This is a genomic window from Kitasatospora sp. NPDC059973, from assembly GCF_042737525.1.
GTDB lineage: Bacteria > Actinomycetota > Actinomycetes > Streptomycetales > Streptomycetaceae > Kitasatospora.
Window position 1 is genome coordinate 1 of record NZ_JBHWUI010000003.1, and the last position, 57671, is coordinate 57671.

Consider the following 57671-nt stretch of genomic DNA (forward strand, 5'->3'; position numbering starts at 1 on the left):
GGTTTCGGCAGCGGGGTCGGGCGGCGGATCGTCCTCCTCGTCGTCGAAGAGGATGGCGTACGCACGCCGCCAGTGGACCCGGTCGGCCAGCGCCGCCCGGCCCACGGCCGGCAGCAGGTCACCGAAGTAGGTGACGCCCTCGTGATCGCGCTGGGTGCCGGTGCGGGGCAGGATCGCCCGCACCAGCGCCACGGCTCCGGCCGCCCAGAGCGCGCCGCCGAGGGCGAGCAGGACGGCGGCGAGGCCGGTGGGCCGGCCGTCCGGCCAGCTGCGGCCGAGCAGCAGGGCCGGCAGGCCGAGGGCGGCGGTGAGCAGGATCGAGGCCTTGGTGTCGGCCCGGCCGATGTCCTCGCGGACGGCGGCCAGCAGGCGGTCCGCGACGAAGCGGGCCTCGTCGGGGGCGGGTGCCTGCGGGGACGGGATCGGGGATGCGGTCGGGGTCGGGGACGTGGTCGAGGTGGCGGCGGGGGGCGGTATCGGGGGCACGGTGGTGGTGCGGGGGTCGGGCACGGCTCACCACCCGCCGTTCGGCGACCAGGGCCGGTCGTCGTCGCGGGCGTCGTCGGGGGCGTGGTCGGGGGCGTGATCGCGGCGCCGGCCCCAGTCGCGGTCGCGGTCGCGGTCGCGGTCCGGGCCGTGATCGTCGGTGCGCGGGGAGCCGGTCCGGGGCCCGGGGGCGTCGCGGGCCGGGGCGGGTTCCCAGTCGTCGAAGGCCTCGCTGGGCCGGCGTCGAAGCCGGGTGTCGGCGGCGGGCCGCTGCGGCGGAGCCGGGTCGGCCTCCAACCAGGAGGGCGTGTAGGGGCGTTGGCCGCCCGGACGGTCCGTCCGGTCGGTTCGGCGGTCGTCCGGCTCGGACCACCGGTTCTCGCGCTGCTCCGTACGGCGGTCGTTCCGGTGCGCGGCCCCTTCGTGCCGGGTGTCGCCGGGGCCGTCCGCCCTGGTGATCCGATCGTCCCGGCGGTCGTTCCGGTGGCGCTCGCTCCGGTTGGTGTCGCTCCGGTGGCCGTCGCTCCGGTGGCCGTCGCGGCGGTTGTCGTCGTGGCGGTCCGACCGGTCGTCCCAGCTGCTGCGGCGCTCGTCCCACCGGCTGTCGTTCCAGCTGTCGTTCCAGCCGTCGTTCCGGTCGCTGTTCCGGTCGTCCTTACGGTCGTCGTTCCGGTCGTCGTTTCGGCTGCCGTCGCGATCGTGCCGGCGGTTCGACCGGTCCGACCGGTCGTCCCGGTGCTCGTCCCAGCGGTCGTCCGGGCCGTCGTCGTGCTGCCGGCCGGGCGGCAGCTCGCGGCGCGGCGGTGCGGGCCGCACCGGCGGTCGGCCGAAGCTGCCCTCCACCCGGTACGCCCCGGTGCCCAGCAGCTCCCGGACCTGGCTCTCCAGTTCGGCGGACTGGATCACCCCCTTCTCGACCAGGTCCAGGGTGTGGTCGAGGAGTTCGCGCCGGTCCTGGCGGGCCTCCTGGCGCAGCAGCTCCATGAAGGCCCGGGCCTCCGCCGGGTTGTCGGCGAGCATGAAGCAGATCTGGCTCCACTCGCCGCCTTCGAGCATCACCCGGAACTTCTGCATCCGCAGCTGGAGCAGTTCGCCGCTGTGGTGTTCGCCGGCCAGGTCGTGCGCGTGCTCCCGCTCGGCCATCGTCCCCCGGTGGTCGTCGTCCCGGACCTGCTCGGCCTGCGCGATCGCCTTGCGGTCCACCGTGAAGCGGATGTACAACTCGGCCCGCAGGCCGAGGTCGTAGCCCAGGTCGTCCCACTGGCCGTTGCGGCAGGCGGACTTGACGGCGCGGTCGGCCTCGGTCGCGGCGGTGATCGGGTAGCCCGCGCAGACCCCGCGCAGGCGCTCGGTGAGCGGGGCCCGCAGCCGGACGGCGACGTTGGTGACCTGCTCGTCCACCACCTTGAGGTAGTCGGTGACCGTCCACTGGATGTCGGCCTCGACCTCGAAGAAGGTGGTGCCGCCCGCGGCCGGGACCTGCAGCGACACCCGGGTCATATGGGTGCCCCGCGCCACCTCGCAGACCGTCACCGGGCGGGCCATGAACGGGCGGCCGACGTGCTCGCTGCCCCGGGCGGTGATGATGCTGTGGCCGCCGTTGCGGTAGAAGAGCACCTGGGCGACGCCGGCACCGGGCTGCGGGAGGCCGCCCTCCGGGCGCGGGTACTCCTTGAGCAGCGGGCCTGCCGGGTGCACCGAGGAGGCGCCGCCCCGGCCGGGGGACTTCCGGCCCGCCTTCGGGTCGTCCGTCATCGTTCGTCCTCCTCGGTGTCCCTGCGCTGCCGGTCCGTGCGCTGTTCGTCCGTGTGCCGCCGGTCCGTGCGGTTCGGGTCGGGGGCGGGGCGGCTCCGGTCCGGACGGCCGACGGGGGCGGGCCGGGCCTCGGGGGCGGGGCGGCCCTCGGTGGCGAGGTGCCAGAGGCGGCGGGCCGCCGCCTTGTCCAGCGGGGCGTCGGGATCCTTCATCATCCGGCGCAACAACCAGTCCAGGAGTTGCCGTTCGCGGTCCCCGCCGAGCAGTGACGGCAGCAGCGCGGCCAGGCCCCGCCGGGTGTCCGGCCCGCCCTCCAGGCCGCCGTCCTCCTCGGGGACGGCCCCGCGCAACCAGTACTCCAGGCAGTCCGTGGCGGCCTCGTGGGAGCGCGGGGTGCGCAGCGCCGTCCACATCAGGTCGGCCAGGGCCCGGACCCGGTCCGGCCGGGTCACGGCGAGGGCCAGCGGCAGCGGCCAGTCCAGGTGGTCCGCGAGGTCCGGCGAGGCCTCGCCGTCCCAGACCTCGCCGACCGTGGTCACCGCCAGCCGGACGATGGTGAGCAGCCCCAGGTCCTGGTGCGGCACGCGGCGGTCGGCCGTCCAGTCGGCGATCCGGCGCAGGACCGCGCGGTCGTCGGGGCCGGACAGCAGCCGGACGGCGCTGTGCGAGACGAGCGGCGCCTGGTCGTCGTGCTCGTCGGTGCCGATCCGGGCCAGCCGGTCCAGCGCCTCCTCCACCGGGGCGATGTGGCCGAAGCCGAGGGCCATCGCGGCGGTCCAGCGCAGCCGCACCGAGTCGGACCTCGTCCAGTCCCGGACCAGGGCCCGGACGGCGGGCCGGTGGCTCTCGTGCCGGGCGGTCTGGTCGAGCACGGTCGCCGCGAAGGCGCGGCGCTGGGTGGCGGGGGCGGTGGCCATCGGGCGGACCAGCTTCTCGTAGCCGGTGGCGAAGTCCCGGGAGCACAGCTCGCCCGAGGCCAGCGCGGCCCGGACCCAGACCTCGGGGCGCGGGTCGTCGGCGAGCAGCCGCATCCAGCGGATCACCGGTTCGCGGGCCGGGTGGTGGCGGTCCCAGACCTCGGCGAGGACGGCGGCGGGCAGGGCGGCACCCCGGTAGCGGACGACCCGGGCGGGTGCGCCGACACCGGCCGTCTCGACCTCGCCGTCGGTCAACTCGGCCCGCAGGAAGGCGAGGTCGGAGGCCGGGTCGTCGCAGAACAGCGGCCGGGCGGGCGCGTTGGCGGGATCGCGGGCGACCGCGAACTCCCAGGTGAGCAGGTGCGCGGCCTCCGCGACGGTGCTGTGCGCCGAGCCGTTCAGGACGGCGAGGGCGATCCGGGACGCGGTGGGGTGCAGCACGGTGGCGGCCGAGCGTCCGTGGTCCCCGGCGGTGTCGGCGATCTCGCGGTCGGCGCCCGCGAACCACTGCTGGGCCTGCTGCGGGGCGAGGCTGGCGCAGCCGTCCAGCAGGTCCTGGCGGGTGAGCCGGCCGAGCACGTGGGCGGAGACCAGGTCGGCGAGCAGCTCGGCCTCGGCGGGGCGGAGGTCCTCCAGGCCGACGGCGGCGCGCACCTCCGGGTCGTCGACCAGTTCCTCGGCACGCCCGAACGCGTCGGGGTCGGTCCGGAACGGCTCCCCGGTGGACCCTGCTGCGGACCCGGTGGACCCGGTGGACCCGGTGTACCCGGTGGACCCTGCCGCGGACCCGGCGTCGGACTCCGCGTCCGGGTGCTCGCCGCCCGCCCCGGCGGGCTCCGCCGCGAGGCGCTCGGCCAGCCGGGCCCGGAGCAGTTCCTCGGTGGGCGCCGGCGGGCAGATCAGGCCGTACCGCCCGGCGAGCAGCGGGGCGGCGGCGGGGCCGGCGGCGACCACCAGGACCGCGAAGGAGTCCCGGGCGACGAGGGCAGCGGCGAGCGCGTCGAGTTCGAACTCGTCGGGCGGCAGTACCGTGCGTCCCCCGCCGGACGGGAGTTCGAGCAGGTAGCCGCGGTCGCGGTCCTCGCCCTCGGCGACCACGGTGGTCAGCCGGGGCACCCGGGTGTCCGGCGCGATCCGGGAGACCCGGGCGGGCGGCTTCTCGCCGGCCGCCCCGCCGGGCTCCGCCCCGGCCGCGGGCTGCGCGGGGCCCGCCTGGGTCAGTTCGTCGAGCAGCGCCAGCGCGGTGCACGTCCGGCCGGTGCCCGGGGCGGCGGCGAGCACCAGCACGCGCTGGCGGCGCAGCGCCCGCTGGAGGCCCACGTACCCCTCCGGCTCGCGGTAGATCCGGCGGACCCGGCGCAGTTCCGCCTCCGGCACCGGGCCGCTGACCGCGCCGACCGCCTGCCGGCCGTCCAGGCTGAGGTGGACGTCGCCGATGTGGGCGCGGTGGAACACCGAGCGGTCGAAGAGGTTGTGGTCGCCGCCGACCTGGTAGGAGGACCGGGCCGAGCGGTGGGCGCGGGAGGTGGCGGCCATCCCGGTGGCGGCGCCGCCCTCGTCCTCCTGCTCGTCCAGGAGGCGGTCGCGGCTGCGTTCGCGGAAGCGGCCGGCGGCGCGCTCGCGTTCGGAGCGCTCCTGCTCCTCGCCGTCCTGTTCGGCGCGCCCCGGCTCCTCCCGGTCGGCCTCGGCGCGCGGTGGCTCGTCCCCGGTGCGCACCGGCTCGTCGCCGGCCGGCGGCTGCGGCCCGCGGTCCCGCTCGGGGCGGTCCGGCCCGGGGCGCTCCCGGTCGGCGCGGTCGCGCCCGGGGCGGTGCTCACCGCGGCGGTCCCGGTCGCCCGGCTCGCGGCCGCGGTCGTGGTGCCCGCGGTTCTCGGGCCCGCCGGCCCGGGGCTCCGGGCGGGGCTCCGGCCGCCGGGCGGCGCGCTCGCGCGGCTCCTCCGCCCTGCGCTCGGCGGGTGCCTCGGTGGTGCCGGCGGGCTCAGCCACGGCGGTCTCCCTCGGTGGTGCGGCCGATGTGGACCGGCGCCTGGTACGTGTTGTCGTGGTGCACCGAGAGGTCCCCGGCGACGGTGGTGCCGTGGGGCAGACCGGTGGCGACCGGGTCCGCGGCGGGCCCGGGGCGGGGCTCGGTCCGGTGCGGGGCGCTCCCGGCCGCGTGGTCCGGTGCGCCCGTCGTGCCGCCGTCGGCCGTCCCGCCGCGAGCCGGCTCCCCTGTGGTCGGCTCGTCGGCGGGCGGCCCCTCGGCGGACGTGCCGCCGCCCTCGGGTACCGGGACGGGCCGTGGCCTGCCCGGCAGCCGGAGCCAGGCGTGCACCCCGCCGTCCTTGAGCCGCAGTCGCGCCGGAGCGTAGTGCTCGGGGTCGACGAAGCGGCCGCCGTGGCAGACGACCTCCCGGTACAGGGAGTCGGAGACGACCACCACCAGGTCGGCCCGGTCGCGTTCGAGCAGCCGGCGTGCGGCGTCCGAGTCGGTGAGCCGGCAGGCGAGGTCGACGGCGTGGCCGCTGATCCCCTGGGCGTCGTGCGTGACGGGGCCGACGTGCAGGCCGATCCGGAGCCCGAGCGGCATCCGCAGGTCGCGGTTGTCCTGGCGCAGCTGCTCGTGCACCTCGGCCACCCAGACGCCGATGATCCGGGCCGGCGGGACGGTCGAGGCGATGGCCGCCAGGATGCCGTCGCCGCGGTCCTCGCGGTGGACGAGCCGGGCCGGCACCCCGGCCCGGGCGAACGCCCGGTCGAGGACGGCGTAGAGCTGCCGGCGCATCCGGGTCTTGCCCTGGTCGTCGTAGGACCCGGACCGCCGGACGTCCACGCCCACGACCAGCTCGTACACCGCGTCGACTGCCTGGTCGTCCACGTCCACCCCCATGGTTGTCTCTGCCACACCGTCAGGATTGCCTGCCGCGCGCCGGGTTGTCTGTGACCGTTTACATGCGCCGTGCGGTGACGCCCGGCCGCGCCTCATGTGCGCCGTCGCGCCTCCGGCCGCTGCTCGGCCGGTCCCCGCGCGAGCAGCAGCAGCGGGGCGGGGGCGAGGATCTCGACCTGCCGGGTGCCGGTGCGCACCAGGCCCTGGTCGCGCAGGAGTCTGAGCGCCTTGGCCACCGCCTCGCGGGTGGCGCCGACGGTCGCGGCGAGGTCCTCCTGGGCGAGGTGGACGACCGCGGCGGCGCCGTCCCGGCCCGGCCGGGAGGTGGCGTCGGTGCCGGAGAGCTCCACCAGGCGGCGGGCGAGTCGCTGGACCACGGTGAGCGAGGCGAGCGCGGACCGTTCGCGGTCCGAGTCCCTCAGCCGGGAGGCCAGTTGGGTCATCACCTGGCTGCCGACCCGGGGGCTTTCGGCCAGGAACCGGCGGAAGCTGTCGCCGGGGATCACCAGGGTCTTGACGGGCCCGAGCGCCTGGACCGTCGCACTGCGCGGTCGCTGGTCCAACGCGGCCAGCTCGCCGATGAGTTCACCCGGTCCGCGCAGGCCGAGCACGAGCCGGGTCGCCCCCCGGTCGATGGCCGTGAAGACCATGGACCAGCCGGCCAGCACCAGCAGGACGTGCGTGGACCGGTCGCCCTCGGAGAGCAGGTGCTGCTCCGGCCGGAACGTCCGCTCGGCCCCGAGCGAGACCAGGGCTTCGAGATCGTGGGCGGTGAGTGTTCGGGCGAAGGGCTGGTCGCCGCCGAGCAGACCCATGTCACCTCCTGGTCCTCACCAACCGTCTTGATCCGCTCCGACGTTGGGAGATCGTAGACCTGCCGGAGGAGGAATTTGGCCGAATTTCTCGCGACGGGAGCGATGTGGTGCTGGAGGGATTCACGAGGCTGGTGTGACATCTCCGCGAGGAGTCGGCGGTGCCCGGGCCGTACGGCGAACGGGCAGGTCGGCAAGGTGATCGCGGGAAGAGCGGCGCGGTTTGGGACACGATTCAGACATCTCTTGGCAACAGTGCGGTGTACACGCTCGATGCGCCGTCGTGCGCCCCCGCGCACTGCGCCCCGGGGGGCGTCCGGCGAACCGGCCGGGCGGTCCCGGTCACGCCGGGTGGCCAGCGGCGGCGGGCGGGTCGGAGGTGGCCTGCGGGGCCGGGTGGGCGGGCCGTCCGACGGCCTTCTCCACCGTTCCGGCCAGTCGAGTCCGGTCCCTTGACACGATCGGCACAACTTCACCACTCTTGGCCCATCGCCGAGCTGGTGTGGACGACTGACCCATAGTCATTCATTTCAGCTGATGGCGTTGTTGCCAGCCAGTCATCGAAGGAGGTGTGTGCCATGAAGAAGATCGTCGTCCGCAAGGCCGGCCCGGTTCGCCTCACCAGCGCGGCCCGTGCGCTGTACCTGCCGTGGTCCTGCGCCGTGCAGAACTGATCCATCCCCCCGGGCACGGGGCACACGGTGCCGGCCGGACCCACGTGCCGGCCGGCACCGCTCCGCCTCGCCCCTCCGCCTACCTCCCGCAGGAGGATCCGTGCACTCCTCCACGGACAGCGGCTCCGCCGCCCCGGGCGTCGACCTGGACCGTGCGGTGCCACTGCGTCGCCTCGTCTATCTGCAGGAGGCCGACGAAGTCACCATCGGCAGCCCGGAGACCGACACCTACGCCGTCTTCCCGCCCGACGGCGCCGAACTGGTCCGGATGCTGGCCGACGGCCGCACGCCCCGCGAGGCCGCCGAACGCTACGAGGCCGCGCACGGCGAGAGCGTCGACATCGCCGACCTGGTCGAGGCCCTCGTCGAGCTCGACCTCGTCCGCTCCGCCGGGGAACCGGCGGGACCGGACGGACCGGCGGGCGGTGGTACCCCGGTGCGCTGGCAGCGGCTGGGCCGGCTGGTGTTCAGCCGACCGGCCTTCGTCGGCTACGCACTCGTGACGGCCCTCGCCGTCGCCGAGATGATCCGGGTGCCCCGGCTGGTCCCGCGCGTCGACCACATCTTCTTCAGCTCGTCCTACACCCTCGTCGTGCTGATGCTGTTCGTCGGCCAGGTGCCGCTGCTCGCCCTGCACGAGGCCTTCCACGCGCTGGCCGGACGCCGGCTCGGCCTGCGCTCGCGGCTCTCGGTCGGACGCCGGCTCGTCTACCTGGTCCTGGAGACCTCCCTCGACGGGCTGGTCGGCGTGGAGCGCCGGAAGCGCTACCTGCCCATCATGGCCGGCATGCTGGCCGACACCCTGGCGATCGCCGTGCTCACCCTCGTCGCGGACCTGACCCGTGACGCGAACGCCGTCGTCGCGTCGATCTGCCTCGCGATGGCCTACGCCACCGTACTGCGCCTCGCCTGGCAGGGGTTCTTCTACCTGCGGACCGACCTCTACGTCCTGCTCAGCACCATCCTGGGCTGCGTGAACCTGCACGCCGCCGCGGCCGACGTGCTGCGCAACGCCGTTCGGCGCGGCACCGGACGGCCGCCGCTGGACCTGTCCGTCCACCACCCGGTGGACCGCCGGGTCGCGCGCTGGTACGCCTGGCTGATGCTGGTGGGCTACGTGTTCACGCTCACGATGTTCGCCGGGGTCGTCGTGCCGACGGCCTACCGGCTGCTGCACGACATGTGGCTGCGGCTGACCGGCCAGGCCTCGCTCGCCGGCCGGCTCGACTCGCTCGCCCTGATGCTGCTCAGCGCCGCGCAGACGGTGGCCGTCCTCGTGCTCGCCGCCCGCGAGCGGCGGGCCGCCGCCTCGGCCTGACGCCCGCCCCCGCCCGTGCGCGGCTCGCCGCCCCGGCCCGACGCCCGAACCGACCCCTCTCTCCTGCGCCACCGCACGAAAGGCAGCTGTGTCATGGCCGAGCACCGCCACTACTGGGTCCGCGCCGCCGGGCGTCCCGCCCGCGCCGACGCCCGCGAGCGGCTCGACCTGCCGCCCGTGCTCGCCCTGGTGAACGCCAACCGCCGGCTCCGGGGGCCCTACACGGCCGTCGGCTCGATCCTGCGGGCGATCGTCCCGGACGCGCTCGCCCGCTGCCCCGAGGCCGTCACCGGGCACGACATCGAGATCCTCTCCACCACCCCGGAGCTGCGCGACCTGGTGCCGGCCACCCGGGAGACGCTGACCTCGCTCGCGGTGCCCAAGGAGCGCACCCGCTTCTACTCGGCGCTGCGCACCCTGCGGATCGCCCACGGCCTGGTCGAGTTCCTGGAGGCGTACCTGCGCGCGGCCGGTTCCGCCCCGCGCACGCTGATCGTCGACGACGCCCACGCGGCCGATCCCACGGACGCCGAGTTCCTCGCCGTCCTGCTGCGGCGCGTCGATCCCGCGCTGCTCACCGTGGTGGTCACCACCGGCGCCGAGCCGCCCGCGAGCCCGGCCGGCCTCGGCAGCGAGGACCTGCCGACCGCGCTGGCCGCGTACTGCACGGTGGTCGGCCCGGTGGTGGCCTCGGTGGTCGCCCCGGCGGGGGAGGGCGGCGCGCCGGGCGAGGGGCGGCCGGCGGGTGCGGTGAGCGAAGGAGGCCCGGCCGGGACGCCGTCGGCCGCCGCGCTCGGCCGCCGGCACATCGCCGGGGACGGCGTGGGCGACGACCCGGACGAGCTCGCCGCCTACCTGGCCCTGCCGCCCACCGAGCGCGCCCGGCTGCACGACCTGCGACGGGCCGAGCTGGAGACGGCCGGGGAGTCCTCGCTGCGGCTCGGCGCCATCGCCTGGCACGCGGAGCACGGCAGCGACCCGTCCGGCGTCGGGGCGGACACGCTGCGCCACGCGCTCGACCACTGCATGGACCTCGGCTACTACCACGCCGTCCTGGACCTCGGCGAGCGCGGCCGGCGGCTGGTCACCCACGAGAGCCACCCCACCCACTGGTGGGCCTTCACCACCAAGATGACCACCTCCTTCGCCGCGCTCGGCCTTGCCGAGCAGGCGCTGCCGCTGTACGACGAGGCCCGGGCGCTCAGCTCCTCGCCCGAGGTCCACATGCAGGCCGCGTACGCCACGGCCATGCTCCACACCCGGCACTTCGGCGCCGACCGGCGCGACCACCAGCTGGCCCGGAGCTGGGTCAACCAGGCGATCGCCTTCGCGAAGTGGCACCCCGAACCCAAGGAGCGGGAGGCGCGGGTCGTGTTCAACCGCAACGGCCTCGCGCTGATCGAGGTCCACCAGGGCCGCCTGGACGCCGCGTTGGAGCTGCTCGACGCCTGCATCGCCCGGCTCGACGAGACCCTGGAGGAGCACGAGCACGCGCTGCACCGCTCCGTGCTGCGCTACAACCGCGCGCAGGTGTACGCGGGCCTCGGCCGCCACACCGACGCCGTCGCCGACTACACGGCGGTGATCGAGTGCGACCCCAACTACGCCGAGTACTACTTCGACCGGGGCATGCTCTGGCGCGACCTCGGCAGTCCGGAGCAGGCGCTGGCCGACTACGACCGCGCCATCCGGCTGTCGCCGCCCTTCCCGGAGGCGTACTTCAACCGGGCCGACGTGCTGGCCGAGCTCGGCGAGACCGAGGCGGCCGCGGCGGACTTCGGCTACGTACTGGAGCTCGACCCGGCGTTCGCCGACGCCCGGCTCAACCGGGCCGCCCTGCTGTTCGAGGCGGGCGAGCACGAACGCGCCCTGGGCGAGGTCGGGACCGGATTGGCGGCGACTCCGGACAGCCCGCAACTCCTGTGCCTGAAGGGTCAGCTGCTGGCGGCCGAGGGCGACCCCGCGGCGGCGTCCGAGGCCTGGCGGGCCGCGCTCGCCGCCGACCCCGAGTACGCCCAGGCGTGGGCCCTGCTCGGCGAACTCCGCTACGAGGAGGGCGACCTGGACGGCGCGAGTGCCGACCTGGCCCGTGCGGTCGAGCTCTCGGCGGACCCGGGCATGCGGTTCAACCTGGCCGTGGTCCACCACGACGCCGGACGCTACGGCGAGGCCCTCGGGCTGCTCGACGAGGTGCTCGGCGCGACCGAGGACGTGGACGCCCGCTTGCAGCGGGCCCGTTGCCTGATCGGGCTCGACCGGGCGGACACCGCCAGGGCCGACCTGCTCGCCTGCCTGGAGGCCGACCCCGGGTCCGCGGAGCAGGTGTACGAGCTGATGCCCGACCTGGCCCGGGTCTGAGCTGGCCCGGGTCTGAGCGGGGCCGGGTCTGAGCGGGGCCGGGTCTGCGCCGGGGCCGTTCCTGAGCGGGCCAGTTCCTGAGCAGGCCCGTTCCTGATCCGGCCCGTTCCTGAGCGGGCCCGCCGATGCCGCCCCGGCCGCCGATGTCGCCCCGCCCACCGATGTCGCCCCGCCGCCCCGCCGCAGACGCCGGGCGGCGGGGCGGCCCCATGCCGTCAGTGCCGGAGCGCGGCGCGGCCCAGCTCGTCGCGCACCCGGGCGCGGACGTGCGCCACGGCGGGCGAGCCGGTGTAGGCGGCGGCCACCCGGACCAGCCAGGCCGCCTCCTCGTGGATGCCCGCCGCCACCGGGTGGGGCACGCACCCCTCGCCGGGGTGCCCGGCGAACCGGTGCCCGGCCCGGGCCGCCTCCAGGGCGGCCGCGATGGCGGCTGCCTCCACCACGGCCGCCAGCGCCTCCGCTTCGGCGGGGCCGACGGCCTCCGCCACCCAGTGCCGCACCTCGGGGTGCAGATGGGGACGGAGGGCGAGCTGGCCGTCGCGGATCTCGATGATCCGCCGGTACAGCGCGAACTGGATGTCGCGGCGACGCGGCCCGCCGGCGCCGCCGAAGAGCCCGGTCTGGGCAGCGAGTTCGATCTCCGGTAGCGCCGTCCGCATCGCCGACCAGAGCGGACCGAGCCTGCGGTGATCGTGCCAGGCCCGGACGCGTCCGGCCCAGTCCGCCCAGCCGGACGCGGTCGCACCGGCGAAGCCGAGCGTCACGCAGACGGCGCCCGCCAGCGCGGACACCCTGCTCTCCGCGCCGTTCTCGTGGCCCGTGGCGAGGATGTTCGCCAGGTCGTGCAGGGTGTCCGCGGTCCACAGCAGGCCCGCGAGCGCGCTCAGTGCCATCAGGCGCAGGCCCAGCCGGAGGACTCCGCGCGGCAGGCACCGCGCGCAGCGCCCGATCAGGAAGCCGAAGACCGCCAGGCACCACGCGGTGTGGAGGGCGAACAACGTGACGTAGGCCGCCAGGACGGGCCGGCCCGCGGCGTCGACGCCGACCTCGGCGCCCTGTCGGACGGGCGAGGCGGCGAGGAAGAGGGCGACGCCCAGCAGGACGGTGCCGGCCGTGAGGGCGGCCTGCCGCCGCACCGCGCGCCGCGCCGCCGCGGCCGGCCGGGTGGAGTACGCCATCATGGCCAGCGCGCCGGAGGCCGCGACCTTCAACTGGTCAGCCAGCAGGGTGAGGTGGCTCGGATCGGGGAGCAGGGCGGCCAGCGCCGGACCGGTGGCGGGGGCACTCACCGCCATCCCCGCGCCGATCAGCGCCCCGCAGGCGTAGCCGTGGTGGAGCGCCGGATCGGACCGGCGTCCCCGGTCCATCAGGATCTTCCAGACCGTGCCCAGCAGCGCGACCGCACCGGCGAAGTACCCGGCGGCGTTGGCCAGCTGGTCACCCACGGCGGGCCGCGCCGGGCCGCAGCGGCCGGCCGAACACGTACCGTAACCGGACGACCTGGTCGGCGAGTTGGCCGACGGCGGTGGAGCGCGGCCGGTGCAGCGCGCGTTGTAACGCGAGGGAGGCGACGAGCTCCGCCTCCTGCTCCATCCGCTGCGTGTAGCCGGACCGGCCGAGCACCCGGCGCACCAGGTCCTCCGGCAGCAGCGTGGTCAGCGCGGGCGACACGGCCGGGGCGGCCCCGGGGCCGCCGGTGTGCCCGCAGAGGAGGTGGCCGATCTCGTGCAGCACGATGTGCTGCTGGTGCAGCGCCGTGGTGTCGGCCGGGTAACCGATGTAGTCCGCCCGGTCGGTGGTGATCAGCACGCCGCACGGCGAGTGCTCCGGACCGGAGAGCGGCATCAGTTCGATGGGTCTGCCGCGCCGCACGGCGAGCGCCTCGGTCAGCGCCGGTATGCCGAACGGTTCCGGAATCGGTATCGACTCCGCGACCCCCCGACATCGCTGCCAGAGCCCCTGCTCAACCCCACCCGGATACCCCACGATTCGCCCCCCTGGCGGTCGACCGGGAGGTGATACTACGGACGCGGCAAGGCCGAGGGAATCCGCTTCACCATCTCGGAGCCGTCGCGGCAGCTACCGGCCGCCGGCCTCGCGGCGGGCGATCGCCTCGATCATGTCGCTGATCGTGCCGAGCCCTTCGGGGGAGAGCGTCACCGCGCGCAGCGCCACGTCCCGTACGCCCGCGTTGCGCAGCGCACCGAGCAGCGCCAGCTCCTCGGCGATCCTGGCACTCTGCCGGTCGTCGAAGAAGTACGTCGGCGGCACCTGGAAGAACTGCGCCAGCGCTTCGAGGTGACGCTTCGTCGGGTTGTTCCGGCGGCCGGTCCGGAGCTGCCAGAGGTACGTCGCCGAGAAGCTCTCGCCGGTCGCCTCCCGACAGGCCCGGGCGACCTCCTCGTGGCTGTACGGCTCACGGTCGGGACGGCGGACCACGTCGAACAGCCGGTCCAGCTTCGCCGCGAGCGTGGACGCACCGGAGTCCGCATCGGGCACGGCACACCTCTTCCCTCACCCCGGGCGCACGCGTCGTCCGTGCGCGGATCGACCTCTCGCCAACCGAGCCCCCAGTCTAGTTGCTCCCCCACGCGGGGCACCGGCCCGGCGAGGAGCCTCCTGCCGGAGCGCGTCCGGAGTCCGTCACTCCGCTCGCGCCGTGGTCGTCGTGTCGCCGGGGATGAGGCCGGGGGACGGTCAGGCGAGGGTGCAGGTGGTGACGGTGAGGTCGGCGGGGCAGGGGGTGAGGGAGACGACCTGGAGGCCGGCGGCGGCGGCTTCGCGGCGCATGTCGGCCTCGGTCCGCTCGCGGGTGTTGGGCTCGCCGACGATCATCTTGATGACGTTGCGGAAGGCGGCGCCGGAGTCGTGCTCCGCGAGGGGGTCGATGACCAGGAGGGTCGGGGAGCCGTCGGCGCCGGCGCTCATGGCGCGGCGGATGTTGCCGAGGATCTGGATGCCGCTCTCGGAACTCCAGTCGTGGAGGACGTTCTTGAGGATGTAGAGGTCGCCGCCCTCGGGCACCTCGCGGAGGATGTCGGCGGGGCGGTAGGTGAGTCGCCCGGCGAGGTCCGCGTCGCCCGAGGCGCGGAGGTCGGCCTCGGCCCGCCGACAGGTGTCCGGACGGTCCACGCAGACGCCCTTGAGGTGCGGGTGGGCGGTGAGGATCGCCTTGAGGAGCGTGCCGTTGCCGCCGCCGACGTCGATCACCGTGCGGACGTCCTCGAACGGGACGTGCTCCGCCAGGATCTTGCCGATCGGCCGGGCCCAGTCCTGCATCGCGAGGTCGAAGATCCGCGCGGTCTCGGGGTCCTTCTCCAGGTACTCGTAGAGCGACACGCCGAAGGCGTGGGGCATGACCGAGGTGCCGGTCCGGACCGCCTCGGCCAGGCCGCCGGCGGCGGCCTGGGCGTAGAGGCCGCAGAGCAGCGCGGTCAGGTGCCGCATCGAGTCGGGGTGGTCGGTGCGGAGCAGCTCGGACTGGGGCGAGTTGGTGTAGCGGCCGTCCTCGTCCCGGGCGAAGATCCCCAGTGCCGTCAGGGCCGTCATCAGGGAGACCAGCGCGTCGCGGTCCGCGTCGACGGCCTTGGCCAGCTCGGCGGCCGTGGCCGGTCCGTCCGCGAGGGCGTCGGCCACACCCAGCCGAGCCGCGGCGCCGACCGTCGCGGACGTCAAGGATCCCATGACAAGACTCACCAGCGACGTTTCCATGGCCCCGTTCACTTCCTAGGCTTAGACGGCAGGTTGCGCATGACGGTTCGTTCGGCCGACGGTAATGCGGGGAGGCGCCGTGCGTCGCGTCGTTCAACTGCCCCGCCGTGAGACGGGAGTTCGGGGCCGGGCGGCGCCCGGGGATCCGGTCCGGCGCGCGGGGGCCACCAGTTGAACACGGCCGAATGTTCCGCTTGCGGTCGAAGGGACAAACCGGTGTCATGTACCGTCGATTCGAGGTGACTCCCCAGAGAAGGATCAGGCCGGAGACATGACGGATGACACGGCGTCGAACGGTCGCAAGGCCGGGGACGTGTCCGCGGAGGACATCAGGGCTTCGCACGCCGACCGGGACGAGGTCGTCGAGATCCTCCGCGACGCCGCGGCGGACGGCCGGCTCACGGCCGAGGAACTCGACGAGCGCCTCACGGTGGCGCTGAACGCCCGCACCTTCGGTGAACTGGCCGGGCTGACCCGCGATCTGCCGGTCGCCCCCCTCGCTCCGGTCGTCCCCGCGCCCGCGCCCGTCCCCGCGCCCCCGGTGCGGACGGGCCCGCCGGGCAAGGACATCGTGGAGATCAACCAGCGCTTCGGCACCCTGCGCCGGTCCGGGCCCTGGGAGGTCCCGCGCCGGCTGGACGTCCGCATGCACGGGGGCGACGTCAAGCTCGACTTCACCCAGGCGGTGATCACTCACGACACGCTCGACCTCGACGTCTACCTGAGCATCGGCGGTGACCTGGTCATCGTGGTCAGGCCCGGCATCGTGGTGGCGACCCACGACCTGGCCGTCGGGGTGGGCGACCTCAAGGTCCGCGTGCCCAAGGCGGCCTGGAACGAGCCGACGGAGCTCCGGGTGAACGTGACCGGGCGGGTGCGCGGCGGCGACGTGGTGGTGCGGTACCCGCGGCGGACGCTCGGGCAGTGGATGCGCGGGGAGAGCGCGCTCTGAGGTAGCGGTCGGACCGCGGTCCGGCGAGGGGCGGTGGCCCCGGTGAGGGCGGTGGTCGGCTCGGAGGAGCCGGCCACCGCCCCTTGCGTTGTGCGAGGAAGGTGTGCGAGCGCGCACGCATCGCCCTGGACCCGAATAGCCGGGCGATGGTATTCAATGGTGTCCGGTACCCGCGCGCACCGGTGGAACGAGTGCTGGATTCCTCGATTCCCGGGCGTGGTTCAAGTGTTCAACTGCCACGTTGCGCCGCCCAACAGGGGCTGGATACGTTCCTGTTGATGGTGGGCTCGATCATTTGCAGGTATTGAGAACTCTCGATTTTGCCTAATTTCCGCGGTAATCCCGCACCGCGGCTGTGCAGATCAGAACTGGCATATCCTCGGCAAGCAGGGATGGCGGAATTCACATGGCGAACGAAGAAAAGCTCCGCGATTATCTCAAGCTCGTGACGGCTAATCTGCGCCAGGTCCGCCGTCGCCTGGCTGAGGTCGAGGAGCGGAACCAGGAGCCGATCGCGATCGTCGGCATGGGCTGCCGCTTCCCCGGCGGGGTGCAGGGCCCCGAGGAGCTGTGGAGGCTCCTGGCCGAGGGGACCGACGCGATCGGCCCGTTCCCGCAGGACCGCGGGTGGGACCTGGAGAACCTCTACGACCCCGACCCGGACCACCCCGGCACCTCGTACGCGCGCCACGGCGGGTTCATGTACGACGCCACCGAGTTCGACGCGGGCTTCTTCGGCATCTCGCCGCGCGAGGCGGTCGCGATGGATCCGCAGCAGCGCCTGCTGCTGGAGGTGTCCTGGGAGGCGCTCGAACAGGCGGGCATCGACGCCGCCTCGCTGCGCGGCAGCCGGACCGGCGTGTTCGCCGGCGCCTACACCCAGGGTTACGGCACGGACCCGGCGGTGCAGACCGGCGGCTCGGAGGGCCACCTCCTCACCGGCATCGCGACCAGCGTCACCTCGGGGCGCGTGGCGTTCACCCTCGGCCTGGAGGGCCCGGCCGTCACGGTCGACACCGCCTGCTCCTCGTCGCTGGTCTCGCTGCACCTGGCCGCCCAGTCGCTGCGCTCCGGTGAGTGCTCGCTGGCGCTGGTCGGCGGCGCGACGGTGATCTCCAGCCCGTCCGTCTTCGTGGGCTTCTCCCGCCAGCGCGGCACGTCGGTGGACGGGCGCTGCAAGTCCTTCGCCGAGTCGGCGGACGGCTCCGGCTGGGCGGAGGGCGTCGGCGTGCTCGTCGTGGAGCGGCTGTCGGACGCCCGGCGCAACGGGCACAAGGTGCTGGCCGTGATGCGTGGTTCGGCGGCCAACCAGGACGGTGCGTCGAACGGCCTGACCGCGCCGAACGGCCCGGCGCAGCAGCGGGTGATCCGGGCCGCACTGGCGAACGCCGGGGTCCGTGCCGACGAGGTCGACGTGGTGGAGGCGCACGGTTCGGCGACCACCCTGGGCGACCCGATCGAGGCCGAGGCGCTGATCGCCACCTACGGTCAGGAGCGGACCGAGGGCCGGCCGTTGTGGCTGGGCTCGGTGAAGTCGAACATCGGGCACACCCAGGCCGCGGCCGGTGTGGCCGGTGTGATCAAGATGGTGCTGGCCCTCCAGCACGAGCAGCTGCCCGCGACGCTGCACGCGGACGTGCCGACGCCGCACGTGGAGTGGGCGGCCGGGGAGGTCCGGCTGCTCAACGAGGCGGCGGCCTGGCCGACCGGCGAGCACGTGCGCCGGGCCGGCGTGTCGTCGTTCGGGATGAGCGGTACCAACGTCCACATCATCCTGGAGGAGGCCCCGACCGCGGACGGCGAGTCCACGGGGACGGACGAGCCCTCCGGTGAGGACGCGGACGAGGCGGAGGCCCTGGACGAGCCGGCCGGTGAGGCTGCGGCGGTGGCGGTGCTGGAGCCGGCCGGGTCGGTGGCGTGGCCGGTGTCGGCGCAGTCGTCGGAGGCGTTGGCGGGTCAGGCGGATCGGCTGCGGGAGTGGATCGGGGCGCGGCCGTCGTTCGAACCGGTGGATGTGGCGTGGTCGTTGGCGGCGACGCGGTCGGTGTTCGAGCACCGGGCAGTCGTGGTCGGCGGCGGGCGCGAAGAGCTGCTGTCCGGACTGGGCAGCCTGGTGGCCGGGTCCCGTGCGGCCGAGGTGGTGTCCGGTATTGCCCGTTCGGGTGGTCGGACGGCGTTCGTGTTCGCGGGTCAGGGTGCGCAGTGGGTCGGTATGGGCCGTGAACTGGCCCTGTGCAGTCCGGTGTTCGCGGCGCGTCTGGCGGAGTGTGAGGCGGCGCTGGCGCCGTACGTGCCGTGGTCGCTGAGCGAGGTTCTGGCGGGTGCGCCGGGTGCGCCGGAGATCGAGTCCGCTGATGTGGTGCAGCCGGTGCTGTGGGCGGTGATGGTGTCGCTGGCGGCGGTGTGGGAGGCCGCCGGTGTTTCGCCGGACGCGGTGGTCGGTCATTCGCAGGGCGAGATCGCTGCCGCCACGGTGGCCGGGATGCTGTCCCTGGAGGACGGCGCGCGTGTGGTCGCCGTGCGGGCTCGGGCGCTGACGGGTCTGTCGGTGCAGGGTTCGATGGTGTCGGTGGTGATGCCGTCGCAGGCGGTGCGGGAGATCGTCGAGGGCTGGGGCGAGCGCCTTTCGGTCGCGGCAATCAATGGCCCGGCTGCGGTGGTGGTGTCGGGTGAGCCGGAGGCGTTGTCGGAGTTCGAGCGTGAGTTGGCTTCGCGCAAGGTGCTGCGGTGGCGGATCCCGGCGACGGACTTCGTGGCGCATTCGCCGGCGGTGGAGCCGTTGGAGGCGGTGCTGGCGGCGGAGTTGGCCGGGATCGTCCCGCGGGCGGGTCGTGTTCCGATGATCTCCACGGTGACGGGCGAGTGGCTGTCCGGTACGGAGGTGGACGCCGCCTACTGGTTCGCGAACCTGCGGCGGATGGTCCGCTTCGAGGAGGCGGTCCGCACGCTGCTGGGTGGCGGTTACGGCTCGTTCGTCGAGGTGTCCACGCACCCGGTCCTGACGGCGGCGGTGGCGGAGACGGCCGAGGACGCCGGTGTCGCCGACGTCCTGACGGTGGGCACGCTGGAGCGTGACAACGCGGGCGCCTCCCGCCTGCTCACGGCGTTCGCCCAGGCCTACGTCGGCGGCCTGTCGGTCGACTGGAAGGTCGTGCTGCCCGCCGCCGAGGTGGTGGAGCTGCCGACCTACGCCTTCCAGCGCCAGCGGTACTGGCTTCAGGCCCCGGCCCGGACCGTCACCGTCGGCGGGGACGGCTCCGGCACGGCGGCGGAAGCGGAGTTCTGGGCCGCCGTCGAGGGCGGTGACCTGGCCCGGCTCGCGGACACCCTGGCGATCGAGGACCAGCAGCGCCTCGCCGAGGTGCTGCCCGCACTGGCGTCCTGGCGCCGCCGGGAGCAGGACCGCTCCGTGACGGAGGCCTGGCGCTACCGGGTGACCTGGGCCCCGGTGACGGAGCAGTCCGCCGGTGCGCCCGCCGGTCGCTGGCTGGTCGTCACCCCGAGCGGCACCGCCGACGAGGCCTTGGCCCGGCAGTGCACGGCGGCCCTGACCGCCCGCGGCGCCGAGGCGGTGTCCCTCGACGTCCCGGCCGGGACGGTCGACCGGGCGGACCTCGCCGCACTGCTCGCCGAGGCGCTGCCGGACGGCGGGGAGCTGTCCGGCGTGCTGTCGCTGCTGGCGACCGACGAGACCCCCCTGCCGGCCCACCCGGCAGTGTCCACCGGCCTCGGCACGACGCTCGCGCTCGTCCAGGCCCTCGGCGACGCCGGGGTGGCCGCGCCGCTCTGGGTCGCCACCCGCGGCGCCGTCGCGGCCACGCCGGGCGAGGTGCCGGCCGGTCCGGCGCAGGCCCAGGTCTGGGGCCTCGGCCGGGTCGTCGCACTTGAACACCCCGACCGCTGGGGCGGTCTGATCGACCTGCCCGAGGTGCTGGACGACCGGGCGGGCACCCAGCTGGCCGCCGTGCTGGCCGGCTGCGGCGAGGACCAGGTCGCCATCCGGCAGACCGGTGTGCTGGGCCGTCGCCTGACCCGCGCGCCGCAGCCCACGGCGGGCCGGGACTGGACGCCGGGCGGCACCGCCCTGGTCACCGGCGGCACCGACGCCATCGGCGGGCACGTCGCCCGCTGGCTGGCCGACCGCGGTGCGTCCCGGCTGGTGCTGAGCAGCGCCGCGGGCCCCGCCGCTCCCGGTGTCGCCGCGCTGGCGGCCGAACTGGCCGCCCGGGGCTCCCGGGTGGACGTGCTGGCCTGCGACGCGGCCGACCGGTCCGAGCTGGCCGGCCTGCTCGACCGGATCGCGACGACCGGCCCCGCGCTGTCCTCCGTCCTGCACCTCGCGGAGGCCATCGACAACCAGCCGGTCGAGAACCTCGGCCTCGCGGACCTCGCCGCCGTGCTCGCGGTCAAGGCGGAGGCCGCGCGGTGGCTGGACGAGCTGACCGCCGACCTGGACCTCGACGCCTTCGTCCTGTTCTCCTCGGTCGCCGCCGTCTGGGGCGGTGGCCAGCAGCCCGGCTTCTCCGCCGCCAACGCCTCCCTGGACGCCCTGGCGGAGCGCCGGCTGGCCCGGGGCCTGGCCGCCACCTCGGTGGCCTGGGGCCCGTGGAGCGTCGGCGTGATGGGCTCCGGGGACGACGCGGCCCAGCTGGAGCGGCGCGGTCTGCGGCTGCTGGGCCCCGACCCGGCCACCCGCGCGCTGTCCCGGATCCTGGACGGCGGCGAGGCACTGACGACGGTCGTCGACGTGGACTGGGCGCGGTTCGCCCCGCCGTTCACGCTGCGCCGGCGCAGCCCGCTGATCGAGCACCTGCCCGAGGTCGCCGGGGCGCTGGCCGGCGACGGGCCCGACCCGGCCGTCGACCGGGAGGCCGGCACGCCCCTGCGCCGGCAGCTGGCCGACCTGCCGGCCGCCGAGCAGGACCGCACGCTGGTCACCCTGGTCCGGGCCGAGGCCGCCGCGGTGCTGGAGTACTCCTCGCCGGAGGCCATCGGCAGCGGCCGGGCCTTCAGCGAGCTGGGCTTCGACTCGCTGACCGCCGTCGAGCTCCGCAACCGGCTGGGCGCCGCCACCGGCCTCAAGCTGCCCGCCACGCTGCTCTTCGACTACCCGAGCCCGGTGGTGCTGGCCGGCTACCTGCGGACCGAGCTGCTGGGCGACCGGACCGCGAGCGCCGGTGCGGTCGCCGTCACCGGCCGGGCGGCGGCGGACGACGACCCGGTGGTCATCGTCGGCATGGGCTGCCGCTTCCCCGGCGGGGTGCGGAGCCCGGAGGAGCTCTGGGAGATCCTCGACTCGGGCACGGACGCGATCGGTGCCTTCCCGCAGGACCGCGGCTGGGACCTGGACGGCCTCTACGACCCGGACCCGGAGAACCCCGGCACGGCGTACGTGCGCCAGGGCGGGTTCGTCTACAACGCGGCCGAGTTCGACGCCGGCTTCTTCGGCATCAGCCCCCGCGAGGCGCTGGCCATGGACCCGCAGCAGCGGCTCCTGTTGGAGACCTCCTGGGAGGCCCTGGAGCGGGCCGGCATCTCCCAGGCGGCGCTGCGCGGCAGCCGCACCGGCGTGTTCGCGGGTGCGAGCTACGCGGGGTACGGCCTGGTCGGGCCGGACGCCTCGGAGGGCCTGGAGGCGCACCTGCTGACGGGCACCACGACCAGCGTGCTCTCCGGCCGGGTGGCCTACACCTTCGGCCTGGAGGGCCCCGCGGTCACCGTCGACACGGCCTGCTCGTCGGCCCTGGTCGCGGTCAACCTGGCCAGCCAGGCGCTGCGTTCGGGCGAGTGCTCGCTGGCGCTCGCCGGTGGCGCGTTCATCGCCTCCACGCCGGACCTCTTCGTCTGGGTGAGCAAGCAGCGGGGGCTGTCCCCCGACGGCCGGTCGAAGTCGTTCTCGGCCGGGGCGGACGGCATGGGCATCGCCGAGGGCGCGGGCATGGTGGTGCTGGAGCGCCTCTCCGACGCCCGCCGCAACGGGCACCCGGTGCTGGCCGTGGTGCGCGGCTCCGCGGTGAACCAGGACGGCGCGTCGAACGGTCTGACCGCGCCCAACGGACCCTCGCAGCAGCGGGTGATCCGGGCGGCCCTGGCCGACGCCGGGCTGACCACCGCCGACGTGGACGTGGTCGAGGCGCACGGGTCCGGCACGGTGCTCGGCGACCCGATCGAGGCCCAGGCGGTGATCGCCACCTACGGCCAGGACCGGCCGGAGGGCCGGCCGATGTGGCTGGGGTCGGTGAAGTCCAACATCGGTCACACCCAGGGCGCGGCCGGTGTCAGCGGCCTGATCAAGATGGTGCTGGCGCTGCAGCACAGGAACCTGCCGGCCACGCTGCACGCGGACGAGCCCTCGCCGTACGTGGACTGGTCGGCCGGGGACGTCCGGCTGCTCACGGAGTCGCGGCCGTGGGAGACGGACGGACGGCCGCGCCGGGCCGGGGTGTCCTCCTTCGGGGTCAGCGGCACCAACGCCCACCTGATCCTGGAGGAGGCCCCCGAGCCGGCGGCCGTCGAGGCGCCAGCCGGGGACGACCCGGCCCCGGCCCTCTTCGACGCCCCCGGCGCCGGCGCCTGGGTGGTGTCCGGGCGGACGGCGGACGGTCTGCGCCGGCAGGCGGCCCGGCTGGGCGAGTACCTGGCGGCCCGGCCCGGGCTGGACCCGGCGGACGTGGCCTGGTCGCTGGCGGCGACCCGCTCGGTGTACGAGTACCGGGCCGTGGTGACCGGCACCGACCGCGCCGAGCTGGCCGAGGGCCTGGCCGCGGTGGCGGCCGGGGAGCGCGCCCCCGGGGTGGTCGCCGGCACGAGCGCGGCCACCGAGGCGAGCGAGGCGGTCTTCGTCTTCCCCGGGCAGGGCGCCCAGTGGGAGGGCATGGGCCGGGAGCTGCTGGCGGTCTCGCCGGTGTTCGCGGCCCGGCTCGCCGAGTGCGAGCGGGCCCTGGCCCCGCACGTCGACTGGTCGCTGACCGAGGTGCTGGCCGGTGCGGACGGCGCGCCCGCGCTGGACCGCGCCGATGTCGTCCAGCCGGCGCTGTGGGCGGTGATGGTGTCGCTGGCCGCCGTCTGGGAGGCCGCGGGCGTCACCCCGGGTGCGGTGGTCGGTCACTCCCAGGGCGAGATCGCGGCCGCGACGGTGGCCGGGATCCTGTCGCTCGAGGACGCGGCCGAGGTGGTGACGGTCCGCAGCCGGGCGCTGTCCGGGCTCGGCACGGGCGGCGGGATGCTGTCGGTCGTCATGCCCGTCGCGGCGGTGCGCGAGGTGCTGGCCCCGTGGGGCGACCGGCTGGCGGTCGCCGCGGTGAACGGGCCCGCCGCCACCGTGGTCTCCGGCGAGACCGAGGCGCTGGCGGAGTTCGGCGCCGAGCTGGCGGCCCGGCGGGTGATGCGCTGGCCGATCCCGGTGACCGACTTCGTGGCGCACTCGGCCGGGGTCGAGGAACTGGAAGGCGTGCTGACCGAGCGGCTGGCGGGGATCCGGCCGGGGGCCGGGCGGGTCCCGCTGTTCTCCACGGTCGAGTGCCGCTGGATGAACGGCCCGGAGCTGGACGCCGGCTACTGGTTCGCCAACGTCCGCCGCACGGTCCGCTTCGACGAGGCGGTCCGGGAGCTGGCCGCGGCCGGGAACCGGACCTTCGTCGAGGTCTCCCCGCAGCCGGTGCTGACCACCGGGATCGCCGACACGATCGAGGACCTGGGCACGGCCGGCGCCCCGGTGATCACCGGGACGCTGGACCGCGAGAACAGCGGCCCGCGCCGACTGCTCGCGGCGTTCGCCCAGGTGCACGTCGGCGGCACGCCCGTCGACTGGCGCAGGGTCCTGCCTGCCGGGCGCCGCACCGACCTGCCCACCTACGCCTTCCAGCACCAGCGGTACTGGCTCACCGGCTCCCGCGCGGCCGCGCCGGTCGCGGCCGGCGGGGACGGCGCGCCGTCGGAGGCCGAGGCCCGGTTCTGGGCCGCCGTCGAGGGCGGCGACCTCCAGCAGCTCGCCGACACGCTCGCCGTGGACGGACAGCGCTCCTTCGGCGAGGTGCTCCCGTCGCTGGCGTCCTGGCGGCGCCGCGAACGGGACCGGGACGTCACCGGCGGCTGGCGCTACCGGGTCGCCTGGGCCCCCGTCACCGACCCGGCCCCGGCCAAGCCGGCCGGCACCTGGCTGGTGGCCGTCCCGGCGCACCGCACCGGCCGCACCGCGGACCTCGTCGAGGCGTGCGTCCGCGCGCTGGCCGCGCGGGGTGCCCGGGTCGAGGTCGTCGAGGTCGAGACCGGGACGGCCCGGCGCGAGCCGCTGGCCGCCGACCTCGCCCGGGCGCTGCGCGACGCCACCGACGAGGCCGCGCCGCGCGTGACCGGCGTGGTGTCGCTGCTCGGCCTGGACGAGACACCGCTCGCGGAGCGGCCCGTGGTGCCGGCCGGCCTGGCCGCCGGCCTGGCCATGCTGCAGGCACTGGCCGACGCCGCGATCACCGCCCCGCTGTGGACGCTCACCTCCGGGGCGGTCGCCACCGGCCCGGGCGACCCGCTGACCAACCCCGTCCAGGCGCAGGTCTGGGGCCTCGGCCGGGTCGTCTTCCTGGAACAGCCGGACCGCTGGGGCGGTCTGATCGACCTGCCCGCCGTGCTCGACGAACGGGCGGCGAGCCGCCTGTGCACCGTCCTCGCCGGCTGCGGTGAGGACGAGGTGGCGATCCGCCCCGCCGGGATCCTCGGCCGCCGCCTGACCCGGGCCCCGCAGCCCGCGCCCGGCCCGGACTGGACGCCGCGCGGCACCGTGCTGATCACCGGCGGGACCGGCGCGGTCGGCGGGCACGTGGCCCGCTGGCTGGCCGGCCGCGCCGAGCGGATCGTGCTGGCCAGCCGCTCCGGAGCCGCCGCCCGGGGCGCCGTGGCCCTGGCCGCGGACCTGGCGGCCGCCGGGACGGACGTCGAGATCAGCTGCTGCGACAGCGCGGAGCGCGCCGACCTCGCCGGGGTGATCGACCGGATCGCCGCGGGCGGCCCGCCGCTGACCGCCGTCCTGCACACCGCCGGTGTGCTCGACGACGGCGTCCTCGACGGCCTCGACAACGACCGGCTGGCCAGTGCCCTCGCGCCCAAGGCCGCCGGCGCCGTCCACCTCGACGAGCTCACCGCGGACCTCGACCTCGACGCGTTCGTGCTGTTCTCCTCGGCCGCCGCCACCTTCGGCGGCGCGGGCCAGGCCAACTACTCGGCCGCCAACGCCTTCCTGGACGCGCTGGCGGAGCACCGGCGCTCCCGCGGCCTGCCCGCCCGCTCGGTGGCCTGGGGCCCTTGGGCCGGCGAGGGCGTGTCCGGCGGCAGCGAGGCGGCCCGGCAGCGGCTGCGCCGCAACCGCTGGGAGGTCCTGATGGACCCCGAGCTCGCGGTCAAGGCCCTGGGCGGCGTGCTGGCCGGCCCGGACACCGTGCTGACCGTCATGGACCTGGACTGGCCCGCCTTCGCGGCCGCGCCCGGCCAGGCCCAGATCCTGGACGTGCCGTTCCTGCGCGCCCTGCCGGACGCCCAGCGGCTGAAGGCGGCGCAGCGCACCGAGAGCGCCGGCGGACCGCAGGCCGAGGGCGAGCTGGCCCGGAGCCTGAGCGGCCTGTCGCGGGCCGAGCAGGACCGGATCCTGGTGGACACGATCCGCGACGAGGCGGCCGCCGTGCTCGGGCACGCGAGCTCCGACGACGTCGAGGCCGGGCGCGCCTTCAGCGAGCTGGGCTTCGACTCGCTGACCTCGGTCGAGCTGCGCAACCGGATCGCCACCGCGACCGGGCTGCGGCTGCCGACGACGCTGATGTTCGACTACCCCACCCCGACGGTGCTCGCCGAGCACCTGCGGACGGAGCTGCTCGGTGCCCTGGCCGGGCAAGCGTCGGCGCTGGCCGTGCCCACGGCCGCCGCCTCCGACGACGAGCCGGTCGCCATCGTGGCGATGAGCTGCCGGTTCCCCGGCGGGCTCGACACCCCGGAGCAGCTCTGGGACCTGCTGGCGGTGGGCGGCGAGGGCATCTCCGGCCTCCCGCAGGACCGCGGCTGGGACGCGGAGGCGCTCTTCGACCCCGATCCGTCGCACGCCGGGACCAGCTACGCGCGGGAGGGCGGCTTCCTGCACCAGGCGAGCAGCTTCGACGCGGGCTTCTTCGGGATCAGCCCGCGCGAGGCGCTGGCGATGGACCCGCAGCAGCGGCTGATGCTCGAACTGTCCTGGGAGGCCCTGGAGTCCGCCGGACTCGACCCGGCCTCGCTGAGCGGCTCGCGCACCGGTGTGTTCATCGGCGGCTACTCGTCGAACTACGCGCTGGCCAGCATGCAGCTCGGCGGCCAGGACGGCGCCGCGCAGGTCGAGGGCCACCTGGTGACCGGCAACGCGACCAGCATCATCTCCGGCCGGGTCTCCTACGTCCTGGGCCTGGAGGGCCCGGCGCTCACGGTGGACACGGCCTGCTCGTCCTCGCTGGTGGCGCTGCACACGGCCGCCCGGTCGGTGCGGTCGGGCGAGTGCTCGCTGGCGCTGGTCGGCGGGGTCGCCGTGATGGCGACGCCGTGGGAGATGGTGGGCTTCGCCCGGCAGCGCGGACTGGCGGCGGACGGCCGCTCCAAGGCGTTCTCGGCCGCGGCCGACGGCATGGGCATGGGCGAGGGCGCCGGCATGGTGGTGCTGGAGCGGCTCTCCGACGCCCGCCGCAACGGGCACCGGGTGCTCGCGGTGGTGCGCGGTTCGGCGATCAACCAGGACGGCGCCTCCAACGGTCTGACGGCGCCGAACGGTCCCTCGCAGCAGCGGGTGATCCGGTCCGCGCTGGCGAACGCGCGGCTGACCGCCGCCGACGTGGACGTGGTGGAGGCGCACGGCACGGGCACCCCGCTCGGGGACCCGATCGAGGCGCAGGCCCTGCTGGCCACCTACGGCCAGGAACGCGCCGGGGAGCAGCCGCTGTGGCTGGGGTCGGTGAAGTCCAACATCGGGCACACCCAGGCCGCCGCCGGTATGGCCGGGGTGATCAAGATGGTGCTGGCGCTCCAGCACGAGGAGCTGCCGAGGACCCTGCACGTGGACGAGCCCTCGCCGCACGTGGACTGGTCGGCGGGTGAGGTGCGGCTGCTGGCCGAGCCGGTGCCGTGGCCCGCCGGGGACCGCCCGCGTCGTGCGGGTGTGTCGGCCTTCGGGATCAGCGGCACCAACGCGCACGTCATCGTCGAGGAGGCGCCGGCGGCCGTCGAGGCGGAGGAGGCACCCGAGGACCTCGACGCGGCGCCGGTGGTGTCGGGCGCCGGTGCGTGGCTCGTCTCCGGCCGGACGGCCGAGGGGCTGACGGCGCAGGCGGAGCGGCTGCACGACTGGGTGGCGGCGCGGCCGTCGGTGGACCTGGCGGATGTCGCGTGGTCCCTGGCGGCGACGCGGTCGGCGTTCGAGCACCGGGCGGTCGTGCTGGGCACCGGGCCGGCCGAACTGCTGGGTGGCCTGCGGAGCCTGGCCGCCGGGGCGTCTTCGGCCTCGGTGGTGTCGGGTGTGGCGCGGCCGGGTGCCCGGGTGGGTCTGGTCTTCGCGGGTCAGGGTTCGCAGTGGGTCGGGATGGGCCGGGGTCTGTACACGGCGAGCACGGTCTTCGCCGAGGTCTTCGACCGGGTGTCCGGGCTGCTGGAGCTGGAGTTGGGTGTCTCGGTCCGGGACGTCGTGCTCGGCGCCGAGGGTGTGGACGAGGCGCTGGCGAACCAGACCCTGTACGCGCAGGCCGGTCTGTTTGCCTTCGAGGTCGCTGTCGCGGCGGTGCTGGAGGCCGCGGGCGTGACGCCGGACGCGGTGGTCGGTCATTCGGTGGGCGAGGTCGCGGCCGCGTATGTGGCCGGGGTGCTGTCGCTGCCGGACGCGGTGCGGCTGGTGGCGGCGCGGGCACGCTTGATGCAGGCGCTGCCGACGGGCGGGGCGATGGCTGCGGTGAACGCGCCGGAGGCCGAGGTGCTGGCCGAGCTGGTGCCCGGTGTGGTGATCGCGGCGGTCAACGGCCCGGAGTCCGTGGTGGTTTCGGGTGAGGCCGACGCGGTGGACCACGTGGCGGAGCTGTGGCGGGAGCGGGGTCGCCGGGTGCGGCGACTGCGGGTCTCGCACGCCTTCCACTCCCCGGCGATGGACCCGGTGATCGACGAACTCACCGCCGTCGCGGCCGGGTTGGAGTACCACCGGCCGAACCTGATGTGGGCGGGCGCGCTCACCGGTGAGCTGGTCACCGAGCCCGAGGCGGGCTACTGGCCGGCGCAGACCCGCCAGGCGGTGCGCTTCGCCGACGCGGTGGCGACGCTGGCCCGCCAGGGTGTCTCGGTGTTCGTCGAGGTCGGCCCGGACGGGTCGCTCTCCTCGCTGGGCCCGGACATCGCGGCCGGTAGCGGGAGCGAGGGAGCGGTCTTCGTCCCGCTCCAGCGGCGGACCGACGAGAGCGTCACGAGCCTGCTGGCGGGGCTCGCCCGCGCGTACGTCAACGGTGCTGCGGTGGAGTGGAGTTCGGTGCTGCCGACCGGTACGCCGGTCGAGCTGCCCACCTACGCGTTCCGCCACCAGCGGTACTGGCCCAAGGGCGTGCAGACCCCGCCGAACGCCGGCGGGGACGGTACCGGCACGGCCGCCGAGGCGCAGTTCTGGTCCGCCGTCGACGGCGGGGACCTGGGCCGGCTCGCGGACACCCTGGCGATCGAGGACCAGCGGCAGCTCGCCGAGGTGCTGCCCGCCCTGGCGTCCTGGCGCCGCCGGGCGCAGGACCGCTCGGTGACCGCGAACTGGCGGTACCGGGTCGGCTGGGCGCCGGTGGCCGACCCCGCCCCGGCGGAGCTGGCCGGGCACTGGCTGCTGGTGGTCACGCCCGACCAGGCCGAGGAGGAGCTGACGCGGGACTGTGCGCGGGCGCTCGCCGCCCGGGGCGCGGAGGTGGTCACCATGGTGACCACGGAGACCACCGACCAGCAGCGGATGGCCGAGCGGATCGCCGCGACCCTGCCCGAGGCCGGAGTCGCCGGCGTCGTGTCCCTGCTGGCCCTGGACGAGACGCCGCTGCCCGGTCACCCGGTGCTGGCGAACGGCCTCGCCGGGACCCAGACCCTGATCCAGGCCCTCATCCTCCAGGGCGTCCACGCCCCGATGTGGGCGCTCACCCGCGGTGCGGTCGGTGCCACGCCGGACGAGGCGCCGACCAGCCCGGTGCAGGCCCAGAGCTGGGGCCTCGGCCGGGTCGCCACCCTGGAACACCCGGACCACGGCGGCGGGTTGATCGACCTCCCGGCCGAGTTCGACGAGCAGGCCGCGGCGCGGCTCTGCGCGGTGCTCGCCGAGTGCGGCGAGGACCAGGTCGCGATCCGGCCGGCCGGGATCTTCGGCCGCCGGCTCACCCGGGCTCCGCGACCCCGCGACGGCGCGGCGCAGTTCGTGCCGCGCGGGACCGTCCTGATCACCGGCGGGACCGGCGCGATCGGCGGCCACGTCGGGCGCTGGCTGGCCGGCCGGGGCGCCAAGCGGCTCGTCCTGACCAGCCGGTCCGGCGCCGGAGCGGCGGGGACGGCCGCGCTGGCCGCCGAGTTGGCGACGATCGGCGCCCAGGTCGACGTCTTCGCCTGCGACGCGGCCGAGGACGCCGCGCTGGCCGGGGTGATCGCCAGGATCGGTGCGGGCGGCCCGCCGCTGACCGCGGTCATGCACGCCGCCGGTCTGGCGCAGGCGACCGCGCTGGACGACGTCTCGGTGGAGGAACTGGCGACGGTCCTGGCCGCCAAGGCCGCGGGCGCCGCCAGCCTCGACCGGCTGACGGCCGGTCTGGAGCTGGACGCGTTCGTCCTGTTCTCCTCCATCGCCGCCACCTGGGGCAGCGGTCTCCAGGCCGGCTACGCCGCCGCCAACTCCTACCTGGACGCACTGGCGGAGAACCGGCTGGCCCGGGGCCTGGCCGCCACCTCGGTGGCCTGGGGCCCGTGGGGCGGCGGCGGAATGACCGACGCGGAGGGCGCGGCCCAGATGACCCGCCGCGGTCTGCGCCTGATCGATCCCGACCACGCGATCCGGGCGCTGGCCCAGGTGCTCGACGGCCGAGACCCGATGATGACCGTCGTGGACGTGGACTGGGCGCGCTTCGCGCCGCCGTTCACGCTGCGCCGGCCCAGCCCGCTGATCGAGAGCCTGCCCGAGGTCGTCGAGGTGCTGGCCGGGAAGGGTGGCGACACCGGTCCGGCCGAGTCGCCGGCCGGGAACGCGCTGGCACAGCAGCTGGCGGAACTGCCCCGGGTGGAACAGGACCGGTTGCTGACCGACCTGGTCCGGACCGAGGCCGCCGCCGTCCTGGGACACCCGAGCATCGAGTCCGTCGAGGCCGACCGGGCCTTCAACGACCTCGGAGCCGACTCGCTGACCGCCGTCGAACTGCGCGACCGGCTGGGCGCGGCCACCGGCCTGCGCCTGCCCAGCACCCTGCTGTTCGACTACCCCACCTCGGCCGCGCTCGCCGACCACCTGCGGGCCGGTCTGACCGAGGAGACCAGTCCGGCCCAGCCCGTGCTGGCCGAACTGGACAAGCTGGAGGGCATGCTCGCCGCACTCGCCGGCGACGACGAATCCACGCTGATCACGAACCGCCTCGAAGTCGTCCTTTCCAAGTGGAAGGAGGCTCGGGCACAGACCGCCGAGACCGGAGTTGCGGAGAAGCTCGAATCGTCAACCGACGACGAAGTCTTCGATTTCATCGGCAAAGAACTCGGAATCCACTGACTCGGCCAACGCCGCGACTTCTTCGACGAGGTGACGTAAGTGAGCGAAGAGAAGCTCCGCTACTTCCTCAAGCGGGTGACCGCTAATCTGCACGAGACCCGGCAACGTTTGCAGGAACTGGAAACGGCCGGTGGTGAGCCCATCGCCATCGTCGGCATGAGCTGCCGCTTCCCCGGCGGGGTACGCGACCCCGAAGCCCTGTGGGAACTGCTGGACGCCCAGCGGGAATCGGTGGCCGGACTGCCCCAGGACCGGGGGTGGGCCTTCGGCGACGCCGACGACCCCGGATCCGGCGCCGCGGAGGTGCAGGCGGGCAACTTCGTCTACGACGCCACCCAGTTCGACGCCGGGTTCTTCGGGATCAGCCCGCGCGAGGCGCTGTCGATGGACCCGCAGCAGCGGCTGCTGCTCGAAGTGGCCTGGGAGGCGCTGGAGCGGGCCGGGATCGACCCCGCGTCGCTGCGCGGTTCGGCGACCGGCGTGTTCGCGGGCGCCTCCGCCTCCGGCTACGGCTGGATCACGGGCAAGCAGGGCGAGCTCGACGGCCACGTCATGACCGGCAACGCCACCAGCATCCTGTCCGGCCGGGTGTCCTACACGCTGGGCCTGGAGGGCCCGGCGGTGACGATCGACACCGCGTGCTCGTCGTCGCTGGTCTCGCTGCACCTGGCCGCGCAGGCGCTGCGCTCCGGCGAGTGCTCGATGGCCCTGGTCGGCGGCGCGTTCGTGGCGGCCACCCCGGTGCTGTTCACCGACTTCAGCCGCTCGCTGGGACTGTCTCCGGACGGGCGCTGCAAGACCTTCGGGGCCGGGGCGGACGGCATGGGCGTCGCCGAGGGCGCCGGGGTCGTGGTGGTGGAGAAGCTCTCCGACGCGCGCCGCAACGGGCACCGGGTGCTCGCGGTGGTACGCGGTTCGGCGATCAACCAGGACGGTGCGTCCAACGGTCTGACCGCTCCCAACGGCCCCTCGCAGCAGCGGGTGATCCGCGCGGCGCTGGCCAGCGCCAAGCTGTCGACGGCCGACGTCGACGTGGTGGAGGCGCACGGCACGGGCACCCCGCTCGGGGACCCGATCGAGGCCCAGGCGCTGCTGGCCACCTACGGTCAGAACCGGCCGGAGGAGCGGCCGCTGTGGCTGGGGTCGGTGAAGTCCAACATCGGGCACACCCAGCAGGCCGCCGGCATGGCCGGGATCATCAAGATGGTGCTGGCGCTCCAGCACGAGCGGCTGCCGGCGACGCTCCACGTGGCGGAGCCGACCCCGGAGGTCGACTGGTCGGCCGGTGAGGTGGAGCTCCTGGCCGAGCCGGTCCCGTGGCCGGCCGGGGAGCGGGTGCGCCGGGCCGGTGTGTCGGCCTTCGGGATGAGCGGCACCAACGTCCACATCATCCTGGAGGAGGCCCCGACCGGGGACGCCGAGACGGTGGAGACGCCGGCCGGGGACGCCGACGAGGCGGACGCCCTGGACGAGCCGGCCGCGGAGGTGGCGGCGGCTCCGGTCGCTCCTGCGGTGGTCGTGCCCGGTGGCGCTGCCGCGTGGGTGGTGTCGGGTCGGTCGGCGCAGGGGCTGACGGCTCAGGCGGGCCGGTTGCGGGAGTGGGTGTCGGCGCGGCCGTCGGTGGATCCGGTGGATGTGGCGTGGTCGTTGGCGGTGACGCGGTCGGTGTTCGAGCACCGGGCGGTGGTGGTCGGTGGCGGTCGTGAGGAGCTGGTGTCGGGTCTTCAGGGCCTGGTGGCCGGGTCGGGTGCGGATGGGGTGGTGTCCGGTATTGCCCGTTCGGGTGGTCGGACGGCGTTCGTGTTCGCGGGTCAGGGTGCGCAGTGGGTTGGCATGGGCCGTGAACTGGCCCTGTGCAGTCCGGTGTTCGCGGCGCGTCTGGCGGAGTGTGAGGCGGCGCTGGCGCCGTACGTGCCGTGGTCGTTGAGTGAGGTTCTGGCGGGTGTGCCGGGTGCGCCGGAGATCGAGTCCGCTGATGTGGTGCAGCCGGTGCTGTGGGCGGTGATGGTGTCGCTGGCGGCGGTCTGGGAGGCCGCGGGCGTCACGCCCGACGCGGTGGTCGGCCACTCCCAGGGCGAGATCGCTGCCGCCACGGTGGCCGGGATGCTGTCCCTGGAGGACGGCGCGCGTGTGGTCGCCGTGCGGGCTCGGGCGCTGACGGGTCTGTCGGTGCAGGGTTCGATGGTGTCGGTGGTGATGCCGTCGCAGGCGGTGCGGGAGATCGTCGAGGGCTGGGGCGAGCGCCTTTCGGTCGCGGCAATCAATGGCCCGGCTGCGGTGGTGGTGTCGGGTGAGCCGGAGGCGTTGTCGGAGTTCGAGCGTGAGTTGGCTTCGCGCAAGGTGCTGCGGTGGCGGATCCCGGCGACGGACTTCGTGGCGCATTCGCCGGCGGTGGAGCCGTTGGAGGCGGTGCTGGCGGCGGAGTTGGCCGGGATCGTCCCGCGGGCGGGTCGTGTTCCGATGATCTCGACGGTGACGGGCGAGTGGCTGTCCGGTACGGAGGTGGACGCGGGCTACTGGTTCGCGAACTTGCGGCGGATGGTTCGTTTCGAGGAGGCCGTTCGCACGCTGCTGGGTGGCGGTTACGGCTCGTTCGTCGAGGTGTCGACCCATCCGGTGCTGACGGCGTCGGTGGCGGAGACGGCCGAGGACGCCGGTGTCGCCGACGTCCTGACGGTGGGCACGCTGGAGCGTGACAACGCGGGCGCCTCCCGACTGCTCACGGCATTCGCGCAGGCCTACGTCGGCGGTCTCGCGGTGGACTGGAAGGTCGTGCTGCCCGCCGCCGAGGTGGTGGAGCTGCCGACCTACGCCTTCCAGAAGCAGCGGTACTGGCTGGAGCCCTCGGCCGCGACCGTCGTCCCGGTCGGTGGCGACGGTGCCAGCACGGCCGTCGAGGCCCGGTTCTGGGCCGCCGTCGAGGGTGGCGACCTGGCTCACCTCGCCGAGGAGCTGGAGCTGGACGACCGCCGCTCGCTCGGCGAGGTCCTGGAGGCGCTGACCTCGTGGCGCCGCCGCGAGCTCGACCGGTCGGCGACGGAGAACTGGCGCTACCGCGTCAGCTGGGCGCCGGTCGCCGACCCCGCTCCGACCGCGCTCACCGGCCGCTGGCTGGTGCTCTCCGACCGGGCCGACGACGAGCTGACGCAGGACTGCGTCCGGACCCTGACCGCCCGTGGCGCCGATGTCACGGTCGCCGAGGTACCGGCCGCTGTCACGGACCGGCAGGACGTGGCCGCCGTCATCGGCGGGGCCCTGCCGGGCGACGAGGTGCCGGCCGGAGTGGTGTCGCTGCTGGCCCTGGACGAGACACCGGTGCCCGAGTATCCGGCGGTCACCCGGGGTTTCGCCGCCACGCTGGCCGTGGTGCAGGCGCTGGGCGACGCGGGCGTCGGCGCACCGCTGTGGGTGCTCACCCGCGGCGCCGTCGCGGCGACGCCGGAGGAGGCGCTGACGAACCCGCTGCAGACCCAGATCTGGGGCTTCGGCCGGGTCGTCGGCCTGGAACACCCCGACCGCTGGGGCGGGTTGATCGACCTTCCGGCCGCGTTCGACGAGCAGGCCGCAGGACGGCTGGCCGCCGTGCTGGCCGGGTGCGGCGAGGACCAGGTCGCGATCCGTCCGGCCGCGGTCTTCGGCCGCCGGCTCGGCCGGGCCGACCGGCCCCGCGCCCACGCCGAGCAGTGGACGCCCACCGGGACCGTCCTGGTCACCGGAGGCACCGGCGCGATCGGTGGACACGTGGCCGGCTGGCTGGCCGACCGCGGTGCGCAGCGGCTCGTGCTGACCAGCAGGTCCGGGGCCGGCGCCGCCGGTCTGGCCGCGAAGGTCGCCGGACTGGCGGCCCGGGGCAGCCACGTGGACGTCGTCGCCTGCGACGCGGCCGACCGGTCCGACCTGGCCGGGCTGCTCGACCGGATCGCCGCGACCGGCCCCGCGCTGTCCGCGGTGATGCACGCCGCCGGTGTCGTCCAGCACACCACCGTGCACGAGACCGACCTGGCCGAGACGGCCGCCGTGCTGGCCGCCAAGGCCTCGGGCGCCGTCCACCTGGACGAGCTGACCAGGGGCCTGGACCTGGACGCCTTCGTGCTCTTCTCCTCGATCGCGGCGACCTGGGGCAGTGGTCTCCAGCCCGCCTACGCCGCGGCCAACACCTTCCTGGACGGCCTGGCCGAGCACCGCCGGTCCCAGGGCCTGACCGCCACCTCGGTGGCGTGGGGTTCGTGGGGCGGCGGCGGGATGACCGACGAGGCGGGTGCCGCCCAGGGCAGCCGCCGCGGGCTGATCGTCATGGACAAGGACCACGCCGTCCAGGCGCTGGCCCAGGTCCTGGACGGCGGCGAGCCCCAGCTGACGGTCGCCGACATCGACTGGGCGCGGTTCGCCCCGCCGTTCACGCTGCGCCGGCCCAGCCCGCTGATCGAGAACCTGCCCGAGGTCCGGCAGGCCCTGGCCGGTGACCTGCCGGAGGCCGGCGGGGCCGACCCGGCCGCGGGCTCGGACGCGAGCGCGTCCTGGCGGCGGCAGCTGGCCGGCCTGTCGCGCATCGAGCAGAACCGGCTGCTGGTCAACCTGGTGCAGACCCAGGCGGCCTCCGTGCTGGACTACCCGTCGCCCGAGGCCGTCGAGGCCACCCGGGCCTTCAGCGACCTGGGCTTCGACTCGCTGACCTCGGTGGAGCTGCGCAACCGGCTCGGCGCCGCCACCGGCCTGCAACTGCCCGCCACGCTGATGTTCGACGCGCCCACCCCCACGGCCGCCGCCGAGTTCCTGCTGGTGCAGCTGGCCGGCGTCCCCGACGGCGCGCAGAGTGCTCCGGTGGTGGTGGCGGCGGCGAGCGACGAGCCGCTGGCGATCGTCGGCATGGCGTGCCGCTACCCGGGCGGGGTGACCGGCCCGGAGGCGCTGTGGGACTTGGTGACCGCCCGGACCGACGCCATCTCCGTACTGCCGGAGGACCGGGGCTGGGTCATCGAGGACACCGCCGACGCGGCCGACGGCGGGCCCGTCCGGGCGGGCGGCTTCGTCTACGACGCGACCGGCTTCGACGCGGGGTTCTTCGGGATCAGCCCGCGCGAGGCCGTGTCGATGGACCCGCAGCAGCGGCTGCTGCTCGAAGTGGCCTGGGAGGCGCTGGAGCGGGCCGGACTGGACCCGGCGTCGCTGCGCGGTTCGGCGACCGGCGTGTTCGCGGGCGCCTCCGCCTCCGGCTACGGCTGGAGCTCCGGGCTGGAGGGCGAACTGGACGGGCACCTCGTCACGGGGATCTCGACCAGCGTGGTCTCCGGCCGGGTGTCGTACGTGCTGGGCCTGGAGGGTCCGGCCGTGACGGTCGACACCGCGTGCTCCTCGTCGCTGGTGGCGCTGCACCTGGCCGCGCAGGCGGTCCGCTCCGGGGAGTGCACGCTGGCCCTGGCGGGCGGCGTCATGGTGGCGGCCAACCCGCTGCTGTTCGACCAGTTCAGCCGGCAGATGGGGCTGGCGCCGGACGGCCGGTGCAAGCCGTTCTCGGCGGAGGCCGACGGCATGGGCCTGGGCGAGGGCGCGGGCATGGTGGTCGTGGAGCGGCTGTCGGACGCGCAGCGCAACGGGCACCGGGTGCTCGCGGTGATCCGCGGCAGCGCGACCAACCAGGACGGTGCGTCCAACGGTCTGACCGCGCCGAACGGTCCCTCGCAGCAGCGGGTGATCCGCGCGGCGCTGGCGAACGCCGGGGTCCGTGCTGACGAGGTCGACGTGGTGGAGGCGCACGGCACGGGGACCCCGCTGGGCGACCCGATCGAGGCGCAGGCACTGCTGGCCACCTACGGCCAGGAGCGGGGCGGCCAGGGGCCGTTGCGGCTGGGTTCGGTGAAGTCGAACATCGGGCACACCCAGGCCGCGGCCGGTGTGGCCGGGGTGATCAAGATGGTGCTGGCCCTCCAGCACCGGGAGCTGCCGGCGACGCTGCACGCCGCCGAGCGCTCGCCGCACATCGACTGGTCGGCCGGTGAGGTGGAGCTGCTGACCGAGGCGGTGCCGTGGTCGGCCGAGAACCGGGTGCGTCGTGCCGGTGTCTCGTCGTTCGGGATGAGCGGTACCAACGCGCACGTCATCCTGGAGGAGGCTCCGGCTCCGGTCGCCACCGAGGCGGCTCCGGCTCCGGTCGCTCCTGCGGTGGTCGTGCCCGGTGGCGCTGCCGCGTGGGTGGTGTCGGGTCGGTCGGCGCAGGGGCTGACGGCTCAGGCGGGCCGGTTGCGGGAGTGGGTGTCGGCGCGGCCGTCGGTGGATCCGGTGGATGTGGCGTGGTCGTTGGCGGCGACGCGGTCGGTGTTCGAGCACCGGGCGGTCGTGGTCGGTGGCGGTCGTGAGGAGCTGGTGTCGGGTCTTCAGGGCCTGGTGGCCGGGTCGGGTGCGGATGGGGTGGTGTCCGGTATTGCCCGTTCGGGTGGTCGGACGGCGTTCGTGTTCGCGGGTCAGGGTGCGCAGTGGGTTGGCATGGGCCGTGAACTGGCCCTGTGCAGTCCGGTGTTCGCGGCGCGTCTGGCGGAGTGTGAGGCGGCGCTGGCGCCGTACGTGCCGTGGTCGCTGGGCGAGGTTCTGGCGGGTGCGCCGGGTGCGCCCGGTCTGGACGCGGCTGATGTGGTGCAGCCGGTGCTGTGGGCGGTGATGGTGTCGCTGGCGGCGGTGTGGGAGGCCGCGGGCGTCACGCCCGATGCGGTGGTGGGTCACTCCCAGGGTGAGATCGCCGCGGCCACGGTGGCGGGGATGTTGTCCCTGGAGGACGGTGCGCGGGTGGTGGCGGTGCGGGCTCGGGCGCTGACGGGTTTGTCGGTGCAGGGTTCGATGGTGTCGGTGGTGATGCCGTCGCAGGCGGTGCGGGAGATCGTCGAGGGCTGGGGCGAGCGCCTGTCGGTCGCCGCAATCAATGGCCCGGCTGCGGTGGTGGTGTCGGGTGAGCCGGAGGCGTTGTCGGAGTTCGAGCGTGAGTTGGCTTCGCGCAAGGTGCTGCGGTGGCGGATTCCGGCGACGGACTTCGTGGCGCATTCGCCGGCGGTGGAGCCGTTGGAGGCGGTGCTGGCGGCGGAGTTGGCCGGGATCGTCCCGCGGGCGGGTCGTGTTCCGATGATCTCCACGGTGACGGGCGAGTGGCTGTCCGGCACCGAGGTCGACGCGGGCTACTGGTTCGCGAACCTGCGGCGGATGGTCCGCTTCGAGGAGGCCGTCCGCACGCTGCTGGGTGGCGGTTACGGCTCGTTCGTCGAGGTCTCCACGCATCCGGTGCTGACGGCGTCGGTGGCGGAGACGGCCGAGGACGCCGGTGTCGCCGACGTCCTGACGGTGGGCACGCTGGAGCGTGACAACGCGGGCGCCTCCCGTCTGCTCACGGCGTTCGCGCAGGCCTACGTCGGCGGCCTGTCGGTGGACTGGAAGGTCGTGCTGCCCGCCGCCGAGGCGCTGGAGCTGCCGACCTACGCCTTCCAGCACCAGCACTACTGGCTCCAGGCCGCCGCGACCGCGTCCCCCGTCGGTGGCGACGGTGCGAGCACGGCGGCGGAAGCGCAGTTCTGGGCCGCCGTCGAGGGCGGCGACCTGGCCCGGCTCGCGGACACCCTGGCGATCGAGGACCAGCAGCAGCTCAGTACCGTGCTGCCCGCCCTGGCAACCTGGCGCCGCCGGGAGCAGGACCGCTCGGTCACGGAGAACTGGCGCTACCGCGTCAGCTGGGCGCCGGTCGCCGACCCCGCTCCCGCCCGGCTGTCCGGGGCGTGGCTGGTGGTGCTCCCCGCCGGGGAGACCGACGGCGGGGTGGCCCGGGGCTGCACGGCGGCGCTGACCGCCCGCGGCGCCGAGCCCGTCGTCCTGGAGGTCACGGCCGAGACCGACCGGAAGCAGCTGGCCGAGCGGATCCGCGCGGTGCGGCCGGAGTCCGGCTTCGCCGGGGTGCTGTCGCTGCTGGGCCTGGACGAGACGCCCGTGCCGGAGCACCCGGTGGTGCCCCGGGGCCTCGCCGCGACGCTGGGCCTGGTGCAGGCGCTGGGCTCCGCCGAGGTGGACGCGCCGCTCTGGGTGGTCACGTCCGGCGCGGTGGCCGGTGGGCCGGGCACCGGACCGGCGAGCCCGGTGCAGACACAGGTGTGGGGTCTGGGGCGGGTCGTCGCCCTGGAACACCCGGACCGCTGGGGCGGGTCGATCGACCTCCCCGGGACGGTCGACGAGCAGGCCGCGGGACGGCTGGCCGCGGTGCTGGCCGGCTGCGGCGAGGACCAGGTCGCGATCCGTCCGGCCGGGATCCTGGCCCGGCGGCTGACCCGCGCCCCGCACCCCCGCCCGGCGGAGCGGCCGTGGACGCCGACCGGGACCGTCCTGGTCACCGGAGGCACCGGCGCGATCGGCGGGCACGTGGCCCGCTGGCTGGCCGGCCGGGGCGCCAAGCGGCTCGTGCTGACCAGCCGGTCCGGCGCCGGCGCCGCCGGTGTCGCCGCACAGGCGGCCGAACTGGCCGCCCGGGGCAGCCGGGTGGACGTCGTCGCGTGCGACGTGAGCGACCGGTCCGGGCTGGCCGGGCTGCTCGACCGGATCGCCGCGACCGGCCCCGCGCTGTCCGCGGTGATGCACACCGCGGGCCTCGGACAGGCCACCACGGTCGAGGACACCGACCTGGCCGAGACGGCCGCCGTGCTGGCCGCCAAGGCGGGGGGCGCCGTGCACCTGGACGAGCTGACCAGGGGCCTGGACCTGGACGCGTTCGTGCTCTTCTCGTCGATCTCGGCGACCTGGGGCAGCAGCGTCCAGCCCGCCTACGCCGCGGCCAACACCTTCCTGGACGGCCTGGCCGAGCACCGCCGGGCGCAGGGTCTGCCCGCCACCTCGGTGGCCTGGGGGCCGTGGGGCGGCGGCGGGATGACCGACGCCGACACCGGCGCCTGGATGGCCCGGGGCGGCCTGATGGTCATGGACCAGGACCACGCCGTCCAGGCGCTGGCCCAGATCCTGGACGGCCGCGAGGGCTCCGTCACGATCGCCGACGTGGACTGGGCGCGGTTCGCCCCGCCGTTCACGCTGCGCCGGCGCAGCCCGCTGATCGAGGGGCTGCCCGAGGTCGTCGCGGCGCTGGCCGGGACGGGGGCCGGTGCGGCCGCCGACCCGGACGCGGGCGCGTCCCTGCGGGAGCAACTGGCGGGCCTGACCCGGGCCGAGCAGAACCGGACGCTGGTCAAGCTGGTCCAGGCGCAGGCGGCCGCGGTGCTCGACTACGCGTCCCCCGAGGCCGTCGAGGCCACCCGGGCCTTCAGCGACCTGGGCTTCGACTCGCTGACCTCGGTGGAGCTGCGCAACCGGCTCGGCGCCGCCACCGGCCTGCAGCTGCCGGCCACGCTGCTGTTCGACTGCCCCACCCCGGCGGCGGTGGCCGAGTACCTCTGGAACGAGGAGTTCCGGGACGGGTCCGGTCCGGTGTCCCTGGTGGAGGAGGTCGACCGGCTCGGGTCGGTGCTGACCGGGGCGGCGCCGGACGAGAAGACGCATCAATTGATCACCGATCGCCTGCAGGAGCTCCTTTCCCAGTGGATGGAGGTTGGTGCTCCCACGGAAACCCAGGCGGTCGCGGAGAAGATCGGGTCCGCGACGGACGACGAGATATTCGAGTTCATCCACAAGGAACTCGGCAGGTAAGTGGTTGTCCGTGTGCGCGGATGGCAGGCATGCGTTTCACAGACTGGAATGGTGAGATCCGATGGCGAACGAAGAGACTCTCCGCGACTACCTCAAATGGGTGACGACCGACCTCTACAACACGCGTCAGCGACTGCGTGAGGTGGAGGAACGCAGCCACGAACCGATAGCGATCGTCGGAATCGGCTGCCGGTACCCCGGTGGAATCCAGGCTCCGGAGGACTTCTGGAATCTGCTCTCCACCGGCCGGGACGGGGTCGCCGGAATTCCGACCGACCGCGGCTGGAACATCGAGGAGCTCTACGCGGAGGACCCGGACGGCATATCGCAGGTGCGCGAGGCCGGGTTCATCGCGGACGCCAGCGGATTCGACGCGGGGTTCTTCGGTGTCAGCCCGCGGGAAGCGGTGGCGATGGACCCGCAGCAGCGCGTGCTGCTGGAGGTCTGCTGGGAGGCGCTGGAGCGGGCGGGCATCGACCCGACCTCGCTGCGCGGCTCGCTGACCGGTGTGTTCGCCGGCGCCGCGCTGTCCGGCTACGGCTTCGGCACGGACGAGGACCTGGACGTCCACCTGATGACCGGGACGTCGACCAGCGTCATCTCCGGCCGGGTGTCGTACTCGCTGGGCCTGGAGGGCCCGGCGGTGACGGTGGACACCGCCTGCTCGTCGTCCCTGGTGGCGCTGCACCTGGCCGCCCAGGCGGTGCGCTCGGGCGAGTGCACGCTGGCCCTGGCCGGCGGCGTCACGGTGACCGCCATCCCGATCATGTTCACCCAGTTCTCCAAGCAGCTCGGGCTGGCCCACGACGGACGCTGCAAGGCGTTCTCGGCGGAGGCCGACGGCATGGGCATCGCCGAGGGCGCGGGCATGGTCGTCCTGGAGAAGCTGTCCGACGCCCGGCGCAACGGGCACCCGGTGCTCGCGGTGATCCGGGGTTCGGCGATCAACCAGGACGGCGCGTCCAACGGCCTGGCCGCGCCGAACGGCCCCTCGCAGCAGCGGGTGATCCGCGCCGCGCTGGCCAACTCCCGGCTCTCGGCCGCCGACGTGGACGTGGTCGAGGCGCACGGCACGGGCACCACGCTGGGCGACCCGATCGAGGCCCAGGCGGTGATCGCCACCTACGGCCAGGGCCGCCCGGAGGACCGTCCGGTCTTCCTCGGCTCGGTGAAGTCCAACATCGGGCACACCCAGGCCGCGGCCGGCGTCGCGGGCGTCATCAAGATGGTGCTGGCGCTGCAGAACCAGCGCATGCCGCAGACCCTGCACGCGCAGGAGCCGTCGCCGCACATCGACTGGTCGGCGGGCGACGTCCGGCTGCTGAACGAGGCCGAGTCCTGGCCCGCCGGTGAGCGGGTGCGCCGCGGTGGCGTCTCCTCGTTCGGCGTCAGCGGCACCAACGCGCACGTCATCATCGAGGAGGCCCCGGCCGAGGAGGCCGAGCCGGCGGAGGCCGTCGACGCCGGCGCCCCGGCCGAACCCGGCGCCCCGGAGGGCGGGGCGCCGGTCGTCGCGGAGGTCGTGGCACCGCTGGTGTCGGGCGCCGAGGCGTGGCTGGTGTCGGGCCGCTCGGCGGACGGGCTGGTCGCCCAGGCGGACCGGCTGCGCGACTGGATCGCCGCGCGGCCGGCCCTGGAGCCGGCCGCGGTGGCACGGTCACTGGTGACCACGCGCGCGGCCTTCGAGCACCGGGCCGTGGTGCTGGGTACCGACCGGGCCGCACTCATGGGCGGCCTGGGCCAGTTGGCCGGCGGTCAGCAGACCGCCTCGGTCGTCGCGGGGGTGGCGCACGCGAGCGCGCGGGCGGTCTTCGTCTTCCCGGGCCAGGGCTCGCAGTGGCTCGGCATGGCCACCGAACTGGCGGCCGGCAGCCCGGTGTTCGCCGCGCGGCTGGCCGAGTGCGCGGCGGCGCTGGCGCCGTACGTGGACTGGTCGCTCGCCGACGTGCTGGCCGGCGCCGAGGGCGCGCCCGCGCTGGAGGCGGCCGACGTCGTGCAGCCCGTGCTGTGGGCGGTCATGGTCTCGCTGGCGGCGGTCTGGGAGGCCGCCGGGGTGACCCCCGAAGCGGTGGTGGGCCACTCGCAGGGCGAGATCGCCGCGGCCACCGTCGCGGGCATGCTGAGCCTGGAGGACGCGGCCAAGGTCGTCGCGCTGCGGTCCCGGGCCCTGCGGGCGATCACCGGCATCGGCGGGATGCTGTCGGTGACCGAGCCGGCCGCCCGGGTGGAGGAGCGGCTCGGACGCTGGGCGGGCCGGCTCTCGCTGGCCTGCGTCAACGGCCCCTCGGCGGTGGTGGTCTCCGGCGAGGCGGCCGCCCTGCGGGAGCTCCAGGAGGAGCTGAAGGCCGACGGCGTGCGCGAGCGGATGGTCGCCGTCGACTACGCCTCGCACTGCGCGCAGGTGGAGCGGCTGGAGGAGGAGATCACCTCCCTGCTGGCCGGGGTGACGCCGCGCGCCGGGCGGATCCCGATGATCTCGGCGGTCACCGGCGAGATGCTGACCGGCGAGGAGCTGGGCGCCGGGTACTGGTACGCGAGCCTGCGGGCCACCGTCCGCTTCGAGCGGGCGGTGCGGACCCTGGCCGGCCTCGGCCACCAGGTGTTCATCGAGGTCTCCCCGCACCCGGTGCTGATCGCGCCGATCACCGACACCCTGGAGGAGGCCGCCGTCGACGCCGGCCCGGCCGTCCAGGCCGGGCGGGTCTGCGGCACCCTGCGCCGGGACGACGGCGGGGCGCTGCGCCTGCTCACCTCGCTCGCCGAGGCCTTCGTGGCCGGGGTGCCCGTCGACTGGGCGCGGGTGCTGCCCGCCGCCGACCAGGTGGAATTGCCCACCTATGCCTTCCGCCACGAGCGGTACTGGCCGAAGGGCATGCTCGCGCTGCCCGGCGCGGCCCGGGCCGGGAGCGGCGACCCGGCCTCGCTGGGCCTGGGCACCGTCACCCACCCGCTGCTGCGCGCCGTGGTCGAACTCGCCGGCGACGCCGAACTGGTGTGCACCGGACGGCTGTCGCTGCGCACGCACGCCTGGCTCGCCGACCACGCGGTCGGCGGCGTGGTGCTGCTGCCCGGCACCGGCTTCGTCGAGATGGTGGTGAGCGCCGGCCACCAGGTGGGCTGCTCGCTGCTGGAGGAGCTGACCCTGCAGTCGCCGCTGGTGCTGCCCGCGGACGGCGCCGGCGTCCAGGTCCAGGTGGTGGTGACCGCGGCCGACGCCGAGGGCCGGCGCCAGGTGGACGTGTTCTCCCGCCCCGACCGCCCCGAGGAGGAGCAGGTCTGGGTGAAGCACGCCGCCGCGGTGATCGCCCCCGCCCAGGCCGCCGCCGAACCGGAGGAGGACCTCACGGTCTGGCCGCCGCGCGGGGCCGAGGCGCTCGACATCAGCGACCTGTACACCGTGCACCTGGCCGACATCTACGGACCGGCGTTCCAGGGCCTGCAGGCCGTCTGGCGCCGCGGCGAGGACATCTTCGCCGAGGTGGCCCTGCCGGAGGAGGCCGGGGACCCGGCCTCGTACGGGCTGCACCCGGTCCTGCTGGACGCGGCGCTGCTCGCGGGCGTGGTGGCCGAGGCGGCCGAGGCACAGGAGTCCGGCGACGCCCAGCAGGGCCAGATCCGGATGCCGTTCGCCTGGACGGGCGTCGCGCTGCACGCCGCCGGGGCGCCGGTCCTGCGGGCCCGGCTGCGCCGGGACGCCCAGGGCAGCCTGACGCTGACCGCGGCCGACGCCACGGGCCGGCCGGTGGTGACGGTGGACTCGCTGATCACCCGCCCGGTCTCGCCGGAGCAGCTGCAGAGCGCCGACGACTGGATCCGCGACGCGCTGTTCACCGTGGAGTGGGCGCCGCTGCCGCAGGGCGCGGTGCAGGAGGGGCCGTGGGCGCTGGTCGGCGCCGACCGCTTCGCCGTGGCCGAGCAGCTGGCCGCCGCCGGGATCCCGGTGCACGGCTACCCCGGCATCGCCGAACTGGCCGCCGCCACCGCCGAGGGGGAGGTCGCGCCCCGCGTGGTGATCGCCTGCGTGAGCGGCGAGGGCGTCGACGGGACGGCCGTGGCCGCCCGTCAGGTCGCCGGCGAGGCCCTGGAGCTGGCGCAGGACTGGCTGGCCGCGGCCGAGCTGGAGCCCGCGCAGCTGGTGGTCGTCACCCGTGGCGGCGTGGCCGTGCAGGCCGGCGACGCGGTGGCGGACCCGGCCGTGGGCGCGGTCTGGGGCCTGCTGCGCTCGGCCCAGCTGGAGAACCCCGGCCGCTTCGTCCTGGCCGACCTCCCCGCGGACGGCGGTGACGGCGAGGTGGCCGCGCTGCCGGCCGTGCTGGGCAGCGGAGAGCCCGAGGTGGCCGTCCGCGAGCGGAAGGGCTACGGCCGGCGCCTGACCCGCCCGGCGGGCGACCTGGTGGTCCCCGACCGGACGGCGGCGGCGGAGCGGCCGGCCGACCAGGACCCGCGGACGGTGCTCGTCACCGGTGGCACCGGAACGCTCGGCGGTGTGGTCGCCAAGCACATGGTGGCCACCGGACGGGCCGGCGGTGCCGTGCTGCTCAGCCGCTCCGGCCCGGGCGCCGCCGGGGTGGCCGCGCTGGCCGCCGAGGTGGCCGAGCTGGGCGGCTGGGTCCGGGTGGTCGCGTGCGACGTGGCCGACCGGGACGCGCTGGCCGGGGTGCTGGACTCGCTGCCGGCCGACTGCCCGCTGGGCTCCGTGTTCCACGCCGCGGGCATCATCGACGACGGCATGGTCGACTCGCTGAGCGCCGAGCGCGTGTCGGCGGTCATGCGTCCCAAGGTGGACGCGGCGTGGCACCTGCACGAGCTGACCCAGGGCCTGGACCTCGACCACTTCGTGCTGTTCTCCTCGGTCGCCGCCGCGTTCGGTGGTGCGGGCCAGGCCAACTACGCGGCGGCCAACGCCTTCCTGGACGCGCTGGCGGGCGCCCGGCGGGCCGCCGGACTGGCGGGCACCGCGCTCGCCTGGGGCCCGTGGATGCCCGAGGCCGGTATCGGCCGCGGCCTGGACGAGGTGATGCTCCGCCGGATGACCGGTTCGGGCCTCGCCGCGCTGAACGAGCAGGAGGGCCTGGTCCTGCTGGACCTCGCCCTGGAGCGGGCCGAGTCCGTCCTGGTCCCGGCCCGGCTGGACAAGGCCGGCCTGCGGGCGCAGGCGGCCGCCACCGGCATCCCGCCGCTCTGGCAGGTGCTCGCGGACGACTTCATCCCGCGCCGGGCGGCCGTCACCTCGGCCGCCGGGGCGACCGGCGCCGGCGCCGCGGACGTGCTGCGCCAGCAGCTGGCCGGGCTGCCGGGCACCGAACGCGACCGGGTGCTGCTGGACCTGGTCCGCACCCACGCCGCGGCGGTGCTCGGACACGCCTCGGGCGACGCGATCGAGGCCGGCCGTCCGTTCACCGACCTGGGCTTCGACTCGCTGATCGCGGTCGAGTTCCGCAACCGGATGAACCCGGCGACCGGGCTGCGGCTGCCCGCCACCCTGGTCTTCGACTACCCCAACCCGGTCGCGCTCGCCGCGCTGCTGCGCGAACAGCTCGCCGGCGACCTGTCCGACGTCGCGGACCTCGGCGGTCCCACGGCGACGGCGGCGCTCGCCATGGACGAGCCGGTCGCGATCGTCGGCATGGCCTGCCGCTTCCCGGGCGGCGCGACCAGTCCGGAGGAGCTGTGGCAGATGCTGGCCACCGGCACGGACGGGCTGTCGACCTTCCCGACCGACCGCGGCTGGGACCTCGACTCCCTCTACAACCCGGACGTGGACAACGTCGGGACCTCGTACACGCAGGTCGGCGGGTTCGTCCAGGAGGCCAGCGGCTTCGACGCCGGCTTCTTCGGGATCAGCCCCCGCGAGGCGCTGGCGATGGACCCGCAGCAGCGGCTGCTGCTGGAGACCTCGTGGGAGGCGCTGGAGCGGTCCGGCATCGACCCCGCGACGCTGCGCGGCAGCCAGACCGGCGCGTTCGTCGGCGGCTACGGCTCCTCGTACCTGGCCGTCACGATGGCCGACGAGGAGGAGGTGGAGAGCCTCGGGGCGCACCTGATGACCGGGAACGCGGCCAGCGTGCTGTCCGGCCGGGTCTCCTACGTGCTGGGCCTGGAGGGCCCGGCGGTGACCATCGACACCGCGTGCTCGTCCTCGCTGGTGGCCCTGCACCTGGCGGCCCAGGCGCTGCGCTCGGGCGAGTGCACGCTGGCGCTGGCCGGCGGCGTCACGATCATGGCGAGCCCGGACGGCTTCCGCGCGTTCTCGCACGCCCGCGGTCTCGCGGAGGACGGGCGCTCCAAGGCGTTCTCCGACGCGGCCGACGGCATGGGCATGGCCGAGGGCGCGGGCATGCTCGTGGTCGAGCGGCTCTCCGACGCCCGGCGCAACGGGCATCCGGTGCTCGCGGTGCTGCGCGGTTCGGCGATCAACCAGGACGGCGCGTCCAACGGTCTGACCGCGCCGAACGGCCCCTCGCAGCAGCGGGTGATCCGCGCCGCGCTGGCCAACTCCCGGCTCTCCACGGCCGATGTGGACGTGGTGGAGGCGCACGGGACGGGCACCACGCTGGGCGACCCGATCGAGGCGCAGGCACTGCTGGCCACCTACGGCCAGGAGCGCGGCGACCGCGGGTCGCTCTGGCTGGGCTCGGTGAAGTCGAACCTCGGACACACCCAGGCGGCCGCCGGTGTCGCCGGGGTGATGAAGATGGTGCTGGCGCTCCAGCACGAGGAGCTGCCGCGGACGCTCTACGCGGACGTGCCCTCCTCGCACGTGGACTGGGAGGCCGGTGACATCAGGCTGCTGAACGAGCCGGTGCCGTGGCCGACCGGGGAGCGGGTGCGCCGGGCCGGTGTGTCGGCCTTCGGCATCAGCGGCACCAATGTGCACGTCATCGTGGAGGAGGCCCCGGCCGAGGAGCCCGAAGCGGTGGAGACCGAGGACGGGCCGGCCGAGGACGTCCGGTCCGCCGCGGTGGTGGAGCTGGACGGGCCGGCCGCGTGGCTGGTCTCGGGCCGGACGGCCGAGGGGCTGACCGCCCAGGCGGGCCGGCTGCGGGAGTGGGTCGCGGCGCGGCCGGACCAGGCGCCGGCCGAGGTGGCCTGGTCGCTGGCGACGACGCGGTCGGTCTTCGAGCACCGGTCGGTGGTGGTCGGCACCGAGCGCGCCGAGCTGGTCGCGGGCCTGCAGAGCCTGGCCGCCGGTGCGCCGTCGGGTGCGGTGGTGTCGGGCGTGGCCCGCCCGGGTGCGCGGGTGGTGTTCGCGTTCGCCGGTCAGGGTTCGCAGTGGGTCGGCATGGGCCGTGAACTGGCTTCGTGCAGCCCGGTGTTCGCGGCGCGCCTCGCGGAGTGCGAGGCGGCGCTGGCGCCGTACGTGGAGTGGTCGCTGAGCGACGTCCTGGCGGGTGCCGAGGGTGCCCCGGAGTTGACGGCGGCGGATGTCGTCCAGCCCGCGCTGTGGGCGGTGATGGTGTCGCTGGCGGCGCTCTGGGAGACCGCGGGCGTCACCCCGGACGCCGTGGTCGGTCACTCGCAGGGCGAGATCGCGGCCGCGACCGTCGCCGGGATGCTGTCGCTGGAGGACGGCGCGCGCGTCGTGGCGCTGCGTTCGCGGTCGCTGAAGGTCCTGGCGGGCCTGGGCGGCATGTTGTCGGTGAGCCGGAGCGCCGCGGTGGTCGAGGAGCGGATCGCGCGCTTCGGTGAGCGGCTGTCGCTCGCGGCCGTCAACGGGCCTTCGGCGGTGGTGGTTTCGGGTGAGCCCGAGGCGCTGGAGGAGCTGAGGGCCGAGTTCGAGGCCGAGGGAGTCCGGGCCCGCCTTGTCGCGGTGGACTACGCCTCGCACAGTGCGCAGGTCGACCGCCTCGAAGCGGAGATCACCGAGGTCCTGGCCGGTATCGCGCCGCGCCGGGGCCGGATCCCGATGGTGTCGGCGATGACCGGCGAGACGCTGACCGGCGAGGAGCTGGACCCCGCCTACTGGTACGGCAGCCTGCGCGCCACGGTCCACTTCGACCGCGCGGTGCGCACCCTCGCCGGTCAGGGATACCAGGTCTTCGTCGAGTCCACGCCGCACCCGGTGCTGCTCGGTGCGATGAACGACACCCTGGAGGAGGTCGCCCAGGCGGCCGGGCCGGGCGCCATGACGGCCGCCGTCTGCGGCACGCTGCGCCGCGACGACGGCGGCGCCCAGCGCCTGCTGGTTTCGCTCGCCGAGGCCTTCGTCCAGGGCGCGACCGTCGACTGGCGCGCGGTGCTGACCGCCGCCGAACCCGTCGAGCTGCCCACCTATGCCTTCCGCCACCAGCGGTACTGGCCGCAGGGCGCCCTGGCGCTGCCGGCGGCCGGACCGGTCCTCGGTGGGGACGGGGCGAGCACGGCGGCGGAGGCCCAGTTCTGGGCGGCCGTCGAGGGCGGGGACCTCACGCAGCTGGCCGACACGCTGGCCTTCGACGGCGGTCGTCCGTTCAACGAGGTGCTGCCGGCGCTGGCGTCCTGGCGGCGCCGGGAGCAGGACCGGTCGGTGACGGCCGGCTGGCGCTACCGGGTGAACTGGGCGGCGATCGCCGAGCCCGACGCCCGGGTGCTGTCCGGCACGTGGGTGCTGGCGGTGCCGGCCGGTGCGGGCGAGCAGGCGTGCGCGGCCGCGCTGGCGGCGCGTGGCGCGGAGGTGGTCGTAATCGAGGTCCCGGCGGGTGCCGTGGACCGGGCCGAGGTGGCCGCGCTGCTGGCCGGCGCGGTCGAGCCGTCGGCGGTGGCGGGTGTGCTGTCGCTGCTGGCGCTGGACGAGGCGCCGGTCGCGGAGTTCCCGGTGGTGGCCGGTGGTCTGGCCGGGACGCTGGCGCTCGTCCAGGCGCTGGGCGACGCCGGGATCGGCGCGCCGCTCTGGCTGGCGACGCGCGGCGCCGTGGCGGCCGGTCCGGGTGAGGCGCTGGCCAGTCCGGTGCAGGCGCAGGTCTGGGGGCTGGGCCGGGTCATCGGCCTGGAGCACCCGGAGCGCTGGGGCGGGTTGGTCGACCTGCCCGAGGTGCTGGACGAGCGTGCGGGTGTGCGGCTGGTCGCGGTGCTGGCCGGCTGCGGCGAGGAGCAGATCGCGATCCGGACGGCCGGGATCCTCGGCCGCCGGCTGTCGCGGGTCCCGCAGCGCGGCTCCGAGCGGAGCTGGGCGCCGCGCGGCAGCGTACTGATCACCGGCGGCACCGGCGCCATCGCCGGGCACGTGTCGCGGTGGCTGGCCGGCCTCGGTGCCGGGCGGCTGGTGCTGACCGGTCGCTCCGGTCCGGCGGCCGCCGGGGTCGCGGCGACGGTCGCGGACCTCGCCGCCCGGGGCATGGACGTCGACGTGGTGTCCTGCGACGTGACCGACCGCTCGGCGCTGGCCGGGCTGGTCGACTGGATCGGCGCGACCGGTCCGGCGCTGTCCTCGGTGTTCCACACGGCCGCCGTCCTGGACGACGGCGTGGTCGACCGGCTGTCGGTGGAGCGGCTGGAGACGGTGCTGGCCGCCAAGGCGGCGAGCGCGGTCCACCTGGACGAGCTCACCGCCGGTCTGGACCTGGACGCCTTCGTGCTGTTCTCCTCGGCCGCGTCCACGCTGGGCGGCCCCGGTCAGGGCAACTACGCGGCGGCGAACGCCTTCCTGGACGCCCTGGCGGAGAACCGCCGCAGCCGCGGCCTGGCCGGTCTCGCGGTGGCCTGGGGCCTGTGGGGCGGCGGCGGACTCGCGGAGTCCAACGAGGCGATCCGGTCGCGGATGCGCCGGATCCCGATGCCGCCGATGGACCCGCAGCTGGCCGTCCGGGCGCTGGCCGAGTCGCTGGACGGCCCGGAGCCCGTCGTCACGGTGATGGACGTCGACTGGCGGCAGCTCGGCACCGCGCCGGGCACGGCCGACGTGCTGGACATGCCGCTGGTGCGTGACATGCCCGAGATCCGCCGGCTGGCCGCCGACCGGGCGGGCGCCGCGGACACCACCCGCAACGACGGCGAACTGGCCCACCGGCTCGCCGGGTTGGGCCGGGCCGAGCAGGACCGGGTGCTCACCGACCTGGTCCGGGCGCAGGCCGCCGCCGTCCTGGGCCACTCCTCGGCGGAGATGGTGCAGGCCAGGCAGGCGTTCAAGGACCTGGGCTTCGACTCGCTGACCGCGGTCGAGCTGCGCAACCAGCTGAACGCGGCGACCAGGCTGCGGCTGCCCGCCACGCTGGTGTTCGACTACCCCACCCCGGTCGCCATGGCGGAGTTCCTGCGCGGCGAGCTGGTCGGGGAGCAGACGGGCGGGGCTCCCGCCCCGGTGGCCGCCGTGGTGGCCCCGGTGGTGGACGAACCGCTGGCGATCGTCGGGATGGCCTGCCGCTTCCCCGGCGGTGCGGGCACTCCGGAGGAGTTCTGGCAGCTGCTCGCCTCGGGCGGCGACGCGGTGGGCGGGTTCCCGACCGACCGCGGCTGGGACCTCGACGGCTTCTTCGACCCGGACGGGGGGACGGCGGGGACGTCGTCCACCCAGTCGGGCGCGTTCCTGCGCGGCGCCGCGGAGTTCGACGCGGGCTTCTTCGGGATCTCGCCGCGCGAGGCGCTGGCGATGGACCCGCAGCAGCGACTGATGCTGGAGACCTCGTGGGAGGCGCTGGAGCGGGCGGGCATCGACCCGGCCTCGCTGCGGGGATCGTCGACCGGTGTGTTCGCCGGCGGCTTCGGGTCCGGCTACGCCATCGGCATGGCGTTGACGGGCCAGGACTCCTCGGGCGTCGAGGGCCACCTGATGACCGGCAACTCGACGAGCGTGCTGTCCGGCCGGGTCTCCTACGTGCTGGGCCTGGAGGGCCCGGCGGTGACCGTGGACACCGCGTGCTCGTCCTCGCTGGTGGCGCTGCACCTGGCGGCCCAGGCGGTGCGCTCGGGCGAGTGCTCGCTCGCGCTGGCCGGCGGTGTCACCGTGATGGCGACGCCGTTCTCCTTCGTCGAGTTCTCGCGCCAGCAGGGTCTGGCGACGGACGGCCGGTGCCGGGCGTTCTCCGAGGACGCCAACGGGACGGGCTGGGCCGAGGGCGCCGGCGTGCTGGTGGTGGAGCGGCTGTCGGACGCGCAGCGCAAGGGCCACAAGGTGCTCGCGGTGATCCGCGGTTCGGCGATCAACCAGGACGGCGCCTCCAACGGCCTGTCCGCGCCGAACGGTCCGTCGCAGCAGCGGGTGATCCGGGCGGCGCTGGCCAGTGGCCGGCTGACCGCCGCCGATGTCGACGTGGTCGAGGCGCACGGCACCGGTACGACGCTGGGCGACCCGATCGAGGCGCAGGCGCTGCTGGCCACCTACGGCCAGGAGCGGGCCGGCGGGCAGCCGCTGTGGCTGGGGTCGGTGAAGTCCAACATCGGGCACACCCAGGCGGCCGCCGGGGTGGCGGGCGTGATCAAGATGGTGCTGGCGCTGCAGAACGAGCGGCTGCCGCGGACGCTGCACGCCGAGGTGCCGTCCTCGCACGTGGACTGGACGGCCGGTGACGTCAGGCTGCTGACCGAGTCGGTGCCGTGGCCGTCCGACGGGCGTCCGCGCCGAGCGGGTGTGTCGGCCTTCGGGATCAGCGGGACCAACGCGCACGTCATCGTCGAGGAGGCGCCGGCCGCCGTCGAGGCTTCCGCGACGGTGTCGGCTCCGGTGGTGTCGGGTGCCGGTGCGTGGATCGTCTCGGGCCGGTCGGCCGAGGGGCTGACGGCCCAGGCGGGCCGCCTGCGCGAATGGATGTCGGTGCGCTCCGACCTGGCGCCGGTGGATGTCGCGTGGTCGCTGGCGGCGACCCGGTCGGCGTTCGAGCACCGGGCCGTGGTGCTCGGGGCCGGGCGTGACGAGCTGATGGCGGGGCTGGGGAGCCTGGCCACCGGTGCCTCGTCGGGTTCGGTGGTGTCGGGTGTGGCGCGGGCGGATGCCCGGGTGGGTCTGGTCTTCGCCGGTCAGGGTTCGCAGTGGGTCGGGATGGGCCGGGGCCTCTACGAGGGCAGTGCGGTCTTCGCCGAGGTCTTCGACCGGGTGTCCGGGCTGCTGGAGCTGGAGTTGGGCGTCTCGGTCCGGGACGTCGTGCTCGGCGCCGAGGGCGTGGACGAGGCGCTGGCGAACCAGACCCTGTACGCGCAGGCCGGGCTGTTCGCCTTCGAGGTCGCTGTCGCGGCGGTGCTGGAGGCCGCGGGCGTGACGCCGGACGCGGTGGTCGGTCACTCGGTGGGCGAGGTCGCGGCCGCGTATGTGGCCGGGGTGCTGTCGCTGTCCGAGGCCTCGCGGCTGGTGGCGGCGCGGGCGCGGTTGATGCAGGCGCTGCCGGCGGGCGGGGCGATGGCTGCGGTCAACGTCCCGGAGGCCGAGGTGCTGGCGGAGCTGGTGCCCGGTGTGGTGATCGCGGCGGTCAACGGCCCGGAGTCCGTGGTGGTTTCGGGTGAGGTCGAGGCCGTCGATCAGGTGGTGGAGCTGTGGCGGGAGCGGGGCCGCCGGGTGCGGCGACTGCGGGTCTCGCACGCCTTCCACTCCCCGGCGATGGACCCGGTGATCGACGAACTCACCGCCGTCGCCGCCGGGTTGGAGTACCACCGCCCGAACATGATGTGGGCGGGCGCGCTCACCGGTGAACTGGTCACCGAGCCCGAGGCGGGCTACTGGCCGGCCCAGACGCGGGGAGCGGTGCGCTTCGCCGACGCGGTGGCGACGCTGGCCCGCGAGGGCGTCTCGGTGTTCATCGAGGTCGGCCCCGACGGATCGCTCTCCTCGCTGGGCCCCGACGCCGTGGCCGGCATCGGGAGCGAGGAGCCCGTCTTCGTCCCGCTCCAGCGGCGCGACGAGCAGGGGGTGACCGGCCTGCTGGGCGGTCTCGCCCGGGCCTTCGTCAACGGCGCCGGGGTGGAGTGGAGTTCGGTGCTGCCGACCGGTACGCCGGTCGAGCTGCCCACCTACGCGTTCCGGCACCAGCGGTTCTGGCCGGAGGGCATCCTGGCCCTGCCGGTCGCCGGTGGGGACGGCACCAGCACCGAGGCGGAGGCCCGGTTCTGGGCGGCCGTCGAGGGCGGGGACCTCACGCAGCTGGCCGACACGCTGGCCTTCGACGGCGGTCGTCCGTTCAACGAGGTGCTGCCGGCGCTGGCGTCCTGGCGGCGCCGGGAGCAGGACCGCTCGCTGACCGCCAACTGGCGCTACCGGACCGCCTGGTCGGCCGTCGCCGAGCCCGACTCCGGCGTGCTGTCGGGGACGTGGCTGGCGGTGGTGCCGGCCGGAGCGGCCGAGCAGGCGTGCGCGGCCGCGCTCGCCGACCGTGGTGCCGAGGTCGTCACGGTCGAGGTCCCGGCGAGTGCCGTGGACCGGGCCGAGGTGGCCGCGCTGCTGGCCGGTGCGGTCGAGCCGTCGGCGGTGGCGGGTGTGCTGTCGCTGCTGGCGCTCGACGAGACACCGGTGCCCGGCCACCCCGCGGTGACCGGCGGCATGGCCGCCACCCTGGCACTCGTCCAGGCGCTGGGCGACGCCGGGATCGCCGCCCCGCTCTGGCTGGCGACGCGCGGCGCGGTGGCGGCCGGTCCGGGTGAGGCCCTGGCCCACCCGCTCCAGGCGCTCGTCTGGGGTCTGGGCCGGGTCGTCGGCCTGGAACAGCCGGACCGCTGGGGCGGGTTGGTCGACCTGCCCGAGGTGCTGGACGACCGGGCCGGTGCCCGACTGGTCGCCGTGCTCGCCGGCTGCGGCGAGAACGAGATCGCGATCCGGGCGGCCGGGATCCTCGGCCGCCGGCTCACCCGGGCCGCCCAGCTCCGCGGCAAGGACCGCTGGGCACCGCGCGGCAGCGTGCTGATCACCGGCGGCACCGGCGCCATCGCCGGGCACGTCGCCCGGTGGCTGGCCGGTCGCGACGCGCCCCGCCAGGTGCTGACCAGCCGTTCCGGCCCCGCCGCGAGGGGGGCGGCGGCGCTCGCCGCCGAACTCGCGACGGCCGGCTCCGCGGTGGACGTCGTCGCCTGCGACGTGACCGACCGCTCGGCGCTGGCCGGGCTGGTGAGCTGGATCGGCGGGACCGGTCCGGCGCTGTCCTCGGTGCTGCACACCGCGGCGGTGCTGGACGACGGTGTCGTGGACCGGCTCTCGGTCGAGCGACTGGAGACGGTGCTGGCCGCGAAGGCGTTGAGCGCGGCCCATCTGGACGAGCTCACCGCCGGCCTGGACCTGGACGCCTTCGTACTCTTCTCCTCGGTGTCCTCGACGATCGGCGCCGCCGGTCAGGGCAACTACGCGGCGGCGAACGCCTACCTGGACGCCCTGGCGGAGAACCGCCGGGGCCGGGGGCTGGCCGCGCTCACCGTGGCCTGGGGTGCCTGGGCCGGCGGTGGCATGGCGGAGTCCAGCAGCGTGGTGCAGGCCCGGGTCAAGCGCGGCCCGATGCCGGCGATGGACCCGCAGCTCGCCGCCCGCGCCCTGGGCGAGGCCCTGGAGGGCCCGGACGCCCTGGTGACGGTGATGGACGTGGACTGGGCGCTGCTGGCGTCCGGACCGGGCGCGGCGGACCTGCCGAAGCGCCCGCTCGTCCGGGACCTGCCGGAGATCCGGCAGCTGGCCTCGGCCGGCGGGAGCGCGGCGGCCGTGGTCCACGCCGAGGGAGAGCTGGCCCACCGGCTGGCCGGGCTCGCCCCGGCCGAGCAGGAGCGGGTGCTCACCGAGGTGGTGCGGGCCGAGGTCGCGGTCGTGCTGGGGCACGCCTCGGCCGACGCGGTCGAGGACCGGCGCGCCTTCAAGGACCTGGGCTTCGACTCGCTGACCGCGGTCGAGCTGCGCAACCGCCTGGGCGTGGCGACCGGCATCCGGCTGCCCGCCACGCTGGTGTTCGACTACCCGACCCCGGTGGTCCTCGCCGAGTTCCTGCGCGGCGAGCTGACCGGGAGGGTGGCGGACGCCGCCGCTCCGGTGTCCACCGCCGCGGCGGTCGCGGCGGCGGACGAGCCGCTGGCGATCGTCGGGATGGCCTGCCGCTTCCCGGGGGGTGCGGGCAGCCCGGAGGAGTTCTGGCGGCTGCTGGCCTCGGGCGGCGACGCGGTGGGTGCCTTCCCGACCGACCGTGGCTGGGACCTGGAGGGCTTCTACGACCCGGAGCGCGGCAACGCGGGGACGTCCTACACCCGGTCGGGTGCCTTCCTGCGGGACGCGGCCGAGTTCGACGCGGGCTTCTTCGGGATCTCGCCGCGCGAGGCGCTGGCGATGGACCCGCAGCAGCGCCAGCTCCTGGAGACCTCGTGGGAGGCGCTGGAGCGGGCGGGCATCGACCCGGCCTCGCTGCGGGGATCGTCGACCGGTGTGTTCGCCGGCGGCTTCGCCTCGGGCTACGGCTTCGGGGTGACGCTGGCGAGCCAGGGCGACTCCGGCTCCGAGGGCCACGTGATGACCGGGAACGCGACGAGCGTGCTGTCCGGCCGGGTCTCCTACGTGCTGGGCCTGGAGGGCCCGGCGGTGACGGTGGACACGGCGTGCTCCTCGTCGCTGGTGGCGCTGCACCTGGCCGCCCAGGCGGTGCGCTCGGGCGAGTGCTCGCTCGCGCTGGCCGGCGGTGTCACCGTGATGGCGACGCCGGGGACGTTCATCGACTTCTCGCGGCAGCAGGGTCTGGCGGCGGACGGCCGCTGCCGGGCGTTCTCCGAGGACGCCGACGGGACCGGCTGGGCCGAGGGCGCGGGCATGCTCGTGGTCGAGCGGCTGTCGGACGCGCGGCGCAACGGGCACAAGGTGCTCGCGGTGCTGCGCGGCTCCGCCGTGAACCAGGACGGTGCGTCCAACGGTCTGACGGCGCCGAACGGGCCGTCGCAGCAGCGGGTGATCCGGGCGGCGCTGGCCAGTGGCCGGCTGACCGCCGCGGACGTGGACGTGGTCGAGGCGCACGGGACGGGGACCACGCTGGGTGACCCGATCGAGGCGCAGGCGCTGCTGGCCACCTACGGCCAGGAGCGGCCGGAGGGGCGGCCGTTGCTGCTCGGCTCGGTGAAGTCCAACATCGGGCACACCCAGGCGGCCGCCGGTGTGGCGGGCGTGATCAAGATGATCCTCGCCCTCCAGCACGAGGAGCTGCCGCGGACGCTGCACGCCGAGGTGCCGTCCTCGCACGTGGACTGGTCGGCGGGTGAGGTCAGCCTGCTGACGGAGCCGGTGCCGTGGCCGTCGGACGGGCGCCCGCGTCGTGCGGGTGTGTCGGCCTTCGGGATGAGCGGGACCAACGCGCACGTCATCGTCGAGGAGGCGCCGGCGGCCGTCGAGGCTACCGGGACGGTGTCGGCGCCGGTCCTCTCGGACGCCGGTGCGTGGCTGGTGTCGGGCCGGACGGCCGAGGGGCTGACGGCCCAGGCGGGCCGGCTGCGCGAGTGGATGGTGGCCCGGCCGTCGGTGGATCCGGCGGATGTCGCGTGGTCGCTGGCGGCGACCCGGTCGGCGTTCGAGCACCGGGCCGTGGTGCTCGGGGCCGAGCGCGGCGAGCTGATGGCGGGGCTGGGGAGCCTGGCCGCCGGAGCCTCGTCGGCCTCGGTGGTGTCGGGTGTGGCACGGCCGGGTGCCCGGGTGGGTCTGGTCTTCGCCGGTCAGGGCTCGCAGTGGGTCGGCATGGGCCGGGGGCTCTACGAGGGCAGCGCCGTGTTCGCCGAGGTCTTCGACCGGGTGTCCGGCCTGCTGGAGCTGGAGTTGGGCGTCTCGGTCCGGGACGTGGTCCTGGGCGCCGAGGGCGTCGACGAGGCGCTGGCGAACCAGACCCTGTACGCCCAGACGGGGCTGTTCGCCTTCGAGGTCGCCGTCGCGGCGGTCCTGGAGGCCGCCGGTCTGACGCCGGACGCGGTGGTGGGTCATTCGGTGGGCGAGGTCGCGGCCGCCTATGTGGCCGGGGTCCTCTCGCTGGAGGACGCGGTACGGCTGGTGGCGGCGCGGGCTCGCTTGATGCAGGCGCTGCCGGCGGGCGGGGCGATGGCGGCGGTCAACGTCTCGGAGGCCGAGGTGCTGGCCGAGCTGGTGCCCGGGGTGGTGATCGCTTCGGTGAACGGCCCGGAGTCCGTGGTGGTTTCGGGTGAGGCCGACGCGGTGGACCACGTGGTGGAGCTGTGGCGGGAGCGGGGTCGCCGGGTGCGGCGGCTGCGGGTCTCGCACGCCTTCCACTCCCCGGCGATGGATCCGGTGCTGGACGAACTCGCCGCTGCGACGGCCGGGTTGGAGTACCACCGGCCGAACCTGATGTGGGCGGGCGCGCTTTCGGGTGAGCTGGTCACCGAGCCCGAGGCGGGCTACTGGCCGGCGCAGACCCGCCAGGCGGTGCGTTTCGCGGACGCGGTGGCGACGCTGGCCCGCCAGGGTGTCTCGGTGTTCGTCGAGGTCGGCCCGGACGGGTCGCTCTCCTCGCTGGGCCCGGACGCGGTGGCAGGCGTCGACGGTGACGAGCCCGTGTTCGTC

Annotated in this window: 15 protein-coding genes (1 of these 15 running past the window's edge); 6 read left to right on the forward strand and 9 right to left on the reverse strand. The window is 75.3% G+C overall.

From position 1 onward, the window contains the following. The 5 genes from ACFWA9_RS01525 to ACFWA9_RS01545 form a co-directional block, all read right to left on the reverse strand. The coding region (locus tag ACFWA9_RS01525; RefSeq protein WP_380382291.1) for a Pycsar system effector family protein at positions 1-510 on the reverse strand (510 nt) is incomplete at its 3' end. 3 nt (positions 511-513) lie between these two features. Beyond that, a complete protein-coding gene (locus ACFWA9_RS01530; protein ID WP_380382293.1) occupies positions 514-2241 on the reverse strand; it encodes a hypothetical protein in 1728 nt (575 codons plus the stop codon). Beyond that, on the reverse strand, positions 2238-5144 hold the full coding sequence (locus tag ACFWA9_RS01535; RefSeq protein ID WP_380382295.1) for a hypothetical protein: 2907 nt from the start codon (positions 5142-5144) through the stop codon (positions 2238-2240). The genes ACFWA9_RS01530 and ACFWA9_RS01535 overlap by 4 nt, the downstream gene beginning before the upstream one ends. Beyond that, positions 5137-6042, reverse strand: coding sequence for a hypothetical protein (locus tag ACFWA9_RS01540; RefSeq protein WP_359837068.1), 906 nt, complete (start codon positions 6040-6042; stop codon positions 5137-5139). Before ACFWA9_RS01540 ends, ACFWA9_RS01535 begins: the two co-directional genes overlap by 8 nt. A 77-nt stretch (positions 6043-6119) precedes the next feature. Beyond that, a complete protein-coding gene (locus ACFWA9_RS01545) occupies positions 6120-6842 on the reverse strand; it encodes a Crp/Fnr family transcriptional regulator (protein WP_329490224.1) in 723 nt (240 codons plus the stop codon). Between the two features lie 771 nt (positions 6843-7613). Between ACFWA9_RS01545 and ACFWA9_RS01550 the strand changes: the two genes are divergently transcribed. Further along, positions 7614-8831 (forward strand): hypothetical protein, encoded by a 1218-nt coding sequence (locus ACFWA9_RS01550; RefSeq protein WP_380382297.1) that lies wholly within the window; start codon positions 7614-7616, stop codon positions 8829-8831. 93 nt (positions 8832-8924) lie between these two features. After that, positions 8925-11189: a tetratricopeptide repeat protein gene (locus ACFWA9_RS01555; RefSeq protein WP_380382299.1), complete on the forward strand. Its 2265-nt coding sequence runs from the start codon at positions 8925-8927 to the stop codon at positions 11187-11189. 215 nt (positions 11190-11404) lie between these two features. Here ACFWA9_RS01555 and ACFWA9_RS01560 read toward each other — a convergent pair whose 3' ends face one another. The 4 genes from ACFWA9_RS01560 to ACFWA9_RS01575 all read right to left on the reverse strand — a co-directional run bounded on the left by ACFWA9_RS01560 (position 11405) and on the right by ACFWA9_RS01575 (position 14900). Beyond that, a complete protein-coding gene (locus ACFWA9_RS01560) occupies positions 11405-12634 on the reverse strand; it encodes an MAB_1171c family putative transporter (RefSeq protein ID WP_380382301.1) in 1230 nt (409 codons plus the stop codon). Beyond that, positions 12627-13034, reverse strand: coding sequence for a ParH-like protein (locus tag ACFWA9_RS01565; RefSeq protein ID WP_380382303.1), 408 nt, complete (start codon positions 13032-13034; stop codon positions 12627-12629). Before ACFWA9_RS01565 ends, ACFWA9_RS01560 begins: the two co-directional genes overlap by 8 nt. Before the next feature lie 234 nt (positions 13035-13268). Next, the gene (locus ACFWA9_RS01570; protein ID WP_329490229.1) at positions 13269-13688 is read right to left on the reverse strand and encodes an XRE family transcriptional regulator; all 420 of its coding nucleotides are present in this window, start codon (positions 13686-13688) and stop codon (positions 13269-13271) included. 198 nt (positions 13689-13886) lie between these two features. After that, a complete protein-coding gene (locus ACFWA9_RS01575; protein WP_352291834.1) occupies positions 13887-14900 on the reverse strand; it encodes a methyltransferase in 1014 nt (337 codons plus the stop codon). 271 nt (positions 14901-15171) lie between these two features. Here ACFWA9_RS01575 and ACFWA9_RS01580 point away from each other — a divergent pair, with 271 nt between their 5' ends. From ACFWA9_RS01580 to ACFWA9_RS01595, 4 genes are all read left to right on the forward strand, one after another. Continuing rightward, on the forward strand, positions 15172-15852 hold the full coding sequence (locus ACFWA9_RS01580; protein WP_329490239.1) for a DUF1707 domain-containing protein: 681 nt from the start codon (positions 15172-15174) through the stop codon (positions 15850-15852). Between the two features lie 406 nt (positions 15853-16258). Beyond that, positions 16259-30601: a type I polyketide synthase gene (locus tag ACFWA9_RS01585; protein WP_380382306.1), complete on the forward strand. Its 14343-nt coding sequence runs from the start codon at positions 16259-16261 to the stop codon at positions 30599-30601. 39 nt (positions 30602-30640) lie between these two features. Beyond that, entirely contained in the window at positions 30641-40258 is a 9618-nt protein-coding gene (locus tag ACFWA9_RS01590) for a type I polyketide synthase (RefSeq protein WP_380382308.1), read from the forward strand. A gap of 61 nt (positions 40259-40319) precedes the next feature. Beyond that, positions 40320-57671: the 5' portion of a type I polyketide synthase gene (locus ACFWA9_RS01595; protein WP_380382310.1), read on the forward strand. It continues 2331 nt past the right edge of the window; 17352 of the gene's 19683 nt are visible here — the first part of the coding sequence; the start codon lies at positions 40320-40322; the stop codon falls past the right edge of the window.

Bases quoted from the DNA above. Each gene is read 5' to 3' on its own strand.
- ACFWA9_RS01580 (WP_329490239.1), top strand. From the start codon at position 15,172: ATGACGGATGACACGGCGTCGAACGGTCGCAAGGCCGGGGACGTGTCC.
- ACFWA9_RS01530 (WP_380382293.1), bottom strand. From the start codon at position 2,241: ATGACGGACGACCCGAAGGCGGGCCGGAAGTCCCCCGGCCGGGGCGGC.
- ACFWA9_RS01565 (WP_380382303.1), bottom strand. From the start codon at position 13,034: ATGCCGCTCTCCGGTCCGGAGCACTCGCCGTGCGGCGTGCTGATCACC.
- ACFWA9_RS01575 (WP_352291834.1), bottom strand. From the start codon at position 14,900: ATGGAAACGTCGCTGGTGAGTCTTGTCATGGGATCCTTGACGTCCGCG.
- ACFWA9_RS01555 (WP_380382299.1), top strand. From the start codon at position 8,925: ATGGCCGAGCACCGCCACTACTGGGTCCGCGCCGCCGGGCGTCCCGCC.
- ACFWA9_RS01545 (WP_329490224.1), bottom strand. From the start codon at position 6,842: ATGGGTCTGCTCGGCGGCGACCAGCCCTTCGCCCGAACACTCACCGCC.
- ACFWA9_RS01585 (WP_380382306.1), top strand. From the start codon at position 16,259: ATGGCGAACGAAGAAAAGCTCCGCGATTATCTCAAGCTCGTGACGGCT.